General features: G+C 51.9%; 55 protein-coding genes, 2 tRNA genes and 3 pseudogenes (1 of these 60 running past the window's edge). 35 read left to right on the forward strand and 25 right to left on the reverse strand.

Features of this window, described 5'->3' with window-relative positions; all coding sequences use genetic code 11:
• Positions 1–214: 214 nt before the first annotated feature.
• A tRNA-Ser gene (locus NDI45_RS05100) sits at positions 215–301 on the reverse strand.
• Positions 302–587: 286 nt separating this feature from the next.
• Between NDI45_RS05100 and NDI45_RS05105 the strand changes: the two genes are divergently transcribed.
• The 6 genes from NDI45_RS05105 to NDI45_RS05130 all read left to right on the forward strand — a co-directional run bounded on the left by NDI45_RS05105 (position 588) and on the right by NDI45_RS05130 (position 5,397).
• Positions 588–956: a 2Fe-2S iron-sulfur cluster-binding protein gene (locus NDI45_RS05105; protein WP_190794035.1), complete on the forward strand. Its 369-nt coding sequence runs from the start codon at positions 588–590 to the stop codon at positions 954–956.
• A gap of 47 nt (positions 957–1,003) precedes the next feature.
• The gene (locus tag NDI45_RS05110; protein WP_348246724.1) at positions 1,004–1,846 is read left to right on the forward strand and encodes an inositol monophosphatase family protein; all 843 of its coding nucleotides are present in this window, start codon (positions 1,004–1,006) and stop codon (positions 1,844–1,846) included.
• Between the two features lie 118 nt (positions 1,847–1,964).
• Entirely contained in the window at positions 1,965–2,909 is a 945-nt protein-coding gene (locus tag NDI45_RS05115; protein ID WP_190794034.1) for a J domain-containing protein, read from the forward strand.
• 5 nt (positions 2,910–2,914) lie between these two features.
• On the forward strand, positions 2,915–4,138 hold the full coding sequence (locus NDI45_RS05120; protein WP_190794033.1) for an ATP phosphoribosyltransferase regulatory subunit: 1,224 nt from the start codon (positions 2,915–2,917) through the stop codon (positions 4,136–4,138).
• A gap of 205 nt (positions 4,139–4,343) precedes the next feature.
• Positions 4,344–4,790, forward strand: coding sequence for a hypothetical protein (locus NDI45_RS05125; protein WP_206755109.1), 447 nt, complete (start codon positions 4,344–4,346; stop codon positions 4,788–4,790).
• 73 nt (positions 4,791–4,863) lie between these two features.
• On the forward strand, positions 4,864–5,397 hold the full coding sequence (locus NDI45_RS05130) for a queuosine precursor transporter (protein WP_190794031.1): 534 nt from the start codon (positions 4,864–4,866) through the stop codon (positions 5,395–5,397).
• Here NDI45_RS05130 and NDI45_RS05135 read toward each other — a convergent pair.
• Positions 5,394–6,002, reverse strand: coding sequence for a CPP1-like family protein (locus NDI45_RS05135; protein ID WP_190794030.1), 609 nt, complete (start codon positions 6,000–6,002; stop codon positions 5,394–5,396). The genes NDI45_RS05130 and NDI45_RS05135 overlap by 4 nt on opposite strands.
• Positions 6,003–6,420: 418 nt before the next feature.
• On the opposite strand from NDI45_RS05135, the gene NDI45_RS05140 reads away from it, so the two are divergent.
• Entirely contained in the window at positions 6,421–7,137 is a 717-nt protein-coding gene (locus NDI45_RS05140; protein WP_190794029.1) for a response regulator transcription factor, read from the forward strand.
• 206 nt (positions 7,138–7,343) lie between these two features.
• Here the strand turns inward: NDI45_RS05140 and NDI45_RS05145 are convergent, their stop codons facing one another.
• Together NDI45_RS05145 and nadD are read right to left on the reverse strand one after the other, a co-directional pair.
• Complete coding sequence (locus tag NDI45_RS05145; protein WP_190794028.1) at positions 7,344–8,357, reverse strand: type I glyceraldehyde-3-phosphate dehydrogenase; 1,014 nt, start codon at positions 8,355–8,357, stop codon at positions 7,344–7,346.
• Between the two features lie 424 nt (positions 8,358–8,781).
• On the reverse strand, positions 8,782–9,456 hold the full coding sequence (gene nadD / locus NDI45_RS05150; RefSeq protein ID WP_348246684.1) for a nicotinate (nicotinamide) nucleotide adenylyltransferase: 675 nt from the start codon (positions 9,454–9,456) through the stop codon (positions 8,782–8,784).
• Between the two features lie 375 nt (positions 9,457–9,831).
• Between nadD and murC the strand changes: the two genes are divergently transcribed.
• The 5 genes from murC to NDI45_RS05175 all read left to right on the forward strand — a co-directional run bounded on the left by murC (position 9,832) and on the right by NDI45_RS05175 (position 15,280).
• Positions 9,832–11,325, forward strand: a complete 1,494-nt coding sequence (gene murC / locus NDI45_RS05155) for a UDP-N-acetylmuramate--L-alanine ligase (protein WP_190794026.1) — start codon at positions 9,832–9,834, stop codon at positions 11,323–11,325.
• 142 nt (positions 11,326–11,467) lie between these two features.
• The gene (gene murB, locus NDI45_RS05160) at positions 11,468–12,436 is read left to right on the forward strand and encodes a UDP-N-acetylmuramate dehydrogenase (RefSeq protein WP_190794046.1); all 969 of its coding nucleotides are present in this window, start codon (positions 11,468–11,470) and stop codon (positions 12,434–12,436) included.
• Positions 12,437–12,609: 173 nt separating this feature from the next.
• Positions 12,610–12,954: a YbaB/EbfC family nucleoid-associated protein gene (locus tag NDI45_RS05165; RefSeq protein WP_190794025.1), complete on the forward strand. Its 345-nt coding sequence runs from the start codon at positions 12,610–12,612 to the stop codon at positions 12,952–12,954.
• A 291-nt stretch (positions 12,955–13,245) separates the two neighbouring features.
• Complete coding sequence (locus NDI45_RS05170) at positions 13,246–13,659, forward strand: VOC family protein (protein ID WP_190794024.1); 414 nt, start codon at positions 13,246–13,248, stop codon at positions 13,657–13,659.
• A gap of 28 nt (positions 13,660–13,687) precedes the next feature.
• Positions 13,688–15,280 (forward strand): hypothetical protein, encoded by a 1,593-nt coding sequence (locus NDI45_RS05175; RefSeq protein WP_348246685.1) that lies wholly within the window; start codon positions 13,688–13,690, stop codon positions 15,278–15,280.
• Positions 15,281–15,367: 87 nt separating this feature from the next.
• On the opposite strand, the gene NDI45_RS05180 is transcribed toward NDI45_RS05175, so the two are convergent.
• The 3 genes from NDI45_RS05180 to NDI45_RS05190 form a co-directional block, all read right to left on the reverse strand.
• Positions 15,368–16,057, reverse strand: coding sequence for a glycosyltransferase family 2 protein (locus NDI45_RS05180; RefSeq protein ID WP_190791041.1), 690 nt, complete (start codon positions 16,055–16,057; stop codon positions 15,368–15,370).
• Between the two features lie 279 nt (positions 16,058–16,336).
• On the reverse strand, positions 16,337–17,086 hold the full coding sequence (locus NDI45_RS05185) for a class I SAM-dependent methyltransferase (RefSeq protein ID WP_190791042.1): 750 nt from the start codon (positions 17,084–17,086) through the stop codon (positions 16,337–16,339).
• Between the two features lie 350 nt (positions 17,087–17,436).
• On the reverse strand, positions 17,437–17,700 hold the full coding sequence (locus NDI45_RS05190; protein ID WP_190791043.1) for a hypothetical protein: 264 nt from the start codon (positions 17,698–17,700) through the stop codon (positions 17,437–17,439).
• Positions 17,701–17,952: 252 nt separating this feature from the next.
• Between NDI45_RS05190 and NDI45_RS05195 the strand changes: the two genes are divergently transcribed.
• Both NDI45_RS05195 and NDI45_RS05200 read left to right on the forward strand, forming a co-directional pair.
• Positions 17,953–18,996 (forward strand): dipeptide epimerase, encoded by a 1,044-nt coding sequence (locus NDI45_RS05195; protein WP_190791044.1) that lies wholly within the window; start codon positions 17,953–17,955, stop codon positions 18,994–18,996.
• Between the two features lie 41 nt (positions 18,997–19,037).
• Entirely contained in the window at positions 19,038–20,078 is a 1,041-nt protein-coding gene (locus tag NDI45_RS05200; protein ID WP_348246686.1) for a DUF1611 domain-containing protein, read from the forward strand.
• A 5-nt stretch (positions 20,079–20,083) separates the two neighbouring features.
• Here the strand turns inward: NDI45_RS05200 and NDI45_RS05205 are convergent, their stop codons facing one another.
• The 4 genes from NDI45_RS05205 to NDI45_RS05220 form a co-directional block, all read right to left on the reverse strand.
• Positions 20,084–20,971 (reverse strand): carbonic anhydrase, encoded by an 888-nt coding sequence (locus NDI45_RS05205; protein WP_190791068.1) that lies wholly within the window; start codon positions 20,969–20,971, stop codon positions 20,084–20,086.
• Positions 20,972–21,118: 147 nt separating this feature from the next.
• Complete coding sequence (locus NDI45_RS05210) at positions 21,119–21,979, reverse strand: inositol monophosphatase family protein (protein ID WP_190791069.1); 861 nt, start codon at positions 21,977–21,979, stop codon at positions 21,119–21,121.
• A gap of 3 nt (positions 21,980–21,982) precedes the next feature.
• Positions 21,983–23,740 carry an N-acetylmuramoyl-L-alanine amidase gene (locus NDI45_RS05215; protein ID WP_199296445.1) on the reverse strand — a complete coding sequence of 586 codons (1,758 nt, stop codon included), beginning with the start codon at positions 23,738–23,740 and terminating at the stop codon, positions 21,983–21,985.
• 304 nt (positions 23,741–24,044) lie between these two features.
• Positions 24,045–25,229 (reverse strand): WG repeat-containing protein, encoded by a 1,185-nt coding sequence (locus NDI45_RS05220; protein WP_190791070.1) that lies wholly within the window; start codon positions 25,227–25,229, stop codon positions 24,045–24,047.
• An 84-nt stretch (positions 25,230–25,313) separates the two neighbouring features.
• Between NDI45_RS05220 and tsaB the strand changes: the two genes are divergently transcribed.
• The 3 genes and pseudogenes from tsaB to NDI45_RS05235 all read left to right on the forward strand — a co-directional run.
• Positions 25,314–26,018: a tRNA (adenosine(37)-N6)-threonylcarbamoyltransferase complex dimerization subunit type 1 TsaB gene (gene tsaB, locus NDI45_RS05225; protein WP_190791071.1), complete on the forward strand. Its 705-nt coding sequence runs from the start codon at positions 25,314–25,316 to the stop codon at positions 26,016–26,018.
• A gap of 34 nt (positions 26,019–26,052) precedes the next feature.
• Positions 26,053–26,757, forward strand: a complete 705-nt coding sequence (locus NDI45_RS05230; RefSeq protein ID WP_190791072.1) for a Uma2 family endonuclease — start codon at positions 26,053–26,055, stop codon at positions 26,755–26,757.
• 182 nt (positions 26,758–26,939) lie between these two features.
• Positions 26,940–27,038: pseudogene (locus tag NDI45_RS05235) on the forward strand (transposase family protein); the annotation flags it as partial.
• A 293-nt stretch (positions 27,039–27,331) separates the two neighbouring features.
• Here the strand turns inward: NDI45_RS05235 and NDI45_RS05240 are convergent.
• The 4 genes from NDI45_RS05240 to NDI45_RS05255 all read right to left on the reverse strand — a co-directional run bounded on the left by NDI45_RS05240 (position 27,332) and on the right by NDI45_RS05255 (position 31,516).
• A complete protein-coding gene (locus tag NDI45_RS05240; RefSeq protein WP_348246687.1) occupies positions 27,332–29,188 on the reverse strand; it encodes a hypothetical protein in 1,857 nt (618 codons plus the stop codon).
• A gap of 98 nt (positions 29,189–29,286) precedes the next feature.
• Complete coding sequence (locus NDI45_RS05245) at positions 29,287–29,799, reverse strand: transposase (protein WP_348246688.1); 513 nt, start codon at positions 29,797–29,799, stop codon at positions 29,287–29,289.
• A 200-nt stretch (positions 29,800–29,999) separates the two neighbouring features.
• Positions 30,000–31,136 (reverse strand): ABC transporter permease, encoded by a 1,137-nt coding sequence (locus NDI45_RS05250; protein ID WP_348246689.1) that lies wholly within the window; start codon positions 31,134–31,136, stop codon positions 30,000–30,002.
• A complete protein-coding gene (locus NDI45_RS05255; protein WP_190794152.1) occupies positions 31,133–31,516 on the reverse strand; it encodes a DUF3110 domain-containing protein in 384 nt (127 codons plus the stop codon). The genes NDI45_RS05250 and NDI45_RS05255 overlap by 4 nt, the downstream gene beginning before the upstream one ends.
• A gap of 150 nt (positions 31,517–31,666) precedes the next feature.
• On the opposite strand from NDI45_RS05255, the gene pgsA reads away from it, so the two are divergent.
• Positions 31,667–32,173 (forward strand): CDP-diacylglycerol--glycerol-3-phosphate 3-phosphatidyltransferase, encoded by a 507-nt coding sequence (gene pgsA / locus NDI45_RS05260; RefSeq protein ID WP_348246690.1) that lies wholly within the window; start codon positions 31,667–31,669, stop codon positions 32,171–32,173.
• Positions 32,174–32,288: 115 nt separating this feature from the next.
• Positions 32,289–33,194, forward strand: coding sequence for a ribosome biogenesis GTPase YlqF (gene ylqF, locus NDI45_RS05265; protein WP_348246691.1), 906 nt, complete (start codon positions 32,289–32,291; stop codon positions 33,192–33,194).
• Here the strand turns inward: ylqF and NDI45_RS05270 are convergent.
• Entirely contained in the window at positions 33,178–33,402 is a 225-nt protein-coding gene (locus tag NDI45_RS05270) for a hypothetical protein (RefSeq protein ID WP_190794155.1), read from the reverse strand. The genes ylqF and NDI45_RS05270 overlap by 17 nt on opposite strands.
• Positions 33,403–33,458: 56 nt before the next feature.
• Complete coding sequence (gene sfsA, locus NDI45_RS05275; protein ID WP_190794156.1) at positions 33,459–34,196, reverse strand: DNA/RNA nuclease SfsA; 738 nt, start codon at positions 34,194–34,196, stop codon at positions 33,459–33,461.
• 297 nt (positions 34,197–34,493) lie between these two features.
• Here sfsA and NDI45_RS05280 point away from each other — a divergent pair.
• Positions 34,494–34,574: pseudogene (locus tag NDI45_RS05280) on the forward strand (Uma2 family endonuclease); the annotation flags it as partial.
• 8 nt (positions 34,575–34,582) lie between these two features.
• Positions 34,583–35,221: an Npun_F5749 family FMN-dependent PPOX-type flavoprotein gene (locus NDI45_RS05285; protein ID WP_348246692.1), complete on the forward strand. Its 639-nt coding sequence runs from the start codon at positions 34,583–34,585 to the stop codon at positions 35,219–35,221.
• Positions 35,222–35,293: 72 nt separating this feature from the next.
• Here NDI45_RS05285 and cysE read toward each other — a convergent pair whose 3' ends face one another.
• The 5 genes from cysE to NDI45_RS05310 all read right to left on the reverse strand — a co-directional run bounded on the left by cysE (position 35,294) and on the right by NDI45_RS05310 (position 38,745).
• Positions 35,294–36,055: a serine O-acetyltransferase gene (gene cysE, locus NDI45_RS05290; RefSeq protein ID WP_348246693.1), complete on the reverse strand. Its 762-nt coding sequence runs from the start codon at positions 36,053–36,055 to the stop codon at positions 35,294–35,296.
• 129 nt (positions 36,056–36,184) lie between these two features.
• Positions 36,185–36,550: a resolvase gene (locus tag NDI45_RS05295; protein ID WP_348246694.1), complete on the reverse strand. Its 366-nt coding sequence runs from the start codon at positions 36,548–36,550 to the stop codon at positions 36,185–36,187.
• Between the two features lie 324 nt (positions 36,551–36,874).
• Positions 36,875–37,060 (reverse strand): hypothetical protein, encoded by a 186-nt coding sequence (locus tag NDI45_RS05300; protein WP_348246695.1) that lies wholly within the window; start codon positions 37,058–37,060, stop codon positions 36,875–36,877.
• A 96-nt stretch (positions 37,061–37,156) separates the two neighbouring features.
• On the reverse strand, positions 37,157–38,344 hold the full coding sequence (mutY, locus tag NDI45_RS05305; protein WP_348246696.1) for an A/G-specific adenine glycosylase: 1,188 nt from the start codon (positions 38,342–38,344) through the stop codon (positions 37,157–37,159).
• Between the two features lie 59 nt (positions 38,345–38,403).
• Complete coding sequence (locus NDI45_RS05310) at positions 38,404–38,745, reverse strand: DUF760 domain-containing protein (protein ID WP_190794177.1); 342 nt, start codon at positions 38,743–38,745, stop codon at positions 38,404–38,406.
• A gap of 758 nt (positions 38,746–39,503) precedes the next feature.
• On the opposite strand from NDI45_RS05310, the gene NDI45_RS05315 reads away from it, so the two are divergent.
• The 7 genes and pseudogenes from NDI45_RS05315 (at position 39,504) to NDI45_RS05345 (ending at position 46,114) form a co-directional block, all read left to right on the forward strand.
• A complete protein-coding gene (locus NDI45_RS05315) occupies positions 39,504–40,865 on the forward strand; it encodes a nicotinate phosphoribosyltransferase (RefSeq protein ID WP_190794160.1) in 1,362 nt (453 codons plus the stop codon).
• A gap of 224 nt (positions 40,866–41,089) precedes the next feature.
• On the forward strand, positions 41,090–41,713 hold the full coding sequence (locus tag NDI45_RS05320) for a nicotinate-nucleotide adenylyltransferase (RefSeq protein ID WP_190794161.1): 624 nt from the start codon (positions 41,090–41,092) through the stop codon (positions 41,711–41,713).
• Positions 41,650–42,420 (forward strand): NUDIX domain-containing protein, encoded by a 771-nt coding sequence (locus NDI45_RS05325; RefSeq protein ID WP_190794162.1) that lies wholly within the window; start codon positions 41,650–41,652, stop codon positions 42,418–42,420. Before NDI45_RS05320 ends, NDI45_RS05325 begins: the two co-directional genes overlap by 64 nt.
• 41 nt (positions 42,421–42,461) lie before the next feature.
• Positions 42,462–42,593 (forward strand): annotated as a pseudogene (locus NDI45_RS05330) (nucleotidyltransferase domain-containing protein); the annotation flags it as partial.
• Between the two features lie 19 nt (positions 42,594–42,612).
• Positions 42,613–42,852 carry a HepT-like ribonuclease domain-containing protein gene (locus NDI45_RS05335; protein WP_190794164.1) on the forward strand — a complete coding sequence of 80 codons (240 nt, stop codon included), beginning with the start codon at positions 42,613–42,615 and terminating at the stop codon, positions 42,850–42,852.
• Between the two features lie 37 nt (positions 42,853–42,889).
• Positions 42,890–44,599 carry an NAD+ synthase gene (locus NDI45_RS05340; RefSeq protein ID WP_348246697.1) on the forward strand — a complete coding sequence of 570 codons (1,710 nt, stop codon included), beginning with the start codon at positions 42,890–42,892 and terminating at the stop codon, positions 44,597–44,599.
• Positions 44,600–45,040: 441 nt separating this feature from the next.
• Positions 45,041–46,114, forward strand: a complete 1,074-nt coding sequence (locus tag NDI45_RS05345) for a Fe(3+) ABC transporter substrate-binding protein (protein WP_190794166.1) — start codon at positions 45,041–45,043, stop codon at positions 46,112–46,114.
• A gap of 249 nt (positions 46,115–46,363) precedes the next feature.
• On the opposite strand, the gene NDI45_RS05350 is transcribed toward NDI45_RS05345, so the two are convergent.
• Positions 46,364–47,116: a hypothetical protein gene (locus tag NDI45_RS05350; protein WP_348246698.1), complete on the reverse strand. Its 753-nt coding sequence runs from the start codon at positions 47,114–47,116 to the stop codon at positions 46,364–46,366.
• Positions 47,117–47,126: 10 nt separating this feature from the next.
• On the opposite strand from NDI45_RS05350, the gene NDI45_RS05355 reads away from it, so the two are divergent.
• Complete coding sequence (locus tag NDI45_RS05355) at positions 47,127–48,128, forward strand: NAD-dependent epimerase (RefSeq protein ID WP_190794168.1); 1,002 nt, start codon at positions 47,127–47,129, stop codon at positions 48,126–48,128.
• A 133-nt stretch (positions 48,129–48,261) separates the two neighbouring features.
• Here NDI45_RS05355 and NDI45_RS05360 read toward each other — a convergent pair whose 3' ends face one another.
• On the reverse strand, positions 48,262–49,314 hold the full coding sequence (locus NDI45_RS05360) for an AI-2E family transporter (protein WP_348246699.1): 1,053 nt from the start codon (positions 49,312–49,314) through the stop codon (positions 48,262–48,264).
• Positions 49,315–49,726: 412 nt separating this feature from the next.
• Between NDI45_RS05360 and NDI45_RS05365 the strand changes: the two genes are divergently transcribed.
• The 5 genes from NDI45_RS05365 (at position 49,727) to NDI45_RS05385 (ending at position 55,911) form a co-directional block, all read left to right on the forward strand.
• Positions 49,727–51,535 carry a proline--tRNA ligase gene (locus tag NDI45_RS05365; RefSeq protein ID WP_348246700.1) on the forward strand — a complete coding sequence of 603 codons (1,809 nt, stop codon included), beginning with the start codon at positions 49,727–49,729 and terminating at the stop codon, positions 51,533–51,535.
• 255 nt (positions 51,536–51,790) lie between these two features.
• Positions 51,791–54,712: an EAL domain-containing protein gene (locus tag NDI45_RS05370; protein WP_348246701.1), complete on the forward strand. Its 2,922-nt coding sequence runs from the start codon at positions 51,791–51,793 to the stop codon at positions 54,710–54,712.
• Positions 54,713–54,880: 168 nt separating this feature from the next.
• Positions 54,881–55,069, forward strand: coding sequence for a photosystem II reaction center protein PsbZ (gene psbZ, locus NDI45_RS05375; protein ID WP_190794172.1), 189 nt, complete (start codon positions 54,881–54,883; stop codon positions 55,067–55,069).
• Between the two features lie 118 nt (positions 55,070–55,187).
• Positions 55,188–55,751 carry a 6,7-dimethyl-8-ribityllumazine synthase gene (gene ribH, locus NDI45_RS05380; protein ID WP_190794173.1) on the forward strand — a complete coding sequence of 188 codons (564 nt, stop codon included), beginning with the start codon at positions 55,188–55,190 and terminating at the stop codon, positions 55,749–55,751.
• 88 nt (positions 55,752–55,839) lie between these two features.
• Positions 55,840–55,911 (forward strand) — tRNA-Gly (locus tag NDI45_RS05385).
• A gap of 60 nt (positions 55,912–55,971) precedes the next feature.
• On the opposite strand, the gene NDI45_RS05390 is transcribed toward NDI45_RS05385, so the two are convergent.
• Positions 55,972–56,517, reverse strand: coding sequence for a polynucleotide kinase (locus NDI45_RS05390; protein WP_348246702.1), 546 nt, complete (start codon positions 56,515–56,517; stop codon positions 55,972–55,974).
• Between the two features lie 350 nt (positions 56,518–56,867).
• On the opposite strand from NDI45_RS05390, the gene NDI45_RS05395 reads away from it, so the two are divergent.
• Positions 56,868–56,944 carry the beginning of an MFS transporter gene (locus tag NDI45_RS05395; protein ID WP_348246703.1) on the forward strand. The gene runs 1,534 nt beyond the window's last position, so 77 of the gene's 1,611 nt are visible here — the first part of the coding sequence; the start codon lies at positions 56,868–56,870; its stop codon lies off the right edge, out of view.

Consider the following 56,944-nt stretch of genomic DNA (forward strand, 5'->3'; position numbering starts at 1 on the left):
ACGAAGTGGAAAGGTACGAATCGCTTATGACGGTGCCTTAGGAGCTATCACGGGGCAGCGATGATGAAGCAGCTTTCTACACCCCACCGTCAGCTCTTGACTAGGCTGCTCTTTATTGGACTGCTCTTTTAACTGAACTTAGGATCTCAAAGAGGAGCACCGCTTGATCAGGGTGCAGGATTAGGAGAAAACCTTAAATCTCTGGAATTCAGAACGGAGAGAGAGGGATTCGAACCCTCGTTAGAGTTACCCCTAAACAGCATTTCCAGTGCTGCGCCTTCAACCACTCGGCCATCTCTCCAGGGGATATGATTTGTGAGCCATTGCTGTTCACAAGAAAACTATGGTAGCAGAAATCAGCCGCAGAAATCCGATCGCCCCAAAAATATCCCCTCGACAATCCAGTCCCGATTGCCAGTCCCGATTGTAGGTAACGAGGCATCCTAACAAATGTCTCGCTAGCGACTCAGACAGAAGGACATGGCAGCCACTATGATGAGCTATTGGGCATTAAGGATCTGAGCATCGGCTGTTAGGGCAGATGTTCCGTTGTTTAAGCTTTGCCCGAAGCAATTTGAGGCTGATTCATGACGCGCGTTTACACCGTTCGGATTCAAAATCCGCAGAAGGGGACTTGCTATACGGTTCAGGTTCCCGAAGATCGATACATTCTAATGAAGGCAGAATCGCAGGGTGCAGATTTGCCATATTCTTGCCGTAATGGAGCCTGTACTGCCTGTGCCGTTCGAATTCACTCTGGCGAGGTGTATCAGCCGGAAGCGATGGGGCTGTCTCCGAAACTGCGGGAACAGGGTTATGCGCTGTTGTGCGTCAGCTATCCGCGCTCGGATTTGGAAGTCGAAACCCAGGATGAAGATGAAGTGTATGAGCTTCAGTTTGGGCAACATTTTGGCAGAGGAACTGTGCGGCGCGGACTGCCACTAGACGAGGAATAGCATCCATGACTGAACCGATCGGCGATCGCCCCACGGTTAATCCACAAATGGTTAATGCACAAACTGCCGAACTGCAAATTTTTCTCGATGTTGCGACCGAGGCTGCATTAACAGGCGGAGCAATTCTGCAAGCATTTACAGGCAAGCTGGAGCAGATTCAGGAAAAGGGACGACCAGGTGATCTGGTAACAGAAGCAGATAAAGCAGCAGAAGCGGCAATTCTAGAAATTATTCGGCGGCATTTTCCCAGTCATGCCATTCTGGCAGAAGAATCGGGACGCTCCGGCGATGAAGGCGATTGGTTATGGGCGATCGATCCCCTCGATGGTACGACGAACTATGCCCATCAGTATCCTGCCTATTGCTGTTCGATCGGGCTATTGGTTAAGGGCATTCCTCAAGTGGGCGTGATTTTCGATCCGTTTCGGCAAGAGCTATTTCGCGCTGCAACTGGATTGGGCGCAACCTGCAATCGGCGATCGATTCGGGTTTCTCAGACCGAGCATCTGAGACAGAGCTTACTGGTGACGGGCTTTGCGTACGATCGTCATCAAACCCCCGACAATAACTATGCCGAGTTTTGTCATTTCACTCATCTAACGCAGGGTGTGAGACGGAGTGGGTCAGCCGCCCTTGATCTGGCGTATGTTGCCTGTGGGCGACTTGATGGCTTTTGGGAGCGGGGTTTGTCGCCCTGGGATATGGTGGCAGGCGTAGTGCTGGTGCTCGAATCGGGGGGAGAAGTGACGGCATACGATCGCAGTTCGTTTGTACTGGAATCAGGGCGAATTCTGGCAACGAACGGACGCATTCATCAGGAAATAAGTCAAGAATTGCTGCAAGTGAAGCCGCTTGTCGATAGCAGCCATCTTCCATCACTCAAGACCTGAGAATCTACCGCGAGGTCGCCCAAGCGGATACGGATTCAGCAGTTCTCATTGGTTAGATAATCGCAGTACACTGAAGGGAACCCTAGACTAGACCTGTTGAGGGTGTGAAATCAGCAGCATGGCTTTCAAAATTGAGCAAGGGCTATTTAGTCTTAACTTCACCGATTACCACGCAATTTTAGGCGTTGCGATCGATGCAGATCTAAAAGAAATTCGGAAACGATATCTGCAAGTGGCGCGTCGCCTTCACCCAGACAGTAACTCTGCGGCGGATGAAACCGATCGACACCGAGCAGCCAATTTCCTGTCAAAGCTGGTCAATCCAGCTTATGAGAAGCTGTCTCAGGAAAAGAACTACAGCGAATACTGTATTCTAGTGCGGCTTAAGGGACAGCAGGCACTCCAGCAGCAGGAAACCGTGGCACTGATGACAGATGCCGCGCTAAAGCTGGCAGCGACTAGCGATGTAGACAACACTTACCGGGCAGCTATGCGCGAACTTGCATCCCGGCAATATGAGCAGCTTGACCAGGCGATCGACATGATTGGGCAGATTAGTGAACTGAATCTGGTCTACCTGATGCGAAAGGAAAAAAGAAAGGAGTCCCCGCTACCTTCGCCTCAGAGCAACTCCTCGAATCCAGCTGTCAAAGCCGCAAATGCTCAATCCCCAACTCCTGCTCAGCCTGCGCCTGCCGCCCCACCGACCCGCGACGCGCTAATTGAATCCTACCTGTGGCGAGCACAAGAGCTTGAAAATCGCAAAGACTATTCCAAAGCAATTTTGGAACTTCGCGAAGCATTAAAACTGGAGCCAACCAATAGCACCTGCCATAGCCGCTTGGGAGTTGTCTTTCTCAAGACCAACCAGCTTACAATGGCAAAAATTCACTTCAACAAGGCATTAGAATTGAATCCCCAAGATGCGGTAGCCTTGGAAGGTAAACGCAAACTAGAGGGTCCAGGCAGCAAGGCAGCCACCGCGAAACCAGATGCAAAAGGCAAAAAGCCGAATGCAGGAGGCGGAGGTTTGTTTGGGTTGTTTGGCGGCAAGAAGAAGTAATTGTAATGGTTTATCAACCGCCTGTCGGAGCGCGAGATCTGTTTCCCCTGGATGTCGCTCAAAAACGCTGGATCGAAGATCATATTCAAACCGTCTTTCATCGCTGGGGCTATCACCGGATTATTACCTCTACCCTGGAGCGGCTGGAGACCCTTATGGCAGGCGGGGCGATCGACCCAGCAACCGTAATCCAGCTTCAAGACTTAGAAGGGCAACCCTTGGGGTTACGTCCTGAATTGACTGCCTCGATCGCCAGAGCTGCTGTTACTCGCATGGCAGGTGTTCCCTATCCACAGCGGCTTTATTACAACGCCAATGTGTTTCGGCGGGCAGAGCAGGGCAACCACAATCGGCAGCAGGAGTTTTACCAGGCAGGCGTTGAGCTACTGGGCGCGGGCAGCGTCGCGGCGGATGCAGAAATTGTGCTGCTGCTGGCAAACTGTTTGCAGGCGTTGGGATTGCCCCACTGTCATCTGATTCTGGGCGATGCCGGGCTGACGCGATCGCTGCTGTCAATCTTTCCGGGAAATGTGCGCGATCAGGTGCGAGAAGCGATTGCCACTCTGGATCGAATGCGGCTAGAAACCATGAACCTGTCGCCAGAACTGCGAGAACGGGCACTGCTGCTGCTCGATTTGCGTGGAAATCCGGCGGATGTACTGCAAAAAATCTCCGGCTTTGACTTGGAGCCTGCTCAGCGAGAAACGGTCAACAACCTGAAACTGCTGCTGGAACTGCTCCAAGCCAGTCAGCTTCAGGAATCGCTTGCGATCGTGCTGGACTTAAGCCTGATTCAAACCTTTGACTACTACACGGGCATTGTGTTTGAGGTCGTCAGCGGTACGGCTTCCGGTCAGCGAGTTTTGGGTCAGGGGGGACGCTATGACCAGCTTCTAGAGCTATATCATCCTCAAGGAATTCCCTGTCCCGGAATCGGCTTTGTGCTGAATATTGAGGAACTGCATCAAGTTCTGCTTAGTCGAGAAAAACTGCCGCTCCACACCCCTGCCTGCGATTGGCTGGTCGTAGCCAAAACGCCTATATCAATGGCAAATGCCTTCGCTTATGCTGCAACGCTGCGAGAGTCTGTCCCGCTGGTGCGAGTTGAAGTGGAGCTGGGCGATCGATCGAACCCGGATGACATTCGCAGCTATGCTCGTCAAAGACGAATTCGCCAGATTGCCTGGGTTAGTGCAGAAGGGCGATCGGAGCTAGAAACGCTGAACTAATCCTTGCCTAAATCGTCTAGACTAATAGCCGAACCTGGGTTCAATCAAAGACTTGGAACCAAAATGAGATTTGCCTCGTCCAAGATGGGCAGTCTAAGATTCAGATAATTTGAATTAAACTTTGCCTTTCGCTGTCTTTTCGATCGCGCTAAGCGTTGATTCAAACCTTCTGACTAAACCAAACTGTGCTAATCAGTTGATTAAAGTGATTAAAGCTGCATTGGGGCTGATTGTTGTGGACACCTCGAAACCCTCTTATCCCGCTTTGGATTTTGAAACATCTGCCGATCGCCCCAATGAAGAACCTACTAGAGAGCCAATGACGATTTCTACTCGCAATCAGTTACCGCTTGCTTCGTGTGCTGTTCCAGTAGCGCACGCTTCGAGGCATTCTCCAAAGGCAATCACCGCTGCTTTGCCGTGGTTGCACTCAACCCGCAATCTTGATTTTTGTCTGCTTGCCCTTTGCTCGTGCTTGCTGGCAGTGCTCTGTCATCAAGTGGTCGTGATGCCAGGGAGCGGGACTGCCGCTAGCTCGATCGTTTCTTCTACCGCGACAACGCGATCTGCCCAGCTTGATTTTCTATTTAAAGCAGGGCTGTTTACAGGGAAAGAGCAGCCAGAAATCGGGGACGAGGAAGATCCGGTTTAATCACTTTTAATGACCAATGCAAAGGCACAAGCGATAGACTGCATGAAGTCAAAACGATTGCCTTCTTAGTCCCATGATTTTGCATAGCCTGATTTATATTCTGGCGGTTTTGGGTGCAAACTACACCACCACGCCAGAATGGTTTATTCCCTTGCCCCTGTTTGGGCAGGTTGCCTTTGGAACCTTTTTGTTTGGCGCAACATTTACACAGCGCGATCGACTCCATTACGCAGGGCGTCGCTGGGTTTATAGCACGATCGCCGTCGCTGCGTTCGCCAATGTGTTAATGAGTTCAGTGCTCGGTGTGCCGATGCGAATTATCATCGCGTCATTTGCTGCAATTCTGCTTTCCGAGACTGCTGATACAGAAATTTATCAAAAGCTGCTTCAGCGCTCGTGGTTTGTACGCGTTGCCGGAAGCAATGCCGTCTCGATTCCGTTAGACACCTTCCTGTTTACCCTGATCGCGTTCTGGGGTGTGCTGCCGCTCGATCAGATTCTTGCCCTGCTGGTGGGTGAAACCCTGGTCAAGTACCTGATTGGGGCATTGACTGCCCTTTATCGCGGTCGTCAGCCCGACCCCATCCAGAACGGACACCAGGGCTAGCGCAAAAAGCTGGATACCAGCCAGAGAATCACAAAGGTGACGATCGCCGCAAAACTGTCTGCCGTGAGCGAGAGTGCGCTGAGCTGTGGCTGGAGCAGAGCTGCAAGCTGCGTCCCTACTACAACCCCTACAATCAACCCCAGCAGAGTCAGCAGGGTTGCCCGCAGGAATTTATTTTCTTTGCGATTCAAGTAGTAAATGCTGAGACAGATTCCTAGCGCAAGCGGCAGGGCGGGCTGCATCACTAAACTGAGTAAACTAGCCGCAAGAAACAGACCCCCAGGCAGCACAATTTCACTACGCCTCGGCGTATCAAGGAACTGCTGAAGCCAGTTAGAAGTCTGCTGCGCGACAACAGGGGTGGATTGAGGCACTGGCTCTGCTAGCTTTTCCGGGAAGCGAATTCGATCGGGCACTTTGATCTTGCCTTCCTGACGCAGGCGGAGTCGATCCATCAATATGGCATCATAGGCGGCTTCGAGCGCCTCAACCTGCTTTCGCTCACTGCCGCAAGCCTCAACGAGCTGATTTTTAGCGGTTTGGATTTCGTCGAACGAGGCATCTTCATCTACCCCTAGCTGTTCGTAGGGATTTATATCGCTCATTGCTGACCTCCGGAGGACTCCCTTGACATAATTCGATTATGATTGGCATTAAGAAGTTTGAGGATGAGAGCAATCGCGACGCTCGCCGCCTCATTCCAAGTTTCCATTAATACTGCTAGCCTATAGTTTAGCGATCTACCCTGAGTTTGCGAATAGAGTTGATCAAAATCATTACAGCATCCGCTGCCTGACCGAGTGCTCTACTGCAAAACGGAAGCTTGTTATCTGTAAGATGTCTAATTCTTTAGGCAATAAGTTAATAATAGTTCTGATGGCAGCCTATCATGCAGAGTATAGATCTATTGTGAACCTCATCGAAGTGGAATCGCTCGGTCGCTTGAAAAATTTACCTCAGCTTTAGACTCACTGCTGAGGTGTTGCCCATCTACGCTCATTCACGATTGCTAAGGTTATGGCTATGGCACCAGCCAAGATTCTCGTAGTTGATGACGACCCCGCAATTCGGACGCTCATCCACCGATTTCTCTCTAAGCAGAATTATCAGCTCGAATCCGCAGAAGACGGCAAAACGGCTCTGGCAGTGTTTGAGCAATTTAATCCTGATCTTGTGATCCTTGACGTTAATCTGCCCGATGCGATCGGTTACAACCTCTGTCAAGAAATGCAAAGCCGAACAGGGGTGTTCGTGCTGATGCTGACCAGCCGCAGCGACGAGGCAGATAAAATTCGCGGATTCTCCCAGGGAGCGGATGACTATCTCACCAAGCCCTTTAGTCTGGGTGAACTGGAAGTGCGAGTTGGTGCAATTCTGAAGCGGCAGCGACCCGTGACCGCTGCTGAGCAGCAGTGCCTCACCTTCAGCAGTCTGGCGATCGATCCAGTACGGCGAGAAGTGACGCTAAACGGCGACATGGTTCCCCTGACTGCCCTGGAATTTGATCTGCTGCACTTCCTGGCTAGCCATCCAGGCCGAGTCTGGCGGCGAGCAGAGCTAATCCAGAAGGTTTGGGACTATGAATATGTGGGCGACCAGCGCGTGGTGGACGTTCACATCGGGCAGATTCGTAAAAAGATCGAGATTGATACCTCTCAGCCTGCGCTGATTCAAACCGTTCGCGGTGTGGGCTACAAATTTGAGGCTCCTCAATTTGAAAAAGGTGAATCTGCAACCTGAGGCTGCAACTTAACTTAATCAATAATTGATTTGCACAATTGATTTGCCCTTCACGGAAGTTGATATCCAGCAAGGTTGATTGTTTTCGGATGCTCGTATCCCTGAGCTACAGCAAAGGCTGGTAGCTTGGGATCTTGAGTCCGTCACTACCAGCCATTTAGCTATTTTGGGTTAATACAATTGGGTCAATCGCTTTCCGATCGCGATTAGGCAGCCCAACGCTGAGCCACAACTTCTGCCAGGTCAACCACACGCTGGCTATAGCCCCACTCGTTGTCATACCAAGCAACAACTTTGACCATATCGCCACCCATCACCATCGTCAAGCTCGCATCCACGATCGACGACGCATCGGTTCCCCGGTAGTCGCAGGAGACCAGCTCCAGATCGCTGTATGCTAAGACGCCTTTAAGCGAACCTTCAGCAGCGTTCTTCAGCACTTCGTTGACCTGTTCTACGATCGTCGGCTTCTCGACCTGCACGACCAGATCCACGATCGAAACGTTGGGAGTGGGAACGCGGAGCGCAATCCCGTTCAGCTTGCCCTTCAGGTCAGGAAGAACTAGTGCTACTGCTTTTGCCGCCCCGGTCGTTGTAGGAACGATATTGAGCGCAGCAGCTCTTGCCCGACGCAGATCGCGGTGGCTAGCATCCAGGAGTCGCTGATCGCCTGTGTAGCTGTGGGTAGTGGTCATGGTGCCTTTAATGATGCCGAAGCTCTCGTGCAAGACTTTGGCGATCGGCGCAAGGCAGTTAGTGGTGCAGCTTGCGTTGCTGATAACGTTGTGCTTGCTGTGGTCATAGTCATGATGGTTGACGCCCACCACAAAAGTTCCATCATCGCCCTTGCCCGGAGCCGTAATCAAAACCTTTTTAGCCCCTGCTTCTAAGTGCTTTGATGCGCCTTCCTTTGAGACGAACACGCCCGTAGACTCGATGATTAAATCAACATCCCAGGCTCCCCAGGGCAAGTTTAGGGGATTGCGATCGGATGTGCATTTGATCACCTTGCCGTTGACCGTGATGGTGTTATCGTCCGCACTTACATCAGCATTGAACTTCCCTAGCATGGAGTCGTAGGTAAGCAGGTGAGCGTTCGTTTTGGGGTCGGAGGTATCATTAATGGCGACCACCTCAAGATTACTGCTCTCGCGCAAGGCCCAGCATCGTAAGAAGTTTCGTCCAATTCGCCCGAACCCGTTGATTGCTACTCTAATCACTGCGTCTTGCCCTCTGTGAACGAATAAAGATCGATAGTAGTGAACCAGATCATACACTCTTAGGAGTTTGCCTCTCAAGAGTTGGGGATCAGAGATTGGGGGCAAAAAACGGGCGTTTCTCAGCCTGGAGACAGCCTAAAACCTTTGAAGGACAAGGATCCTAGCGTATCAAGAAGCAATAGGTTTTTATGCCTACTATCTTTTGATAAGACTAGTTAGTCCAATGTTGGAAGTGTTTTCTAGTAATTCATTTTCGGTTTGGGGCGATCGATCCGGTTTGGTGGCGGCAGGAGTAGGGGCAGGGTTTGCCAAAGGACATGGACGTGAATGGGTCTGAAGGAGTCAATTTCTAGCAAGCCTGTTCGATAAAATTTTTGTGGCTGCTAGAAATTTGGAATAACGCGGCTGATTAATCTCCTGGAATTTACACTTCATAGAGATGATGCGTTGCGATATAGTCCCGCACGGCTTCCGGCACCAGATAGCGAATCGATCGCTGCTGCTGGCAATGCTGGCGCACCAGGCTTGAGGAAACCTGCGCCATCGGCATTTGCAGAAGCTGCCATCTGACTTCGATTGCCTCAGTCCGCAGCTGGTCCGCCACCCTATCACAGCAGGATTCTAGCTGCTCAAGCGCATTTGCTGACACTGTACCCGTGGGGGCACAACTGTGCTGAACTGAGCGGGTATTCGCTCGAGGGGCAACCAGCCAGAGGCATTGTGGAATTAGCTCACGGCGACCGACCCAGCGCGGCAGGGAATGAAAAGCATCTAATCCTAAAATCCAGTGCCACTCGCAGGCTCCATAATGGTGCTGCAATGCCTTGAGCATATCGATTGCGTAGGCGGAGGCGGCAGGAGCGGCAATTTGCTCGAACGGGGGCAGGCAAAACCGGGGATGGGAATCGATCGCCCGTTGCACCATTTGATAACGGTGGTGAAAAGAAACGGGTTGAACGGTGGTTTTATAGGGGGCATGAGAGGTGGGAACCCACAAAATGCGATCGAGCCGTACCTGCTCCAGGGCAGTTTCAGCAGCGAGCAGATGTCCCCAGTGAATCGGGTTGAATGTGCCGCCAAAAATGCCTACCTTGCTCATAACCCAATTTCTTCTTTTTTTCTGGAATCACTCAAACGAATGGTGAAGTGATCCTAGATTTATTTGTTAGACTTACCCGTTACCAGCGATACCAGAGTGTAACAATTGTTGCTTTTTTCAAAACGACTGTTTCCTCTTTTCAATGGGAACGCTACGATAAATCCTCAAAATTGCTTCTGCCGTCAGAAAATTAGGAGTTCTGCTGAATCGATCGAACCGATCGCTTCGTTGAATCTTCGTGCTTCTGAGTGATTAATTGCGATATTTCGACGCAAATCAGGTTGAAAAAACTGGTGTTGGAGAGATGTCGCACAAAAAGCAATTCTTGCTATGATATCGCGTGTTATTTGGTGTGGTGTGGTGTAAGGAGCTATGATGCTGAACTCTGTGGACTTCAGCGGGAGACCATTTCATTTCATCGGCATTGGTGGAATTGGAATGTCTGCTCTCGCGTATGTACTCACCAAGCGCAAACTGCCTGTTTCTGGGTCAGACCTTTCTCTCAACCATATTACGCAACGGCTTCAGGAGCAGGGCGCGCACATTTTCTGGAGTCAGGTTGCCGATAATCTCAAAGCATTCTGTTCGGCAAGCGTTTCGTCGGGAACAGAGATGCCATCCGGTTCAATTCAGCCAGTGCCGACCGATTGTTTCCTGCCCCAGGTCATTTGCTCGACGGCAATTCACCCTGCTAATCCAGAATATCGCGCTGCGCTGGAGATGGGGTGTCCGATTTTTCATCGATCGGAGTTGCTTGCCGCATTGATGCAGCAGCAGCGTGGCATTGCCGTTGCTGGAACCCATGGGAAAACGACTACTAGCAGCATGATTGGCTATTTGCTGCTTAAAGCAGGGCTAGACCCCACGATTATTGTCGGCGGCGAAGTGAATGCCTGGGAAGGCAATGCAGTTGTCGGTCAGGGAGAATATCTGGTTGCAGAAGCGGATGAGTCGGATGGGTCGCTGGTGCGGCTTGCGGCTGAAATTGGTGTTGTTACAAATATCGAGCTGGATCATCCCGATCACTATGCCACCCTCGATGAGGTGATTGATACCTTTCAAACCTTTGCGCGGCAGTGCAAGACGCTGATTGGCTGTGTAGATTGCCCAACGGTGCAGGAAGCCCTTCAGCCTACGATTACCTACAGTCTAGAGCCCTCGGCTGATGCAGATTACACGGTCGATCGCGTGGTTTACAACGCAATGGGAATTTCGGCTCGCGTCTGGGAAAGGGGAGTGCTGCTGGGACAGCTCGAACTACGTCTGTTAGGACGGCATAATCTCAGCAACTCGCTGGCGGCGATCGCGGTAGGACGAAAGCTGGGCTTGGGGTTTGAGCAGATTGCTGAAATTCTGGCAACGTTTGAAGGCGCACGTCGGCGATTTGAGCATCGCGGAGAGCATAACCAGATTCTTTTTATTGATGACTATGCTCATCACCCCAGCGAAATTCAGGTGACGCTGGCAGCCGCTCGTTTACGTGCCCAGATGACGACACCGCCCAGACGAGTGGTAGCCGTGTTCCAGCCCCATCGCTACAGCCGAACTCAGACTTTTCTTGCAGAGTTTGGCCAGGCATTTAGCGACGCTGATTTAGTGGTAATTACCGATATCTACAGTGCAGGCGAGCCCAATGTGGATAATATGACGGGACAGCAGGTGGCAGACACGATCGCCACTCATCATGCCCAAGTCATTTATCAGCCCACGCTTCAGAGCACGGCTGCCTTTTTGATAGAAACCTTACTGGCAGGAGACTTGGCGATCTTTTTAGGTGCAGGAAACCTCAATCGAATTATTCCTGAGCTGACTGCTTATTACCAAAAAGTTGATGAAAGCCGAGTAGAGGCTTGCGTTAGCCCTGCTTAGGGGTATATATCCCGCTCCGGGTGCGCTCTACCGCTTTGATCCTTTATTGTTTCTGCAAGCATTCTCATCCTGCATCTTTATGACCCTTTCCCATGATCCCACGACTGCTGCTCCCGTTCAACCCAAACTGGGCTATCGAGCAATGCCTGAATCATCCTTCCTCCCGCTGGGGCAGCCACCGCAGCCGATTCGTCTGCCAGGAACAGACTGTCTCATCAAGCCCAAAGTCCCCCTATCGACGCTGACCTCGTATCGGGTCGGGGGTCCAGCGGAGCTTTATGCCGCCCCTCGCACACTCGAAGATTTGCAGCTCAGCCTTGCCTGGGCAAACGATCGCGGTTTACCAGTTACGTTTCTGGGGGCAGGCAGCAATCTGCTCGTCAGCGATCGAGGTTTGCCAGGGCTAGTGATTTGCACCCGACGGCTTCGCTACACCCACTTCGATGAAGAAACGGGGCAGGTGACGGCAGGGGCAGGCGTTTCGCTAGTTCGGCTTGCATGGCAAGCGGCAGAGCGAGGATGGCAGGGGTTGGAATGGGCAGTGGGAATTCCCGGAACGGTAGGCGGCGCGGTGGTGATGAATGCGGGGGCACACCACTCCTGTACTGCAGAGATTTTGGTCAATACAAACGTGTTAAATCGATCGGGTGAGCCGTCGCTGCTGCTGCCTGCGGATTTGCGCTATAGCTATCGATCGTCCAGTTTGCAAACCGCTGCGGCAAATAAAGATCAGCCCCTCCGGCTCGTGACCGAAGCAACCCTGCAACTGCAACCCGGCGCACGCCCAGACACGGTACTGGCGGCTACAACCGAACATCTCGATCAGCGGCGAAATACCCAGCCTTATCACCTGCCAAGCTGCGGCAGTGTGTTTCGCAATCCTGCATCGCACAAAGCGGGGTGGCTGATTGAGCAGACGGGCTTAAAAGGGTATCAAATTGGCGGAGCACAAATTGCCCAGCGTCATGCAAACTTTATTTTGAATTGTGGTGGAGCGACCGCAAGTGACATTCTGAATTTGATTCGCCATGCTCAGGAGCAGGTCGATCGGCGCTGGTCACTGTGGTTAGAACCGGAAGTGAAGATGCTGGGCGAGTTTCAGGCAGCTTAATTTCTTTCGGTTGCTTTCGATCGATAGCTTTCGGCGATGCAAAGGCATTGTCACCTATACTGGAGAGGTTAAAAACATTGCGCCCACTCTTGGGAGCCATTGCATCCTCGCAATCCAGTTGTGCCAGGTGGGAATAATGGTTAAGTAAACGTTCAACCCTGTAGCGAGAGAGTATGTCAAAAGGACAAGGTTTCGGCTTCGGTCTGGGCAAGATGAAAGAGCTGACCGAGGCATTTAAAAAAGCTCAGCAGGTTCAAGAAGGCGCGAAAAAGCTGCAAGAAGAACTGGAGCAGATGGAAATTTCGGGCGAAGCTGGCGGCGGACTGGTCAAGGTCGTGATGAGTGGCAACCAGGAGCCTCGTCGAGTCGAAATCGCGCCCGATGTGCTGGGCGAAGGCGCAGAAGTGCTGTCTGACCTGGTGACTGCGGCAATGAAGGATGCCTACAACAAGTCCACGGCAACAATGCGGGAACGGATGGAAGAATTAACTTCTGGTTTAAATATTCCTGGAATGTAGTCTGGAATCTGATCTGGAATGTAGTTCTGATACTGCTCAACAAAAATACCTTTGGCAGTTCCCCGGCTTTGCAAGCAAGTTAAGCTGGGAATTGTTTTGTTAATTTGATCAGACTGTACAAATAAACCGTACAAAGCGGCAGAAATGTGATTCTGCGATAGCAACTTTAATTGAGAAACACGAGGGGCAGCAGCCCCTTTATTTTTTATTTTAATTTTTACCTTTTAATGCTTTTATTTTTCTAGTGCTTTTATTCTGATTGCCTGTGAATGCGTCCAGTAATGATGCAGAATGATTCAGATCGATCGTCTTGACCACCTGGTTTTAACGGTACGGGATATTGAGAGAACTTGCGCTTTTTATACTGCCGTTTTGGGTATGGAACTAATCACCTTTGGTGAGGGACGAAAAGCTTTGCGGTTTGGTCAACAAAAAATTAATTTGCACGAGGCAGGCAAAGAATTTGGACCGAGAGCAAGTCATCCAGTTTGTGGCTCTGCGGACTTATGTTTGATTACCTCAACGCCTTTGGCCAATGTTTTGCAGCATTTTCAGCAGCATCAAATCGAAATTGAAGCGGGCATCGTCGATCGGACAGGGGCGATCGGTTTAATTCGATCGATTTACATTCGTGATCCAGATGGCAATCTATTGGAGATTTCGAGCGACATCGATGCTGAGACGCTGACGAGCCAACCTGATTAAACGTCCTCTCCAAGGAGCATCCTTTCCAATGTACATTCTGCTGATAACGCTCATCTTTATTTTGTCGGTTCGATCGTTTGCTGCCTTTTTGAACCCCGCTCTGAACTCTGACAATGCCATTCACATCCTCATGGCGTATGATTTGCGTCTACCACAGGACTTTTATTATTGGGGACAAGATCGTCTAGGAAGTTTAGTGCCTATCATCGGGCATTTCTTGCTGAAAATTACTTCCGTATCGCCTGTTATTGCAGTTTCATTCGCCCAATATCTACTACTTCTGATTGGATTTCTTGCGTTTGCTAGCTTGCTTAAAAGCAACCTTCTCAAAGTTATTCTTGCGCTCGCCTGGTTTTTGCCGCTGGTTCCCTTTACTGAGTTAGTGATGAACTCTCAGCCCTATGGTCCTCAGATGGCTTTTATTGGCATTGCGATTGTGCTCGCAAGCCGCTTTGAGAATTCTCCGTCGATACAAGGTTTCAAACGACAGCTTTTTATTGCACTGATAACGATCAGCCTTTTTATTAGTATCTGGCTATCAGACTTTTCTCTTGTAACGGCTTTGTTATTTGGTGGCATTGTCGTTGGTTCTATCTATCAGCGGGGTAAGAAAAATGTAGCGTTGCAGGGATTAAAGCGATTTGGTCTAACTGCTGGGGATGCCATTAATGTTGCTCTGACCTCGGCAATTGGCATCGCCTTTATTGCTTATGCTAAGGAAAATGCAGCTAATACGCCGTCCAGGTACAGTACCTTTAACAGCTTCAGCGAAGTTCAAGAAATTGTGGCTAAGTTGCTGTCCTCTGTGCTACGAACAATCACCTTCAAAAATACTTTTTTTCTAACTGCCCCAAGACGGGTTCTTTTTTTGGGCATTCACGCCATCCTTGTCGTTGTTTTGATAGCCACGATTGCTTATGTAATTCACCGTCTGCGAAAGCACAAATCGCTTACCGTTTCTAAATGGTGCTATCTGTTTCTGCTGAATGCGATCGCGAGTTTAATTTTGCTGCCGCTTTCCAAGTGGGTTTACATTAATGGAGCAAATCTGAGGTATTTTACAGTCAGCTACATTTCCCTTTGGCTAGCCGTTCTTTTCTTTGCAGATGGACTCAAAGGAGCTAACTCTAAACTGATGAGTTTGCTGCTCGTCCTAGTTGCTCTTGCCTCTAGTCTGAGTCTCCCACCTCGAACGTATGCACTTAATGCACCTCAACCTAAAATTCAAGAATTACAGGAATTTCAGGCTCTAGGCAAAGCTGGATTTATCGGTGGATATTGGAGTTCTTATATCCTTTGTACTGTGAATCCGGCTCAGCTCAACTGTACTCCTTTTGATGAAGCAACAAATCAAAGTCCCTGCTTGCCTAACCCTGAGCAGCAGAAAAAAGTGGGTAGAGTACGCTGTCGTCGCTGTACAAAGCGGGTATTCGAGTCTGAAACGATTTACCTGGTTAAAGAGAAATGGCTAGATGAGTTTCCTGAAGAAATTCAGCAGTTTAGGCACTGTTTAGTTAAGGCTGGAGACGCTAAAAAAGTGGGCGATTATACGATCGCTCCTTACCGAGATCGAACCAAAGGCTTAGCAACAGAGCCAGCAATATCCGGCACGCGTAATTAATGTGATGAAGTTTGACGCGCACTGGGGTTTGGTAGATTTCCACAGAGATTTCCACAGGGATTTCCACAGGAATCTTTGCAGGCGCAATTAACGCAGCAAATTATATTTCAAAATGCAATAAATTGCGCGGAAGCCATCTTTCCAGCCAATTTTTTTGCCTTCTTTGTAGGTGCGACCGTAATAGGAAATCCCTACTTCATAGATGCGGCAACCCATTTTGGCGACCTTGGCAGTTACTTCTGGTTCAAAGCCAAAGCGGTTTTCCTCAAGCCGAACTGACTGAATCACCTCGCGCCGAAACGCTTTATAGCAGGTTTCCATATCCGTCAGGTTGATATTGGTCAACATATTGGACAGCAGCGTTAGAAACTTGTTGCCAACCATGTGCCAGAAATAAACCACCCGATGGGGACGACTACCTGCAAAGCGCGAACCAAAAACCACATCGGCTTTATCTGCCAGAATCGGTGCCATCAAATCGGGAAATTCCTGCGGGTCGTATTCTAGATCGGCATCTTGAACCACGACAATATCGCCTGTTGCTGCGGCAAATCCGGTGCGTAGCGCTGCTCCTTTGCCGCGATTACGCGGGTGATAAATCACCTGAGCGACCTGAGGCTCGATCGTAGATTGCAGCAGTTCTCTGGTTCCGTCGGTTGAGTAATCATCAACAATAATAATTTCTAGCGATTCGATCGGGGCTGCTTTGACGGCTTGCACCACTTTACCGATCGTTCCCAACTCGTTGTAGCACGGAATTACAACTGAAAGCTTCATCACACCCGGCTTTATTGCAATAGGTTTTCAACAGGAATCTCGTGAACTTGAACCAAGTCCTAATCGCTACCCTGCTCTACCAGCAGAATACTCCTGAATGGGCAACTTGACGACTTGATTCTTAAATTATTCCTTGAATTGAACGCGATGAGAGGCTGTTTGAGAAGTTGTGAATCCCCTAAATTGCCCCTGAAATTCCGAATGCTGAGAAACTTTGAAAGTCAGAATGATTGGCTTATTTCCCTCTAGAATGCGTTGGCTTGGAGGGCGGTTCGGCAGTCATCGCTGATCAAGCCCCCTTTGATAACCTTCAGGGTCGATGTAAATTAACAGATTTGAGACAAATCCGAGCAGCTTAAACGGGATGAGCCGAACATGAGCTTCGGTAGGCACAAGCGTCAGCAAATCACGCTGGGTCAGCAAATTCAGATTTTCCTCCTTTGCCCAGAATGTCATGCCGATCGATCGCAAAATCTGGCGAAACACCTGCGGTGGCAGCCAGTGAACCAGCGGCAAAATTGTGTGAAATTCGATCGGATGCCAGCGATTTGGCGTGGTAATACAGCAGACCCGACCCACTCGCAGCAGTTCCTGAATAAAGGCAGCCTGACGCGATCGATCGCCGATATGCTCGATCACCGCAAAGCTCACCACCAGATCAAAACTCTGATCCAGGAAGGGCAGGTCTAGCCCATCTGCCTGAACAAATTTCAACCCCGGATAGTCTTCCTCCAAAAAAGCAGCGTCTTCCACTCCCACGGCAGTAATTTGACCCGAAAACGGATACCACTGCTCAAAAAAATTGCAGTCCTCTCGCCGATCGCAGGTTACTCCCACATCTAGAACCTTCAGACCGGGCGACGGAGGATAAAGCTGGATTAATGCCTCAAACATTTTGCGCCGCATTCGTTGCGAAGTCCGACTCACCAATCCACCCGGATTTGGCTGCACGTAGGGACTGCCCGGAACAGACCTACCTCTAAACCAGCGCGATCGCCACTTGACGTACCTTGCTGTATCTTTTGTCATCGGGCGAATGTTATCGGGCGAAACTGGCGAGATGGGCAAAATTCAGACAGCATCATAACACGAGCGATTCTGGCGATCGTTTGATTGCCCCGCCGGGTCTATTTTGCATTCAACACCTTGCGGAGCACGACCTTATCATTCCCCGTTGTGTCAAAGTCTCGAACGCGTACCTCTTCCTGATAGCCGCACTTTACTTAGAATGCCCAAGTACGCTAAAAGTTCGGCAACCCTGACGATCGGTACTATCAGTACTAAGGTATAACCCAAAACCCCGCTCCAAACACCCACTACGACTAATCCCCCAATCACTCAGATTCCGCTAACCGCAGCGATCGCATCCTCAGCCCTCCTCAGGAATCGAATGTGTTGTGCTGGTGCATTTGCTGATTTAGCTCGTCCAACTTGATTTGGAAATCGATAGAGTATTGTTCAATGCGAATCTCATCACCTTGCGTTAAACTTTCCTGCAACTGCCTCATCAAGGTTTCAATTTCCTGACGAAGGCTCGAGGCAAACTGCATCCCAAAGTCTAGAGCTGCCTGCTTAAGCTGTTGTTTCCCTTGTAATACTACAGCTTCGGCACGATCGCGCTTCTCGGTAGAGTCGTGAGTCATGATTTTACTCCAGAGATTTGAAGAATCATCAGGTTATTTTTTCACAGTAATACTCAGATCAGTGGCCGCGTAATGGGTGCCTTAACTTGCTTCTACACTAACTCGAAGAATTCTATAAAAAGAGCTAGAACTTCTACCATGCAAACATTTTGAACATTCGTGATGCGAATGCTTAATTTGTTGATTCGGCTAACCAGCGTGGTAATCGACAATTAAACTAAATTAAAGTTTGTCGCTTTTCCTCCAGCATTCATGCAGATCCACATTGAAACCTTCACCGTTCACAAGCGCGTCCCACTTACCATCAGCCGGGGCACAACCAGCGAAAGTACCAATCTTTGGGTGCGTGTGGAACAGGACGGCATCGAAGGATGGGGTGAAGCATCGCCTTTCTTGGTGGGAGACGTGCCGCAAACAACTGAATTGCTGCTGCAAAATCTGCAAGCCCTTAAGCCGCGCCTGGAAAAATTCACCCCCTTCGATCGCCAGCCCATTGAACGCTTACTCCGCACCGTCACCTTATTCTCAGCTGTCAGAACAGCCGTGGATCTGGCACTACACGACTGGATAGGCAAAAAAGTGGGACTTCCCCTCTGGCAGCTTTGGGGACTCGATCGCCGCAAAATTGTCCCGACTTCAGTGACGATCGGCATTAGCTCACCGGAAGCGGCAAAACAGCGGATGCTGCAATGGATGGACATCACCACGGTAAAAGCGGTGAAGGTTAAACTCGGAAGTCCAGCAGGGGTGGAAGCCGATCGGGCGATGCTGCAAGCCGTGAAAAAAGTTGCCCCCTCGGATGCAAAATGGAGCGTTGATGCCAATGGCGGCTGGACCGTTGATGAGGCGATCGAGATGAGTCACTGGCTCAACGACCAGGGCATTACCTATATTGAACAGCCCCTCGCTGCCGGGCAGGAAGCCGACTTGCCCCAGGTTTATCGCCGATCGCCCCTGCCGATTTTTGTAGACGAAAGCTGCTTTACCAGCCGCGATATTCCTGCCCTTGCCGATCGAGTCAACGGCATCAACATTAAACTCATGAAGTCGGGCGGACTGACAGAGGCATTGCGGATGATTCACACAGCGCAAGCCTGCGGCTTACAGGTGATGTTTGGCTGCTATTCCGACAGTGCCCTCTCGAACACGGCGGCGGCTCAGCTTGCACCTCTGGCAGATCATTTGGATCTGGATAGCCATTTGAACTTGAAGGATGACCCATTTGTGGGGGCAACGATGCAGGAAGGCTGTTTGATTCCTTCTGATGCGCCCGGCTTGGGTGTGATTCGCGCCTGATCTGATTTTTTCACTCGATCGCCTTTTCTCCTCATTCTTCTATGCTGAAACCGACCGATCGCATTGCCATTTTGCTCCACGAAGGAACCCAAAGCTCGAAGGGAAAAACCGGAATTTCTCTGCTGCGCTACAGCGAAAACCCGATCGTTGCCGTAATTGATCACGCCTGTGCCGGGCAGTCTTTGCCGCAGTTGACCGGAATCGATCGCGATGCACCGATCGTGGCTTCGACCCAGGAGGCGATCGAATATCAGCCAAATGTGCTGGCGATCGGAATTGCGCCGTCGGGCGGAGCATTGCCGGAACCGTGGCGGCAGGAGGTGAAGCAGGCGGTTGCTGCGGGAATGTCGGTAATGAACGGGCTGCATACCTCAATGGCGGATGATCCAGAGTTTCAGGCGTTGCTAAAGTCCGATCAGTGGATCTGGGATGTGCGACGAGAACCTGCGAATCTAGCGATCGGAAGTGGTAAGGCGCGATCGTTGTTCTGTCGGCGGGTGCTGGCCGTGGGAACCGATATGAGCGTCGGCAAAATGTCCACAGGTTTAGAACTGAATCGGCTCTCTCGACAGCGCGGCATTCGTTCCTGTTTTCTGGCAACGGGGCAAACGGGGTTAATGCTGGGCTATGACGGCATTCCGCTGGATGCGATTCGGATTGATTTTGCAGCAGGAGCCGTGGAACAAATTGTGATGCGCCATGGCAATGATCACGAGATTGTCTACGTCGAAGGACAGGGATCACTCCTAAATCCTGGTTCGACCGCAACCTTACCGCTTGTGAGAGGGACACAGCCTACTCACCTGATCCTGGTACACCGGGCAGGACAGCAGCATATCCATAATGTGCCGGATGTGCCAATTCCGCCGCTTGAAAACGTGGTGCGACTTTACGAAACCGTTGCCCATGCCGGAGGTTCCTTTGCTCCAGTTAAGGTAGTCGGCATTGCGCTGAATACGTTTCAACTCAGCGAAAGTGAGGCGAAGCAGGCGATCGATCGAGCCACTTCTACTACCGGGCTTCCCTGCACCGATCCAATTCGCTTTGGCGCAGATCTACTGCTGGATGCGATTTTGGCATGAGAGCTCTACCGTTTTGCACTTCCCCGGTAGATGCGATCGGCTTGCTCTGGAGTAAGCCAGGGGGTGTGACTGCTGCCGTTCGTGGCAGATTGAGCATTCGCGGCGGCTGTCGCTGGGGTAACAGAGGGAGTGCCAGAAACCGCGACGGGTCTCGGGACGGGCTGCGACACAGCAATATTGCTGCCATTCGGCAACTCACAAGCAACAGGTGGAGCACTGGTGGATCTGAAGGTGGCAGGTTGGGGCACATCGTCCGGTAGGTACTGGGCCAGTTGGCTTTGGGGAGCGACGTAGGAATGCGTTTCCGGGTCGTAAGCCAGCACTTCGCCCGTTTCGATCAGGTAGACCCAGCCAAAAATCATCAGCTTGCCCTGGAATAGCCGCGATCGCACGACGGGATAGGTTTTCAGGTTTTCGATCTGGGTGATCACGTTTTCGGCGATCGCAATTTCCAGCATCTCGTCTTTGGTGCGGTTGCTATAGTTTTCCTTCACCAAGCGACGGGTGGCTTCGGCGTGGCGCAGCCAGTCATAGACCAGCGGCATTTCTTCTTCCAGGCTGCCTAATTGCAGTAAGCCTTTCATTGCGCCGCAGTGCGAGTGTCCGCAGATGACGATTTGGTCAATGTCCAATGCGTGAATCGCGTATTCGACCGCTGCCCCTTCGCCGCCGTTGGCTGCACCATAGGGAGGAATAATGTTTCCCGCGTTGCGAATCACAAACAAATCGCCCAGATCGGTCTGAGTCAGCATCACCGGATCGATGCGCGAGTCTGAGCAGGTGATAAACAGCACTCTGGGATCTTGCCCCTGAGAAAGCTGTTCAAACAACTCCCGGTGAGTCGAAACGTAGCTGTCTTTGAATTCGCGCAGCCCTTGAATCAGCTTTTTCATCGCAATCCTTCCCTTCCCGTCCGATTGATCAGGCGATCTGTAGTGACCTTTATTGATTGTCTCCCAAAAGCTTGTCGATACTTCATGAAGAAGCGATCGATCGCCCTCAAGACTGTTGACGTTCTCTAATCACAGCAATAACCGGACTTAATCCACCAGTCCTACCTGAGCGATCGCCTTTTGAAGCGGTTCTAGCAGCGGCTCGACATAGCTTTGCCAGCCCACCACGATCGTCTGACGGTGTGCCAGGGTGTCTAGCTTCACGGCATCGGGGGTAAACCGGAGCGGGTTGCCTGCCAGATCGCAGCACACCAGTCCTGCCGCCTTTGCCATTGCCAGCGGTCCTGTAGTATCCCAGAGCTTGACGCGGCGATTGAGATAGAGATAGATTCCTGCCTCGCCGCCAATTACCCGCAGCACCTTCAAACCAAAACTGCCGATATTGTCGAACTTTGCCGCCGGAATCTGCTGCTGAATCGCTTCCCCAAAGCGGCGCTGATCTTTGTAGCCCAGCAAAATCAGACAGTCATCAATCGTCGGGGGAGCGGGTTCCTTCGGCACAAGCGGCACTGCTGCCCGATCGCCTACCACTTCAAATAAGCCCCAATCTTTGCCGCCGTAGTAAAGCCGATCGAAGGCGGGCGCACCGACCCATCCGGCGATTGGCTGATGCTGCTCTAGCAGGCCCACCATCACGGCATAGTGCTGCTTGCGCTGAATAAAATCGTCGGTTCCATCCAGCGGATCGATCAGCCAGAACGGACCCGACTGCTGCGAAAACACCTGCCAGGACTGAGCATTTTCCTCGGTAATAATCCGATCGCCCGGAAACAGCGACATTAATCCGGATGCAAGCTTGGCATCGAGGGCGCGATCGACTGTGGTAACGTAATCTGCCACCCCTTTTTCATAAACTTGAAACGGTTCGGCTGCCATTTTCAGAGCCATCTGTCCACAGTCGCGAATTAAACTGTGAATGCACTGGATTTGGTGCGGGGTAAGCTGCATGGGTTAGAAGCTCTGTTGTACATATTGCAGAATACCGCGAACGATCGCCTGTGCCATGGTGCTGCGGAAATTGCGATCGGCGAGAAGGCGGGCATCTTCTGCACCTGTGACAAACCCTACCTCGACCAAGGCAGCGGGCATTTGCGTGTTTCGCAGCACATAGAAGCGGGCAGATTTGACCCCCCGACTCCGCATTCCCGTTGCCTCAATGATGCTGTTCTGAATCGCCTGCGCCAGCACCCGCCCGCTGTCGGAATAGTAGTAGGTTTCTGCACCGTTGACATCGGGACGGCTCAAGCTGATAGAGTTAGCGTGAATGCTGACAAACAAATCGGCTCTGGCACGGTTTGCTAGACTAACGCGTGGCTGCAAATCGATTTCGCGCTCATCTGTGCGGGTCATTAGCACCTCAACGCCCTGCCGTTGCAGCAGCTCTGCCACCTGTAGCGAAATATCCAGCACGATATCGGTTTCACGAATACCTCCGATGCCGACTGCCCCCGGATCGCGTCCGCCGTGCCCTGGATCGATCGTGATCGTAATTCGACTATCGCTAACGTTGGGCAAAGGGGCAGGGGTTCTAGGGCTAGATGGGGTGGAACCTGCTGGAATTCGTCTGCCCTGCAAACTGAGGGCGACCGTTTGCTGCACCGATCGCAATTCGCCAATCACAATCCCCGCTGCTGGAAGAAACTGGATCACCACGGTCGTTGGGTCACGTTGCTCGGCGCGAAACCGTAGAACCGGGCTATTTTGCTCCAGCCGGGGTTGGGCGGTGTTATCGGCTAATCTGGCGTTGGGAATGACGATTTGATACTCTGCCGTGGTACGATTCCAGCCGCTCTCCAGATTGGTCAGCGATCGATCGGCGCGAATTACAAGCTGTCTGCCGCTATCTGCGAAGTCAATCCCCTGAATGGTGGCGGGTTGATCGGGGGCAGAACGGGTAAGCGATCGAGAGCTGTCGGGACGCTGGGCAGCCGTGATCGAATGGGTGGGAATCAGCGCAACGCCGCCTGAACCGGGAGAAATGCGCCAGTCGGTATCGTCCTGACTGAGAAGAAGCGTCACCGTGACATTGGGCGAATCTCCTGCCGCCTGATCCACCTGGATCTGCTCGACCCCGTAGCGATCGATTTCGATCTGACGCTGACTGAAGCTCTGAGAAAGGGCAGTATTCGGCAGTTGCAGGATGAGCCTGCGGCGATCGTCTTCCCATCGCTGCCGGATCTGAGGCGTTTCGCCCCCGGTTCGCAAAAAGAATCCATCCGGCGTGACCCGCAATTCTTCAAGCTGGGACGCAGCGCGAAAATTTCCTTGATTTTCTTGCTCCCCTTGCTCCCCGGATGCGTTTGCGATCTGGACAGGCTGCGGCATCTCAACAGTCCACTGGGTTGGCGAGGCTCCCCGGACGCGCACCTGCTGCGGATCGATCGTGTAGCCGGGGGCAAACTGAATGACGATGCGAGTCGTCTGTCCATCAAATTGGGCAATCCGAAGCGATTGAATCGCGCCTATTTCAGATTGAGTGACGGCAGGGCGATCGAGCCGGGTTTCGGGCAAATCGATCACCAGGCGACTGGGGTTTGCCAAAAGCTGTACTCTGGGCTGCACATCATCATCGGTAGTAAAGCGCAGCGTGGGACTGTCTGTACTGCGGTTCAACTGCCAGGATTGCAGCCTGCCTGCTTCGGCGGGAGAAGACAACAGCAGGACACCGACCATGCCTGCCAAACCAGAAAGAAGCCAGGAAGATTTCACGAATTCAGATCCTCGATCGTCTCAAACGGAAAAAGCTTACTAAAGCGACAGTACCCTATTGCCCGTACAAATCGCGTAACTAAACGGGGAGCATCAGCCGGACTGGCTGCACTTGAGACGGTCACTTGGGCAAGTTCGTTCCGCTAGTTTGTTTACGTATGGTTGCGAAAGCTGCCCTGCCCAGAGATCCTACCAAAAAAATAAAACCCCCCAGTACGAAACCGGGAGGCGATAATCAGGGTGCATCTACCAAATAACTCTTCGGTCGAAAATTGCCCTGATCAGGATGATTTCCAAACTTGATTTAAAGATTGCCAGGCTGCTGCCGCTTCAGAAACGCTCCGTTGCGATCGACATATCGCCACTTGTTGCCCATTTGCACCCAGGCAAGCCCTTCCCGAAAAGAACCGACATTCTCAAACTGCGCCGCGATTATGATTTGGCCTGTGCGATCGATAAAGCCCATTTTGCCGTTTTGCCGCACGGCTGCCAGCCCTTCGGAAAAATCTGAGGCAAGCTCAAACTGGGGCGCGATCGCCATTTGTCCGGCATGGTCTACATAGCCCCACTGGCTGCCCACTAGCACGGCTGCCAGCCCTTCGGAAAAATCTGAGGCAAAGTCATACTGAATGGGGACGATCGGCTTGCCCTGCTGATCGATAAACCCCCACTGACTGCCCTGCCGCACCCGTCCGCGCCCTTCTGAGAAGCTAAATGCTCCGTCAAACTGGGGTGCGATCGCGATGTTGCCCTGTGGATTGATGTAGCCCCATTTCTCGCCCGCCTTCACCACCGCGAGAGCTTCAGAAAAGCTCCAGGCATCGGCAAACTGCGGGGGAATAATCCAGGCTCCGTCTGGCGCGAGGTAGCCATACAAATTGGTCAGCTTTGCCGCCGCTCTCCCTTCGGAAAAGTCTGTCGCCAGCGTATATTGTGGATCGATCGCCAGCGTCCCGTCTGGATTCAAATAGCCGTAAGCTCTGCCCGTTCGCACCACTGCCCGCCCTTCTGAAAAGGGATTTGCGCTGGCATACTGCGGATCGATCACGATGTTGCCCTCCCGATCGATAAAGCCATACAAATCTGCCGTCCGCACCACCGCTCGTGATTCGACAAACGGCGCGACGCCATCCAGGGTTTCATCGGTCTGAATGACGACCTGCCCGGTGCGATCGATAAAAGCATAGCGATCTTTGATCCGCACCACTGCCAGCCCTTCTGAAAAATTAGAGGCAGCATCAAACTCTAGAATGTCTGAATTCATCGCGATCGTCTCAGCGTTTCCTTCGCTATTGTCTCCTTCGCTGGTGCGAATTCGAGGCAAATAATCAGACGATAAATGATCACGCCGCGCAGCATCATGCTCAACAATATAGAGCAACGGGTCTGAAAAGTCTGAGTGGCTGAGCGTTACGATCTTTTGATAGCCGATCGCCAGCAAACCTGCACCAGCGACAAGCCAAACCCAGGCAGGAAAAGACAGACGCATTTTAGTGGGGGAGGAGCAGGGAATGTATTCCCATGCTAAAGCTATTCTGAAGAATGAAACTGTCTGTATTCACACGAGTTAATCTTGCCAGCCACCTTCACGACCCGTTCAAACCCGACCTATGCCCTTGCCCTGCATACTGCCAGCTCCGATTTTGGTTTAGCGATCGATAATTTTCAGGGCGACTATCCCAAAGGGGAAACAGCTTCGCATCGGCGCAGCCAAACCTGGGACTTAGGGCGCGATCTCTCCACGCATTTGCACGTTTACTTGCAGGAATTCCTCTCGCCGCAAACCTGGCGCGATCTGATGTTTCTGGCAGTGGCAAAAGGTCCAGGCGGCTTCACTGGCACTCGCATCGGGGTTGTTACTGCCCGAACCCTGGCACAACAGCTTGATTTGCCTCTGTTTGCCATTTCAACCCTTGCCGCCGCAGCCTGGGCAAATCGACCTGCCTTAACCGATGAATCTTTACAGCTGATCGATCTGGCGATCGAGATGCCCGCTCAACGGGGGGAAGTGCATACAGCAATCTATACCGTTTCTTCAGCAGCTTCAGGACTTCAACCAACCTTGCAGGATTGTGTGCAGGCGATCGACTCCTGGCAGAATTTTCTCGATCGCTGGGAACGTCCCTACAAGCTAATCAAACTTGAAGGCGGACTCGGTGCAACGGCTCCCGCACTGTTAGAACTCGCTTATCAGGAATGGCAGAAAGAAGAACGTCCTCATTGGGTAGAGGCAGTTCCGTTTTATGGTCAAAGTCCGGTGAGAGAATCAGAGCGATAAAATACAAACGATCGCCCTATCGCTCCTGATAACGATGGTTGATACCCCTTCTCAGCAGAAAGTCACCCCTCCGATGCAGATTCCACCCCTGGAAAGCGGCGATCGTCTGACTCGTCATGAGTTTGAGCGTCGCTATGAGGCAATGCCCCACCTGAAGAAAGCTGAACTGATCGAAGGAGTTGTGTACGTGCCCGCTGCTCTAAGATTTCGGAGTCATGGTCAACCGCATGGGAATTTGATGACCTGGCTGGGCGTTTACCAAGCATTCACACCCAAGGTTCTAATCGGCGATAATCCAACGGTTCGCCTCGATCGGGATAATGAACCTCAGCCGGATGCAGTTTTATTAATTGAGGAAAGCGCAGGCGGGCAAGCTCGGCTCAGTCCTGATGACTATATTGAGGGCGCACCCGAACTGGTCGTTGAGGTGGCAGCAAGCAGCGCATCGATCGACCTGGGAGACAAAAAGCGAGCATATCGCCGGAACGGCGTTCAAGAATATCTAGTCTGGCAGGTGTTCGATCGCAAGATTGATTGGTTCCAGTTAGAGGACGATGATTATTTATCGCTGGCGATCGATGAGCAGGGCATCATTCAGAGCAGCGTATTTCCTGGCTTGTGGTTAGCGACCTCTGCCTTACTCAACGGAGAAATGCAGCAGGTTTTAGCCGTCTTGCAGCAGGGCATTAATTCAGAAGAACACCAGCAATTTGTGCAGCAACTTGCCCAGGCGCGTTAAGGCGGGATAGAAGAATTTAGCACTGCTTCATCTGTAGAAACACTTTCATACCAGACGGAAGCATCCGAACGGATCAGGTTTGAAGTCAATCTCCTGCTTGGTCACAGCATCCATGCCGTTGATGAAGCGAAATGATGCATTAGTGAAGCGTAACGCATCCTACTAGCTGACTCACCAATCAAGAAGAACTGTTCTTCATCTTGTTCTACTTCAAGTGTTACCCAACGTTTGACTTAGCAGGCATGATCTTTGATATACACCGCTACCTTAAGCTTAAGTAACAAGAAATGTTGCGTTTCTCTACAAAGAAGCTAGGTTGCGGATTTCTTGGATTTGCTGTATTGCTCTTGATGGGAAACACTTATGGTAAATGGGAGCTTCTAACTTTATTGCATGGCAAAGAGGTTGATGCCCTGCTTCGAGCAAATTCAGATGAATGGATGCTGCCTCCAGAGTTCTCTAGAGTAGTCGAGTATGACGACCACCGAATCGTTGCGTTTATGGTCGAAACTGGTGCACAAGATATGCTGGTTGAGTTTAAGAAGGACTCACAGGGGAATTGGGAACGTTCCCGTTATCGTCGATGTATTGTTTCTAATGGAACACCGGGTTGCTTTTTTCCGTGGTATTCGCTCAGGGGGCTAGAGCAGGTAATCTTCAGGTGAAGAGATCTCGTAGGATGCGTTGGCGACAGCGTAACGCATGATTTAATCTTCGCAAAACTTACAGAACACGCTCGTTCGTCAGCCGAAGCAGGACGGGTTTTGGTTTGTCGTGGTGGTGTTGTCAGCGGCAACGGGGTCAAGTTCGCTGCTAGTGAGGATGCCGGGTCGATCGTGACGGAGCCTTCCCTGGTCCCAAAGCCCAGCAGATCGAAGTAAAGGGTGGCGAGGGTATTGGGTTCAACCCCGGTCAGGTCTACGGTAACGGTGCGGGTGTTGTTGGGGTTTTGCCGCACAGTGACACCAGTGCCAGCGAAGGTATCACCGCTCTGTTGCAGGTTGAAGAAGGCATCGGTGTTGCTGAGTCCGCTGATTGAACGGACGATCGGGGTGAGGGTGCGGGCATCAAGCAGGGCGGCTTCAAAGGCATCGCCGGGAGCGTTGTTGCTGCTGTCAAGGTCGGTGCTGACCAGGGTGAATTGCAGTGCTTTTGCGCCTTCGGGAATGAGGAAGGCCTGGGAGAAGTTGGTCAGGAGCGGGGAGTCTTCGCGCAGGACGGCTTGACCTGCAAGGATTTGTGCTGCACCACGGGTATCCCAGCCAGTGGGGGAGTCGAAGCTGCCGTTCTGAATGCCGATCAGTGCCGGAGCCGTCAGCGGTGAGGTCAGACTCAATTCCCCTGCTCCCTTGCTCCCCTGCTCCTCTGCCCAGGCACGAATCGTTTCCAGAATTTTCAAATTGAGGGCAGAAGGAAGTTTACGAACACCGGGGGCGAGGGTGGTGTTCATCAGGTCGTGGGGGAAGAAGCGGGAGTCGAGGTGGGAGCGATCCGGAGTGAGGGGAGCAGTGAAGCCGTTGCCGACAAAGGTGGGTGTGCCGTTGATCGTTTTGACATGGGCATCGAATCCGGCATAGCCGTTGATGAAGCCTGCGAGGTGGGCGGTTTCGTGGAGAATGGTGGTGAGCAAGTCGTAGCGACCGAAGGCAGCGGAGCCGGGGGTGGCGCGGAAGGCAGTATCGATGAGGGTGGTGGAGAATTCGCTGTTGTCCCAGGGAGTGGAGTCGATAAACCAGCCTAAGCCATTGCCGTCAATGTCAAGGGTGAGGGTGCCGGAGGTGGGGCGACCTGTAGAGTCGTAGCTGGTGAGAGAGGCTTCTGCGAGTTGACCAGATGGGAGATCGGTAATTTTGAAATTAAGGTTAAATGGAGTCGTCTCTCGAAGGAATTCTGTCCAGGTAGGGACAGTAGTGTTTTGGAGACTGAAGTTGTGACTGCTGAGGAATTGTTGCAACGCTACGCTGCTGGAGAAAGAGACTTTAGCGGAGTCAACTTGCGAGGAGCCAAGTTGCAGGATGCCGAGTTGAGAGGTATTAACCTGAACGGGGCTGATTTGAGTGGGGCTGATTTGAGTGGGGCTGATTTGAGTGGATATGGATATGCCCAAAGGATCGAGCCTGCTTACAGTGATCTGTCCGATGCCAACCTGAGAAATGCTAACTTGAGTTGGGCTAACCTTGAATTCGTCGATTTCAATAGATCTGACTTGAGCGGGGCTGACTTGAGCTTCGCTAACTGTGAAGGCACTTACTTTAATGACTCCATTCTGATAGGTGCTGACTTCACCAACGTCAAAGGAGGATATAGTCTGGACGGTGCTGATACTGGGTTCGATATGGAGTCCTAAATGATTAGCAACTTCAGGTTCAGCCATTAAGTTAGCAGTGCGATCGTAGATCTTGTAGGATGCGTTAGCGATAGCGTAACGCATGACCCAAACCCCGAAACACCCACCCCAAAACGATAACAACCCTTAGCGCAACATTCCCCTCATCCATCGCCCCCTTCCAAAAACGGCACCCATTCCCCCTACATCCCCCAATCCTTCGAGTACACCCCCTGCGCCACAAAGCGGTGAAAACTCGAATACTGCCAATCCACTGCCCGCTCGCATAACCCATGCCGCACCGGGTTGTAATGAATATAATCACAGTGCCGCGCAAAATCCGCCTCATCCCGAATCGTATGCTCCCAAAAGCGTCGCTGCCAAAGATTGCCCTCCTGCCGCTTCTGCCGCGATTCACTCCGGCTTGCTTGCACCCCCAGCAAGTCTGACCCCTGCCGCGTCACCTCGCTTTTAATCAATCGCCATCGCGTTGCATAATCGCTATCATTCGGCGGCAATGTCCAAATACAATGCAAATGGTCAGGCAACAGAACGATCGCCTCGATCGTAAATGGATATTTGGCACCAACCTTGAGCAAAGCCGAGCGTAGGAGCGATCGGGCAATCTCGCTACAGAGCCAGGGCTGTCTTTGATGCGTGACCTGGGTAAAGAAATACGTGCCGCCTGCAATTTTGCTTCTGCGGTAGTAGGGCATAGCGTAGGGCGGTTGCTTCGCAGTTCCCCCTTCGGGGTAATCGGGTTTCGTGGAGGAGGATTCCCTGATTCAGCAAATCACGCTTAATTTAATGGGTGCGGACGGTTGAAGAGGCTTTGCAGTTGAGGGCACTCCACAATGGGAAATCATGCGTTACGCTGACGCTAACGCACCCTACGGTACTCAGACCCTAATCCCTTCTAACGCTGCGTATTACGCGGATCAAGCGCATCCCGCAAGCCATCCCCCAGCAAATTAAATGCCAGCACTGTCAGCACAATCAAAATGGCAGGTGACCACACCAGCCACGGCTGCAGCACCAGAATCGAAGCATTAATTGCCAGCGACAGCATATTGCCCCAGGACGGATCGGGCTGCTGAATCCCTAACCCGATCAGGCTCAAAATTGCCTCCGCCACAATAAAGCTCGGAATCGCCAGCGTTGCCGAAATAATCACATAGGTCGCGGTTTGCGGCAGCACATGGCGCAGGATGATATAGAGCGGTCTGCCACCCATCACCTTTGCCGCCTGCACATATTCGCGCTGCTTCAGCGAAAGCACCTGCCCGCGAATTACCCGCGCCAGACCTGACCAGCTCACAAAAGACGTAATCAGCGTAATCAGCAAAAATCGCTGCGAGCTGGTCAATCCCGGAGGCAAAACCGCCGCCAGTGCCACCAGCAGATAAATCGCCGGAATCGTCATCAGCACTTCCACGATGCGCATCAGCACAGCATCGGTAACGCCGCCAAAATAGCCCGAAATGCCGCCCACCAGCAGTCCTAGCGGAAACGAAATCAAAATCCCTACTAGTCCAATACTGAGACTCACCCGCCCACCGTAAATCAAACGGCTAAATTGATCGCGAGCGGCTTCGTCGGTTCCCAATAGATTTAGCCTGCCCAGACCTGCTGTGCCAAACAGGTGCAAATTCCCTGGAATGCCGGGAAACAGCTCGACTTCCTCAATTTGAGGATTCGTGAGGGAGAATCGTGTCGGTAAGGGCAGCTTGACTTGCAAAAAGCGGTACTCATCGCCCTGCACAAACGGCCGCACCGGAGAGGGCTGACTTCGATCGACCTTCAGCAAGCGATCGCCCGTTTTAAGCTCGACCGGACCCTGCGTAGTGGGGTAAACGTGCGGACCAATAAACTGTCCCTGCTCATTGCGCCAGTAGATTTGCGTTGGCGGCAGCAGCGATCCGTCAGCTTGCGAAGCATAAGGATCGTAGGGCGCAACAAACTCAGCAAAAATCACTACCAGATAAAACAGCAGCAGCACCAGTGCGCCAAACCGCGCCAAACCGTTATTTTTTAGCTTGTGCCACCAGCTCATAGCAGTCCCTCCAGTCGCCGCCGAATTTGCTCTAGCTCAGACATAGGCATTTCTGATTCTGCTTCAGCCGGCTCACCCGGAGTTCCATCTTCCTGCCATTCGGGTTGTTCGATACTCGATTCGGGCGGCATCAGCAGCGTTCCTTCAGGAACCAGCCTACAGTCATAGTCTGCGTCTTGACAGATTTCCTCAATCTCTTCCGAATCAAGCGCCTCAACATTGGGATTGGGGTAATCTTGTGCTTCTAGCAATAGCCCAAATCGCGTTGCGTCGTCTTCAGACTCAAACATGAGAACGGTGTTTCGATCGCCTATCCTCAGCGTATGAATTCCCTCTTCGTTGGTTTGAGCATTCAGAAACAGTAAAACAAAAACACGCATAGCGATAAAAGCGATCGAGTTTGGATAATAGACGTTGGGCTAAGGATAATTCTAAGTTTTTGCCCTTTGTTTTGGCTGAATTCTGACCGAAAAGTTTTTATCGCTGGCTTGTCTCCGTATGCTTCGCAGTTTCCCCAAAGCGTATCGCCCATGAATCTCCCCACCTGGATTACGGTTTCTCGTTTGCTGGGTGTGCCGCTGCTGCTGGTGCTGCTGGCTCATCCGATCGATCGCACTCGCTGGATCGCCCTGGCAATTTTTCTGCTGGCGGCCGGAACCGACTGGCTCGACGGTTATCTGGCGCGGCGGCTCAATCAAGTCACCGACCTGGGAAAATTTCTCGATCCGCTGGTCGATAAACTGCTGGTGCTGGCTCCCCTGCTGTCACTGGTCGAACTGGGACAGGTTCCCGCCTGGGGGGTGTTTCTCATCCTGGCACGCGAACTGACGATCGCAGGCTGGCGCGTTAACCAAACCCAAATCTCTGGGGCAAACCTCTGGGGCAAACTCAAAACCGTCACCCAAATTGCGGCGATCGCCCTCCTAATTGCTCCGCTTCCGGCTGCCTGGACTGCCGCTGCGCTGGCTGCTTTCTGGCTGGCGGTGATTCTAACGCTGATTTCAGGCGCGATCTATCTGCTGCCGCAGCCCAAGTAGAGCTTCGCTGATACGGCAGGGCGATCGGGCGATCGTCGTGCGCCTGTCACAATTCGCGCCTGTCACAATTAAAGAAACCGAATTAAATACTTTATCCAACTTACTCTATCCGCTAATGACTTCACCGCCGATTCAGTGGTATCCGGGGCACATCGCTAAAGCCGAGAGAGCCCTGCAAGAACAGCTCAAAAAAGTGGACGTGGTGCTGGAGGTGCGCGATGCCCGGATTCCGCTGGCAACTTGTCATCCGCAGGTCTCACAGTGGATCGGCAGCAAAGAGCGCGTGCTGATTCTCAATCGCGTTGATATGATTCCGCAAACCGTGCAGCAGGACTGGACGAAATGGTTTCGCGCCGCAGGCGAACAGCCCTATTTCACCGACGCCCATGGGGGACAGGGCATCTCCGGCGTGGCGCAGGCAGCCCGACAGGTGGGCGCAAAAATCAACCAGCGCAGACACGATCGTGGAATGCTGCCCCGTCCAGTTCGTGCAGTAGTGATCGGCTTTCCCAATGTGGGTAAGTCTGCCCTGATTAACCGATTGCTCAAGCGGCGTGTCGTCGAGAGTGCCCGTCGAGCCGGAGTAACTCGCCAGCTTAAGTGGGTGAGAATTTCCGACGAACTGGAATTGCTGGATGCACCGGGCGTATTGCCTTCCCGCTTAAACGATCAGGACGCTGCCCTGAAGCTTGCCTTTTGCGACGATATCGGCCAGGCTGCCTACGATAATCAGCGGGTTGCGGCGGCTTTGGTCGATCGGATTAAGCAAATTCTTCACCAGTCGCCTAACCTATTTGCAGAAGAACCGTTGCGCGATCGCTACACCCTCGCCCTCCAACCGCGCACCGGAGAGAGCTTTGTTGCTGATCTGGCAGAAGCGCGGTACCAGGGAGACAAAGAGCGGGCAGCCAATCAGATTCTCAACGATTTTCGTAAAGGCATTTTGGGAGCAATTCCACTGGAACTGCCGCCTGCGATCGACTCAACAGCCTTGAATTCTCTGACTACTGGTTTGGATTGACCCCATCTTCGGGGAAGACCCATTTAGGCTGGGATGCGGTCGTGCGGCGACGGAGCGATTCTTCCGCGATCGCCAGCATTTGATCGAGAGACGTTTCTTGAATAAACCTGGAAGCCTTTTCGCGGTGCTCTTTGTTGGGACATTGAGCATCGCCCAGAACGCAGCCATTCACACAGGCTTCAGCGCAGTTGATTTGAGTCGGATTCATTCAGTGTTCTCCTCTTAAATTCACCAAACTCCCTTTGGCAGCAGTTCTGGCTCATTTCAATTAATTTGACAGATCCTGAACTCCGCCAACCCCAAATAGCGAACCCCCTGCGGGGTAATCTCAAACCGACAGGGCAACACCTCTACCCCACGATCGATCGCCTGACGCAAAAGCTGCCCATAAACCGGATCAGCCTGATCGCCCGGTGCAAACTGCGTGCAGTCGCCGCGATTAATGAAGTACAGCATCACCGCCCGTGCCTGCGGAGTCAGAGCCATCAGCTCTTGAAGGTGTTTCTGTCCTCTCGTGGTTACGGTATCAGGAAACAAAGCGAGCGTCCCTCGTGCCCAGGTCGTATTTTTCACCTCGATAAAAATCGGTCGAGCGGTATTTTCGCCAGTTAAAAGGAAGTCGATCCGGCTCTTTTTATCCTGTCCATAGGGAACTTCTCTTTGAATCTGGTCATATTCTCCCACCTCCGGCAAAAGCCGGGCGGTTAGCAGCGACTCAATCACGCGATTTGGCATAGCTGTATTCGTACCCGCCCAAACCCTATCCTCAACCTCGATTAGCTCCCAGGTGTAGGGCAGCTTGCGCGTCGGGCTATTGCTTATCGAAACCATCACCCGATTTCCTGGTAAACAGACCCCGGTCATTGGACCTGTGTTCGGGCAGTGGGCGACGATCGTTTCTCCGGTATCCAGCTCGATATCGGCAAAAAAGCGTTTGTAGCGTTTGATCAGTGTGCCGGGAAGCAGGGGCGGAAAGGGATAAATCCAGTCAGCAAGAGGCATAGGAACAGGAATAAACAGAGAAACGGGCTTGAGCGGCGATCGAAGTCGTGGCAGAAGTGCTTTAGCCCCCTAAATTCTCCATTAATGGGGACTTTAAAGACAGCAAGTTTACTTCAAACTCACGAGCAAGAAGCGATTTGGGAATTTACTGCACGTCTAAATCCTTCTGGGTCGAATCGGATTGTCGAATCTGATTATCCACGCTTTAAGCCTCCTTTCCCCGCCAGAAAACCTCAAACCATTAAGATAAAGGAGAGCCAGGGAGTCTGATTGGCGTTTGTGGAGCGATCGATCACGATGCAAGCACCGTCCCAGAGGTTCAGGCTAGAGGAGTTTTTGCAGCTTCCAGAAACTAAACCTGCCAGCGAATATATTGACGAGTAAACGTGACTGAAACCCATTCCCTCATTTTGGCTCCCTGGCGGGCTGCTCTCACAGGCGCACTGCACCGCAATCGATCGCTAATTTACTCTCGCTATGCCCAGCTTGCCACTGTCCGATCTTCACCAACGCAATCGTCCCCTTCCGAAAATGGTTCAGGCGCGAGTTATCGTCCTGCTAATCGCACCGTCGTGTTTCGCGGCTTTCTGGGCGACATGAATCAGCTTAAGTTTATTACCGACGATCGCAGCGATAAGGCTGCCCAAATCGAGCAGAATCCGTGGGGCGAGCTGTGTTGGTATTTTCCCAAAACGCGAGAGCAGTTTCGTCTGCTGGGAATGTTGACGATCGTTCGGGCAGATTTTGGCGATCGTACTTTGGTGCAGGCACGGCAGACCCAGTGGCAGGATTTGTCGGATGCAGCTCGATTACAGTTTGCCTGGGCAGCTTCGGGACAGTTGCGAACTGCCGAAAGTGATTTTACTCCGCCTCCGCCTGATGCGATCGAGCCTCCGCCTAACTTCTGTTTGCTGCTGCTCGATCCGGTTCAGGTCGATCATTTGCTGCTGCGCGGCGATCCTCAAAATCGGTATGTCTATCAGAAAACGAACGACGAATGGACCAAGGAAGAAGTGAATCCCTGATGTAGGCTTCAGGAACCTACCGGGAAAGTGTTCAATCGCCTGTCGTGGGATTGCCTAGAGCTTGAAATTCTCCTAAATCCCCGAACCGTCGAGAAATTGCTCGATGATCTTGTCGTTGAGGCGACAGCTTGTTGTTACGGGAACGCGAGTGGAATCTTCAACCTTCACTTCAACTTTAGGCTGTGGGGCAGGAGGCTGTAATGCCTGTACCTGCTGTTCGAGTGCCTCAATCCGATCGAGCAACGCCCGGATCACCTGCGCCTCGGAGTCGGGTAGCTGACCGTGATCCAACGGATCAACTCGTTCGCCTGCGCGATACACAATGCGTCCTGGAATGCCGACAACAGTGCAATCAGAAGGCACATTTCGCAGCACGACTGAGCCTGCGCCGATGCGGACATTGTTGCCAATTTCGATATTGCCCAGCACCTTTGCCCCGGCTCCAACGACCACATTTTCGCCCAGAGTGGGGTGGCGTTTGCCGCTCTCTTTGCCCGTGCCGCCCAAGGTGACGCCCTGATAAATCAGCGCATAGTTGCCGACGATCGCCGTTTCGCCAATCACCACGCCCATCCCGTGATCGATGAAGACGCCCTGACCGATTTGTGCGCCAGGGTGAATCTCAATCCCAGTCAGGAAGCGGGCAATGTGGGAAATCAGACGAGGGATAAACGGGATGTTCAGCTTATACAGCCGATGGGCAAACCGATGCAGCAGCAACGCCTGAAGACCGGGATAACAAAACATCACCTCCAGCCAGTTTCGCGCCGCAGGGTCACGATCGAAAATGATGCGGAAATCAGCCGTGAGCGAAGCAATCGCAGGATTTAGCACAAGCAGCTACCCCGGTTCCAAAAAATCTTCCAAGTTTAAAGGCTAATACATTTTGAGAACGGTTGGATGAGATGCAGGTTATGGAGAGATGAAATTTGCTGGTAAAGGATATCCGATCGCGAATGAATTCTACGATTGATCCTTCAATGCCGATCGCAGACTTTGAAGCTCGGTTAAAATTGCCCGCAGCAGATCGTGGGTTACGTTTTCACTGGGCTGCTGCACCTCGATCGTCACTTGCTTGATGCCCAGCACATCTTGAGCAAAACGAGCGACTTCGTTGGGGTGAAACAAAAGCGGATCGTCTTTATTCACCCGCAGTTCCGGGTTAAGCTTCCGCGCATCGTAAGACGGATTGAGGTCAGAAGGATTAGTGTTGGCGTAGCGATAGACCGATGCTCGCGATCGGTTCAATGCCTTTTGGACTGCTTCCACCGTCATTAGCCCCTGAGCCGTCGCCTGAGCGTTTAATTGAGCATTCAACAAGTCGTCCATAAATTCACCCTTACCGAGGCAGTTCTTATGCTGCGATTAGCCTGTCCTAGTCTAAGACAAAAATCGCGGCTATGTCAGGCGGTTGGATTAAGTTGCTGATTTCTAAACTGTTCTGTTATTAGGTGAGCAGAAATAAGGCGAACAGAGCCAGCCTATTCCTGGTTTAGCTCCAAAAAATCGAGCGCCGCTTCCAATCGAGAAGAATATTTTTCAGCTAGCTTTTCAAAAAACAGAGCATTGCCGTTGTGAGGGTGAAGGCAGTTAAGCCACGCTTGCGCTTGTTGTGCGATTGCTTCTTGCCGCTGTTTTTCGGGCTGACGAGTTTCAGAATTTGCCGTGTGGGACGGTTTGAACTGGGGTGCTGGTAGTTGCTTCGAATTCAGCCAGGAGATAATCGATTGACTTAACCGCAGAAGATTCAATCGGCGACAGCGAGTTCGCAGGTGAGGACGATCGTGCAGTTTCGCCTTGCTGAACCTGTTTCAGGAGGTTATCGATCGGGTCTGCCATATTCCAGATCACATTCTTCAGGTGAATGAATCTATCATTGCTCAGGTTTGAGCGATCGACAATTTCTGTGGATGGTTCTAATTGCCTTCTAGTATCTCATTGCCGCTGTTGCTGTTTAATCGCCTCGATAATCTGCACGTTTGCCTGCGGAAAGGGAAATTGCTCTAGGTCAGCCACTTCTACCCAGCGCACCTCATCGCACTCGATCGCTTGCGGTTCTCCGCTCACATACTGGCAGTGATGCACGTTTAGCGTGACGCGGAAGTGAGTATAAGTGTGATCGATCGTGATGAGTCGATCGCCTACTGTAATTTCAATCCCGATCTCTTCCTGAATCTCGCGCACAATACAGGCTTCGACGGTTTCACCTGGCTCGATCTTGCCGCCCGGAAATTCCCAGAGTCCGCCCAAGAGACCTTCCTGTTTGCGGCGATCGATCAAGATTTGTCCGCGATCGTTCCAGATGACGGCAACGCCAATTTGCTTATGAGGAGTCGGGGCACGCTTTTCAGAGACGGGCAGTTCGTTTTGCATATTGGTTTGATACGCCAGACAGTGAGGGTTCCAGGGGCAGAGCAAACAGGCAGGATTTTTGGGGGTGCAGATGGTCGCGCCCAGATCCATAAATGCCTGATTAAAGTCGCGGGGCTGCTGGGGGTCGAGCAGGGAGGCTGAAATCTGCCAGAGGGCTTTGATTGCCTGACTCGGCGGAACGTCAATTCCCCTCAGCCGTGCCAGCACTCGTTTTACATTACCATCTAATATCGGTACAGCCTGGTTAAATGCGGCACTGAGAATTCCGCCTGCGGTGGTTTGCCCGATTCCGGGCAGGGACATCACAGATGGAAGATCCTGGGGAAATTTGCCGCCATGCTGAGCCAGGATGATTTGGGCGGCTCGGTGCAGATTGCGGGCGCGGGCATAATAGCCTAACCCCTGCCATGCCTTCAAAACCTGCTGCTGGTCTGCCTGGGCAAGGTGGGCGATCGTTGGAAACTGCTGCATCCAGTGTTCATAATACGGCATCACCGTTTTTACCTGGGTTTGCTGAAGCATAATCTCCGAAACCCAGATGGCGTAAGGATCACGGGTGCGTCGCCAGGGCAGATCTCGCCCCGATTCGCCATACCATCGCAGCAAGTTCTGCCGCAGGTCATGAATTTCGTGATTCGATAAATCCTTCCCAGGCTGATCAGCAGACAAACGAAAACCCGGCAGATCGATCGTTTGACCTACCGGATTGGGATTGTCGTTATAAGTCGGATGAAAAGAAGAGATGGGCATAGCTCCATTTTACGGATGAGCAATTATATTGCTCGGTTGCCTTGCCCGTTCCAGAAAACTTACGCTGCCTCGTCCTCGGTCAGGATCGCGCCTTGCAAGGATCTCTCAAAGTTCATGCGCTGCTCAGCACTGTGAATAAAATAGCCGCTCATCATTGCGGAAGCCAGCAGCCGACCCAGATCCTCACGGCTGGTCGTAATTGTCACGTCGAACTGCTCAGGGGGCAAACCGCCCAGAAGACCAATAATGTTGCGCTCCATCACTTGCAGCACTTCCCGCGATTGAGGTCGAGAAAGTTGAGCAACGGTTTCGGGGCTGAGGGACTGGACATATTGCCACAGTTCATTCGTTGTATTGCTGCCCTCAAAAAATTCTGATAGCCGTTTTGTTGCGTCGTTCACGTTGGGAACCTCATCCATGGTGGACAGTGGCTTGATGTATCAGGGATGCTCTCTGCTTGTTTCACCGATGACATCGCTCTGATGTCAATTAATGTAACAAGTTTTGAGGATCGATCGCAGTGGGCAGAACCGAACCGGAGCAGGGGAAGTTACACGACTTGAGGAAGTGAGAGGAAGTGAGGTCAACGCCATGATGAGTTGAGGGATTCTTCAACCGCATCAGGCAAAACTTGCGGAAGGATTTCATCGACCCTACAGGGACACTGATTCGGGAAAGCAGTGAGAGAAAGCCCGGTTTTTGCGACCACTAGTTCGATCGCTGTTTAGAATCACTCAGAAAAGTCGAGCAAGCCATATCCAGTTCAGCCATCGCCCTTCAGAGTATACAGGCTGCTCATACCCGAATTGCACAAGTTATCTCTGTTTAGAAATGCTGGATTGTGAGCACTAATGGGGAACATTAGCGATCGAAAATTTTAGTTCAACTCAATATAATCGGTTGGAGGTAGGATCATTTACAAAAGTTGAGTATTCAGCAGAATGATCTGGAGCACAGAACGCAATGCTTGTGTAATATCAGCTTTCTGTGACACGATCGAACCGAATCCTGCGAACGATTACCAAAACTTTTAGTAAATTTAACTATAATTAATAGGCTGATACTTACTAGGCTGATAGATTTTCCTGATCGGGACGATCGCTACACCCGTGCATCGAGTGTGAGCCATTCATTCTGAGCCATTTACCTTCCATTCCCTATGCCAGATACGGCACTGCTCCTGAACTCCCAGGATTACAGCCTACTCACCGATCTGTATCAGCTCACAATGGCTGCCTGCTATGTGGGAGAAGGCATCGCTGGGAAATGGGCAAGCTTTGAGCTGTTCACCCGTCGTTTGCCCGAAGACTTTGGCTACATCGTGGCAATGGGGCTGGCGCAGGCGATCGACTATCTGGAGCAGCTCAGTTTTAGCGCAGAACAAATTGCTGCCCTGCAAGCCACCGGAATCTTTGCCCATGTGCCCGATCGTTTTTGGGAGGTGCTGGCAAGCGGACGCTTCACAGGCGATGTCTGGGCAGTTCCTGAAGGCACGGTGCTGTTTGCCAATGAGCCGATGTTGCGGATTGAAGCTCCCCTGTGGCAGGCGCAAATCGTTGAAACTTGCTTGCTAAATCTCCTCAACTACCAAAGCTTGATTGCCACCAAAGCAGCGCGAATGCGAGACGTTGCCGGGTCTGCAAGCTTGCTCGAATTTGGCACAAGGCGGGCATTTGGTCCTCAAGCATCTCTCTTTGCAGCACGAGCGGCACTGGCAGCCGGATTTGATGCCACCTCAAACGTTCTTGCCGCCTTTCAGGTCGGGCAAAAGCCAAGTGGCACAATGGCACACGCTCTAGTCATGGCACTGGCTGCGCTTGAAGGAACCGAAGACGAGGCGTTTCAGGCATTTCACCGCTACTTCCCCGGCGCAACGCTGCTGATCGACACCTACGATTCGATCGCCGCAGCCCAGCGACTCGCTGTGGGCATCCAGCAAGAAAACCTCACCCTCAAAGCAGTCCGGCTCGACTCTGGCGATCTGGTTTCCCAGTCCCAGCAGATTCGTCAGCTTTTGCCCGACACGCGCATTGTGGCAAGCGGTGACCTCGATGAATTTGAAATCGATCGCCTTCAGATCGCAGGCGCACAAATCGACAGCTACGGCATTGGCACCAAGCTTGTCTCCGGCAACCCGATCAACGGCGTGTATAAACTGGTCGAGATCGACGGCATCCCGGTTATGAAAGCTTCCGAAGGCAAGGCCACCTACCCCGGACGCAAGCAGATTTTTCGCCGCATTGAGAAAGGACAGACTGAGCAGGGACAATTTAAGGGCGATCGACTGGGACTGATCAGCGAACCCCCCGAACCAAACGAACAGCCCGTCCTTCAGCCCGTTCTTAAGCAGGGTCAGCGCATCATCCCTCCTGAATCCCTGCAAACGATCGCCGATCGCACCCTCACCAATATCAACAGCCTACCTGAACCAATTCGCCGCATTCACCACCCGGAAACGATCGCCCCCCCAATCTCTGCTGCCCTGCAAGCCCTGATTGAGGAAACCAGGCGGAGAGTTTGAGGCAGAAATGGAATGAGGAGATAAGGAGGCGGAGAGTGAATTGGGTCTTGGGGTTTTCACAGTGGCGAAACAATGGCGAAATATTAGCGAAATAGTGGTGAATGTTGATATTGCAGGATTGAACCTATGAACACCTCCGATCGCTTTTAACGAATCGTTTGATCCATCGACAAATTCCTCCACCCCCATCCCGTCTAGCCCCTTACTCATCCACTCACTTACTCATGACCTCGATCGCCCTTTTCGGAACCAGCGCAGACCCACCAACCGCCGGACATCAGGCAGTTTTGGCTTGGCTGGCAGGTCAGTTTGATCAGGTAGCAGTCTGGGCATCCGACAATCCCTTTAAGTCTCACCAGACGCCGCTTGTTCATCGGGCAGCGATGCTGCAACTTTTGATCGAAGATATTGATCCGCCGCGCCACAATTTGTGCCTGGAGGCGGAATTGAGCCATCCCAGAGCATTGATTACGGTGCAGCGCGCCAGAGAACGCTGGCAGGACGCAGACTTTACGCTGGTCATTGGCTCTGATCTGGTGGCGCAGCTTCCCCGATGGTATTGCATTGAGGAACTGTTGCAGCAAGTTCGATTACTCGTGATTCCACGACCGGGCTATCCTTTAAGCGAGGTAGACTTAGAACCCTTGAGACAAATGGGAGCCAGCGTAACGATCGCCTCTATCCCCGTACCAGACGTTTCATCTACCGATTATCGGAAAACTAGAGACGCTGAAGCCGTCATTCCGCCGATCGAGGCATACATTCATCGAGAACAGCTCTACACATGGCAGGACGCAGCACCAAAAAATCTACCGACCCGTTGCGAAGCAGTTCCCCCAAAGAGGTAATCGCGGGAATTCTAGCCGACTTTAAAGTGGGTGTGGACAACGTGATTTTTTCAGTCGATACCGCGCAAAATCGGCTGCTGGTGCTGTTGGTGATGCGTCGGGAAGAGCCGTTTTTGGGACAGTGGAGCCTGCCTGGAACCCTTGTTCGAAAGGGTGAATCGCTCGAAGATGCGGCATATCGGGTGCTATCTGAAAAGATTCGGGTTGAAAATTTGTATCTGGAGCAGCTTTATACTTTTGGCGGACCCGATCGCGATCCGCGTGAAAGCCAGCATCAGTATGGCGTGCGCTATCTCTCGGTCAGTTATTTCGCGCTGGTACGCTTTGCCGAAGCCAAACTGATTGCAGACGGGGTGAGTGGCATTGCCTGGTATCCGCTTCAGCAGGTTCCGCCTTTAGCATTCGATCACAACCAGGTTTTACAGTATGGTTATCGTCGGCTTCGCAATAAGTTAGAGTACAGTCCTGTTGCCTTTGAAGTGCTGCCCGAACTGTTTACTCTCAGCGACTTATATCAGCTTTACACGACTGTTTTAGGCGAAAATTTCTCAGATTATTCTAATTTTCGATCGCGCCTGTTAAAACTCGGCTTTCTACAGGATACCGGAGTCAAAATCTCACGCGGAGCCGGACGGCCTGCCAGCCTTTATCGGTTTGATGCCGATGCGTTTGCTCCTTTTAAGGACAAGCCGTTAGTCTTTATTTAGCAAAGGTCTTTTTTAGCAAAGATAGAGTAGGAAAAGTTAGGATGAAAATTGAGGAATTCATCAGAGAAAAACGCGAAGAGATTTTAGCAATTGCTGCTCAGCATAAAGCTTTAAATGTTCGTATCTTTGGCTCTGTTGCAAGAGACGAGGCAACAAATCATAGCGACATTGACTGCACTAGCAAGCGACAAAATGTGGCAGGACGCGATCGAGCGAAATTTAGAAGTCATTAGCAAAGCGACTAAAAGAACCTCTCAGACATTAAAAACAGCTCACCCTCAAATTCCCCAGAAACAAATTGCTGGAATGCGAAATCTTTTAATTCATGACTCTGGAAGGGTTGATTTTCAAAAAGTTTGGCAAGTGATTGAACAAGATTTAGCTGAATTTAAAGTGAATCCTCTAGCTATTCTTTATCAGCTAAGCGAGTAATTCTTTTTCCTACATTCTTGTAACTCTTGTAATTCCTATGAAAATTGCCATTGCTCAGCTCAATCCTACGATCGGCGATCTTTCCGGCAACGCCCGCCAAATTCTCGAAGCAGCTCAACAGGCAGCGAGTCAAGGTGTTTCTCTCCTACTGACGCCAGAGCTTTCCCTTTGCGGCTATCCGCCTCGCGATTTGCTGCTTCAGCCTGCGTTTGTACGATCGATGGCAGACACGCTAAACCAATTAGCAAAAGATTTGCCCCCTCAAATCGCCGTTCTGGTTGGAACCGTGGTTCCCAACGATCGCGCTGTTCAAACCGGAGGCAAACCGCTGTTTAACAGCATTGCGCTGCTGCAAGATGGCGATGTTCAGCAGTATTTCCACAAGCGGCTGTTGCCCACCTACGATGTGTTCGACGAAGATCGCTACTTTGAGCCGGGGCAGGCAAGCATGGCATTTGCGATCGACTCGCTCAAAATTGGCGTCACCATCTGCGAAGACCTGTGGAACGACGAAGAATTTTGGGGCAAGCGCAGCTATGAAGCCAGCCCGATCGAGGATCTGGTGGCTCAGCAGGTGAATCTAATCGTCAATTTATCTGCCTCTCCCTTTCATATGGGCAAGCAAAGAATTCGCCAAGCCATGCTGCACCATGCGGCGATTCGCTACCAGACTCCGATTATTTATGCTAATCAGGTAGGCGGCAACGATGATCTGATTTTTGACGGCAACAGCAGCGGCTTCGATCGCCGGGGTGAAATGACCTGCCGAGCAAATGCCTTCGAGCCGGATCTGGTCCTGGTTGAATATGATCACACGCAGCAGGATTTGTGCCTCAATCCCAACCAGATCGCGCCGCAGCCTGAAAATGACGACGCCGAAATGTGGTCTGCGCTGGTGCTGGGCTTGCGGGACTACGTGCGAAAGTGCGGCTTCTCGAAGGTTGTGCTGGGCTTAAGCGGCGGGATTGACTCTTCGCTGGTGGCAGCCGTGGCAATGATGGCGATCGGTGCAGAAAATGTGCTGGGAGTTTTGATGCCGTCGCCCTACAGTTCCAAGCACTCGATCACCGATGCCGTGCAGCTCGCGCAGAATCTGGCGATTAAAACCGAGATATTGCCGATCGGCGACCTGATGCAAAGCTACGATCGCACGCTGGCAGAGCTGTTTGCAGATACAGAGTTTGGGCTGGCGGAAGAAAATTTGCAGTCGCGGATTCGTGGCAATCTGCTGATGGCACTCTCGAATAAATTTGGGCATCTGCTGCTGTCTACGGGCAATAAATCCGAAATGGCGGTTGGCTACTGCACCCTCTACGGCGACATGAACGGCGGACTGGCGGTAATTGCAGATGTGCCTAAAACGAAGGTTTATTCCATTTGCCAATGGCTTAACTCCACTGGGCAAAAGCTGATTCCGGCTCATGTTATCGTCAAGCCGCCCAGCGCAGAACTTAAGCCCGGGCAGGTCGATCAAGACTCGCTGCCGCCCTACGACATCCTCGATGACATTCTGCATCAGTTTATCCACGACAATCGATCGCCCGACGAGATTGTTGCAAGTGGGCACGATGCTGCCACGGTCGAGCGTGTGATCAAACTCGTGATTCGTGCCGAATTTAAGCGCAAACAGGCTCCTCCCGGCTTAAAAGTCACCGATCGCGCCTTTGGCACAGGCTGGAGAATGCCAATCGCCAATCGATGGCTGCCCGCGGCTGCTCATCCGGCTACGATCACCATCAAACCTTAGCCAAAGAGAGCCTGCGAGGAATTTAGGGAAATCGAAAAAGCGGTGCTCCCGGCAATCAAATGGGTCAAATCTCCTTTCCCACCGTGGAGGCTGGGGATAGTTCGAGCTGCGATCGCCGTTTTTCACTGTCTTTCCAGAATTTAATCCGAACTTAAACAAGATATCTTGTCAACAAACTTTCGATGCCATATGGCACTCTTTCTAAAGAGTTGCGAATTTTGCTGCGCGGTTTTGGCTCAAGCAATTGCTGTATTAGGATTCTGCTCTAGAAGCAGCGCTCGCCGTTTCAGTAATTTTTCTAAAAAGCAGAGCCAGTTTAGTGAGAATGAGTTGCAATAAGTGTACAATGAGTCTCCAGCAGCGAAACCGACCACCCGTCAGGCAATCTGCTGCAAATATCACAACTGTGCATACTCTTTTACCTCGACTCTTCAACGGGATATGAACAAAATTACGCGACGCGCTTTTTTGTGTGGGGGTGCTGCAACGGCAGCCGTGGCGATTGGTCAAGCAGGGAAAGCAAAGGCTCAATCTCCGGTGGTTCGCACTGCTCAGGCTCAGAATGTGCTGAATCTTTATTCTGGGCGGCACTATGACACCGACACCGCCCTCTACGAAAGTTTCACTGCTAAAACAGGCATTCGCGTCAACCTGATCGAAGCTGAAGCCGACGCGCTGATCGAGCGGATCAAAAGCGAAGGAGCAAACAGTCCAGCCGATGTGCTGATTACCGTCGATGCCGGACGGCTCTGGCGCGCAGCAGAGCAAGAAAGACTGTTACAGCCGATCGACTCTGCAGTGATTCGGCAGGCAGTCCCCGAAAATCTGCGCCATCCTGATGGACTGTGGGTGGGTTTGTCGAAGCGGGCGCGAGTGATCATGTACGACAAAACCAAGGTCAACCCGGCAGAGCTTTCGACTTACGAAGCGTTGGCAGACGAGCGATGGAAAGGACAAATTCTGGTGCGCTCCTCCAGCCATGTTTATAACCAGTCGCTGGTTGGTTCGATGCTGCAAGCCAATGATGCCGCCAGAACAGAAGCCTGGGCAAGAAGCGTGGTGGCAAACTTTGCTCGTGAACCCGAAGGCAACGATACTGCCCAAATCCAAGCTTGTGCTGCGGGAGTAGGGTCGATCGCCATTGTCAACACTTACTATTTGCCTCGCCTTGCCAAGTCTGAAGATCCGGCAGAAAAGGCGATCGCAGAAAAAATTGGCGTATTCTTCCCCAACCAGCGCGATCGGGGAGCGCACGTTAACATCAGCGGCGGCGGCGTGTTAAAGACGGCTCCCAACCCGGAAGCAGCCGTGCAATTCCTGGAGCATCTGGTCAGCCGCGAGTCGCAGGAAATTTTTGCCAAGAGCAACAACGAATATCCGGTCGTGGAAGGCGTATCCCTTGACCCAGTTCTGGCAAGCTACGGCAGATTCCGCGATGATGCGATCAATGCAAGCGTCTTTGGACGAAACAACCCAGCAGCTCTCCAGATTATGGATCGGGCAGGCTGGAAGTAGTTCTGTGGGTCTTGAAGCCATATCCCCTCGTTCCTACTTCAGACCCATCCCCTCCTGCAAGGGCAAGGGTGGGTCGATGATGCTCAATCACTCTTCAGGAGTGGTAACGGCAAAGCGATCGGTTGCTTTGCAGTAACGCGCAGGAATTATGGCGGAACCTAGAGCGCTCGGTTCTCAGGCACATTCCCCCTTCACACCAGCGGAGGGGCTTTTTTGTGCCTTTGCTGCCCGCAGACCTGCCTGAATTTTCTATGGCATCCATTCCAGCCCGATTCCGACCCGGCTATCTTTACGCTGTGGGGCGTTTTGCTGCTGCACATCGGCAGAGACACGCAGGTTCGGTGTGACCGCGTAGCCTACAGAAAGCGTTGTGAGTCCAACTTCTGATTCTGAACCGGGCGCGACCCAGCTTTGGCTCAGCACAACATCAGCGGCTCCGGTTCTGGATAGGGCAAGGATGAGTCGGACTCCCACATTCACGCCGTCGGTTGTGCCGTCAACAGTTTCGATATGGCGATAACCTACGATCGGCGCAAGATTAACATTGCTGCCCAGGGGCAAAACGTAATAGTGCAAATCGGCTCCATAGGATTCGATTGGGCGATCGAAGGCAGTTTGATACTGTGCGCTAAGGGTCAGGGGCGATCGACCGAGAAACACATCTTCCACGCCCACCAGAACCCCGGCTGCCTGTTCGCTGGCAGGATACTGGGAATACAAGAGTCTCAGGCGCGTCCGAAAACTAGGATCGCTGCGAATTTGCGATCGCACATCCGGCACTTCATTTAGCCATCGCTGCAAAACTGGACTATTTTCGATGATGCTGGGATCCAGATCGATGGACTGCTCAGTCCTAGAAGCAGGACTTTCTTCAGGAGACGCAGTAGGCTGAGCCTCGGCTGAAACGACTCCTGCTAGGATGAACCCTATGCTCAACAGCGCAGATTTTAGAAGGGCAGATTTTAGAAGGGCAGACTGAATGCCCACCGTCAGATTCGTCATCGAAACCATCATGCAAGTATTAGTCACTGGAGTTGCCGGATTCATAGGCTATCATCTCGCCGAGCGGCTATTAGCAAACGGCTTTGCGGTTTATGGCATCGATAACCTGAACGAATACTACGATGTCAACCTGAAGAAAGCGAGACTGGCAAGACTGACGGATAAACCAGGATTTACGTTTCAGTATCTTGACCTGAGCAATCGATCGGAAATAGCCAACCTGTTTCAGCAGCAGCAGTTTGATTATGTGATAAATCTGGCAGCGCAGGCGGGCGTCCGCTATTCGCTCAGCAACCCCTGGGCGTATGTAGACAGCAACGTCACAGGGTTCGTAAATTTGCTGGAGGGCTGTCGTCAGAGCCAGATCCAGCATCTTGTTTTTGCCTCTTCTAGTTCGGTCTATGGCATTAATCCCAAAGTGCCTTTCTCCACCAGCGATAACGTCGATCACCCCATTTCCCTCTACGCTGCCACCAAAAAAGCCAACGAACTGATGGCTCACACCTACAGCCATTTGTATGGGCTGCCTACGACCGGACTCCGCTTTTTCACCGTTTATGGAGCCTGGGGACGACCGGATATGGCATATTTCAAATTTGTGCAGGCGGTAGAGTCGGGTCAGGCGATCGATGTTTACAATCACGGCGAAATGCAGCGCGACTTTACTTATATTGATGACGTAATTGAAGGGGTGGTGCGCGTTATGCAAAACCCGCCTCATTCCGGTAACTCTAATGTAGCCAGCCAGGCTCCCTACAAGCTCTACAACATCGGCAATCATCAGCCCGTGTCACTGCTGCGCTTTATCGAAGTGATCGAGCAAACCCTCGGCAAAACCGCCCAAAAGAACTTCCTGCCGATGCAGCCCGGAGACGTGCCCACGACTTACGCTGATGTCGCTGACCTGATGCGCGATGTTGGCTTCCAGCCCAGCACCCCGATCGAAACCGGAATTGCTCGCTTTGTGGAATGGTATCGATCGTATTACGGCAGTTCAGAACGACAGCGTTAAACCAGAAGTAAAACCAGAGACAAAACCAGAAGTAAAACCAGGGATAAGGGAAGGGTCAATTCAAGGGGCTGCCTAACGGGGTCAAACTCAACCCTTTATCCTTGGATTCAGCGGATTCAGCAACGTCGCAAATTTATCCTTGTGTCTTTTCGTCGAGCGTGTCTTCGCTATCTCCTGCACCAATCAGAGTGGCGAGAATTTGGCTGTCCGGGAACGTTTCGAGCGCGAGTTTTTTGATCAGCACGGTCAGCGGCAACGCCAGAAATGCACCGATCGGACCCAGAATCCACGTCCATAAAATGACTGCCAGAAAAGTGGTCAGCGTTGATAAATCCAAGCCGCGACCCAGATAGCGTGGACCCACCACCACATCAAAAAAGTTATTAATCAGGGCATAGCCAATAAACACGATCGCCGCCTTCACAAACCCAAACTCCAGCAACGCCAGCACCAGCGGCGGAACCAGCGCAATCACATAGCCAATGTTAGGAATAAAGTTAAACAAAAACGACAGCACGCCCCACAGCACGGCAAAATCCACGCCCAGAAACAGCAGCAGAATCGTTTGTCCGATCGCCGACATTCCCCCCAGCCAGCTTTTGATCAGCAGATAAACGCTAATGCTGCGGCTAAAGGCAGTCAAGCGAGCCAGCATCGGATTTCTAGCTCCTAAACCACGCTTCAGCTTGTTGGAAAAGCTCGATGCCCCGATCAGCATATAAATAAAGATGAACAGGGTTAAGCCTGCGTTGCTGAGCGTGCCGATCAGTCCGCGAATAAAGGCGATCGTAAGCTGAATAATGCGTCCCGGATTGATCAAATCAAGCTGAAAAATGTCTTCCTGCTGGATACCAAAGCGAGCAAGCTGCTGCTGCATGAGCGCAAACTGAGTTTCCAGCAACGGGCGATACTGCGGCAGTGCCTCTGAGAGCTGAGCGACCGAAATCCCGAGAAACACAACCAGCACCAGCCCGATCGCAATGACGCCCAGAATCACAATCATGTAAGCTAGCCAACCCGGAACTCGCTTATGCCGCAGCCAAGCCAAAAGCGGCGAACACACCAGCACAATAAACAGCGACAGCAAAATCGGGCTGAGCAAACCAGATGCTGCCTTTAAGCCCGCGATCACAATGACCAGACTGGCTAGGCTGACAAGTAGGCGAGTGAGAGAGCGATCGGACATAGGGAGTGGATGGGGGGATGGGAAGCGGAGTGGATGACGGGATGGAGAGTAGAGCCTAGGATGGGTTAGCGCAGCGTAATGCAGCAGCTTCGGGCGTTGGGCAGCGGTGAAGACCGTGAGGTGAGGACGATAGGGTAAGGATTGTAGGGTGAGGACTCTATTACGAGCATACGGGCGGAGTGGAGGAAAGCAGAAAGAGAATTGCTATTAGGAATCTTGCCCCGATCGCGTAATGACCAAAACACTCCTGAAAAAGCCTGTTTCGCAGCATTATACGGGAAGGAATGGAAGATACAGGAAGGAATAGAGGCGATCGCAGAATTGTCGCCAGAATTCAAGCACTTCGTGCAAAGCAGAATTAGACGTGAGATAAACTGAAGAATCGAACTTCTGCACGAAAAGGGAACCGATTATGCGACTGTCTCAAATGCTGTTTGTCACCCTGCGGGAAGATCCGGCAGAGGCAGAAATCCCCAGCCACAAGCTTTTGGTGCGGGCGGGCTATATTCGGCGGATTGGCAGCGGCATTTATGCGTATTTGCCGATGATGTGGCGCGTGCTGCAAAAGGTTTCCCAGATTGTGCGCGAAGAGATGAACGCTGCCGGGGCACAGGAAACATTGCTGCCGCAGCTTCAGCCGTCGGAACTGTGGAAAGAGTCGGGACGGTGGGACACTTATACCCAGGCAGAAGGCATTATGTTTGCCTTTCCCGATCGCCAGAAGCGAGAAGTGGCTTTGGGACCGACGCATGAAGAAGTGATTACGGCGGTCGCCCGCGATATGATTCGCTCGTATCGTCAGTTGCCGGTTAATCTGTATCAGATTCAGACCAAGTTCCGGGATGAGATTCGTCCCCGCTTTGGCTTGATGCGCGGCAGAGAATTCATCATGAAAGATGCCTACTCCTTTGATCTGGATGAAGTGGGCATGAAGGAGTCTTATCGCAAGATGCACGATGCCTATCATCGAATTTTGACGCGCTGCGGACTGGAGTTTCGCGCCGTCGATGCGGATTCGGGGGCGATCGGCGGTTCCGGCTCTCAAGAATTCATGGTGCTGGCAGCAGCAGGCGAAGACGAAGTGCTGTACACCGAAGACGGTCAGTACGCCGCAAACGTAGAAAAAGCGGTTTCCCTGCCGCCCGACGCGGAGCCTTCGCCCTTTGAGAAATTTGAAAAGCGCGATACGCCTAACACGCCCACGATCGAAAGTCTGGCAAAATTCCTGAATTGCTCTCCAACGGCGATCGTCAAGAACGTACTGTATCAGGTGGTTTACGATAACGGCAAAACGGTGCTGGTAATCGTCAGCATTCGAGGCGATCAGGATGTGAACGAGGTGAAGCTGCAAAACGAACTGACCAAACTGGCAGGACAGTACGGCGGCAAAACGATCATTGCCCTATCCGTTCCCTCGGCCGAAGAGCAGCAAAAATGGGCAGCGAAAGCACTGCCGCTGGGATACATGGCTCCCGACCTCAACGATGACTACATTAAGCCTCTTAAAGACCTGGAGCCGAAGTTCTTGCGATTGGTTGATAAGACAGCTGTAGATTTGCAGCTTTTTGTTACGGGATCTAATGAAACCGATCGCCACGTCGTTGGCGCAAACTGGGGCACTCAATTCAAACTGCCGCCGCTGCAAGTCGATGTGCGAAAGGCAAGCGCAGGCGATCGAGCCATGCACGATCCCAGCCAGACGCTTCAGACAGCGCGAGGCATTGAAATCGGGCATATTTTCCAGCTTGGAACCAAATACTCGAAGGCAATGGGCGCGACCTTTACCAGCGAACAGGGTGAAGAACTGCCCTTTGTAATGGGCTGCTACGGCATCGGCGTATCTCGATTGGCGCAGTCTGCGGTAGAGCAGTCCTATGACAAAGACGGCATCGTGTGGCCCGTTGCCATTGCACCCTATCAGGCGATCGTCGTCATTCCCAATGTCAACGATACAGATCAAGTGTCGGCGGCAAACGTGATTTATACCGAGCTAAGCCGGGCTGGCGTTGAGGTAATGCTCGACGATCGCGATGAGCGGGCTGGCGTGAAGTTTAAAGATGCGGATCTGATTGGCATTCCTTACCGGATTGTGACAGGTCGATCCCTCCAGCAGGGCAAAGTCGAAGTCGTTCGTCGGGCAACTCGGGAATCTCAGGAAATCTCCATTCATGAAGTTGTTCCAACGATCAAACGCTGGCTGGAAGAAGCGGTCAAGGGTTAAGGTCTGGGGTTAATCCACCTTCTGAGCTGAAATCGTTCCGAATCGTTGTTTCCTTTTTTATATCTTTGGGAATGCGCTAAGTTTCTATACCAAGTTGAGCCAGCAAAACATCAGGAGAGTAAAATTCACGCTTTTTTCATCTGCCTAAAGTGTGTAATGTGAACTTTTTTGAGATTCTGTTAGCAATTCTTCTCTAAGCCTCATCTTAGAAATAGAACTTTATTGCTGAACTCAGCAGGTAGGGAAACACCGATCATGTCAGAAACCGCTTTCGACCAAGAGCATTTGCTTCATTGCATTACAAGTCGGATTCGCCAATCGCTTGAGCTGCAGGAGATTTTAACCACAGCAGCCCAAGAGATTCGAGGTTTTCTTGACATCGATCGTGTTAAAGTGTACCGCTTTGAGCCAGATGGAAGTGGGATCGTTATTGCAGAGTCGATTCAGGATGCACGCTTGCCTTCTTTGCTGGGCTTGCGCTTTCCTGCTGGAGATATTCCGTCTCAGGCACGAGAACTTTTTCTCCGAACTCGGCAGCGCGTGATTGTTGATGTTTCCGCACAGCGCAAAACGCTCAATGCCCTCGACTGCCAGGAAACCGGGCAACCCCTCTTGATCGAGGATCTGCGGTACGCGCCTGTTGATCCGTGCCATGTCCAGTATTTGCTGGCAATGGGGGTGATGGCATCGTTAGTTTTGCCGATCGTGCATAAGCAGCAGCTCTGGGGTCTGGTGGCAATTCATCATGCTTCGCCTCGCCACTTTTCTAAGCAGGAGTTGCAGATGGTGCAGCTTTTGATTGATCAGGTATCGATCGCCATTGCTCAATCCACGCTGCTTAAGCAGGTTCAACAGCAGGCGTATCACGAAGCGACGATTAATCGCATCAGCAGTTTGCTGCATTGCCCCTTGAGCCAGGCTGAAATTCGTCAGGTGGTTTTAGAGGAAACGGTCAAAGCTCTGGACGGCTCAGGAGGACGGCTTTATCTGGTGGCAGAACCGGGGGGAGAACCAGCACAGCTTTACACCTTTGGCGAACAGCCGAGCGAAGCCTTTATTGAAGAGGGCTGCGGATGGCAGCAGGTAATGGGTGGGCAGTACCCTTTACCCGATCAACCTGTCACAGATTATGCAGTGGCGACGATCTGGAAACCCTCTGGACATGCCCTCATGCCGCTCAGCTTTCTCGGGCAAACGATCGCAGCTCGGGGGATTACAGAACGAAACATGACAAGGCAAACCCTGAGCCAGCAAAATGATCGTGGGCAAGGTTCCAGGGAAAGTGTTTATTCAGAAAATGGAGGACTGTTGCCTCCCGCAATGTTCACCAATCTGTTTCAAGATCCTCAGTTTCGGCCCCTTGCCGCTGCTTTTCAATCGACTCCGATTCGCTCGGTGCTGGTGATTCCGCTTCAGTATCATCATCAGCGTGTGGGTTGGCTGAGCGTGTTCCGCAACGGCTATGATACCGAAATCCTGTGGGCGGGTCGTCAAAATCCTGATGAGCGCAATCAGCTTCCTCGTCGGTCTTTTGAGGCATGGCGCGAGCTGAAAACCGATCAAAGTCCCGAATGGAGCCAGGAAGTCGTCAAGCTGGCACAAACGATCGGGATTCACCTGTACATGGCAACCATGCAAAAACGGGTGGAGGAACTGCTGCGGCACGAAGCCTCCCACGATCGCCTGACCAAGCTGCCCAATCGGCTATTGTTCGACGAACAGCTTTCTCTGGCACTGGTGTCGGCGCAACAGCGAGGAGAAACGCTTGCCGTGGCTTTTCTGGATCTCGATCGCTTTAAGACTGTAAACGACACGCTGGGACACGCTGTAGGAGATCAGTTGCTTCAGCAGGTGACCAAGCGGCTTCAGGGCTGTTTACGCCAGTGCGATACCATCTCACGCTGGGGAGGAGATGAATTTACGCTGCTGTTTCCCCACATCGGCTATGTGGATGATGTGAATAAGCTGACCCAGCGCGTCCTGGATGTGTTGAGTGCACCCTTTTATCTGGAAAGCCAGGAACTCTATGTATCCGCTAGTTTGGGCATTGCCCTCTTTCCCTACGACGGTGAAGATGTCGAAACCCTGCTAAAACACGCTGATACTGCGATGTACCGCGCTAAGCAGCAAGGTCGCAACAATTATCAGATTTACTCTCCAGAAATGAATCTGCAGGCACGAGAACGCCTGGAACTTGAAACCGACCTGCGAAAGGCAATGATCAAAAACGAGTTTCTGCTGCACTATCAGCCCCAGGTGGATATTTACACAAGCGAGATTTCCAGCATGGAAGCCCTGATTCGCTGGCAGCATCCTCAGCTTGGACTGGTTCCCCCCAATCAATTTATTCCCCTCGCTGAAGAAACGGGATTAATTGGGGCGATCGGAGCCTGGGTGATTGAGACGGCGTGTGCACAACATCAGGCGTGGCGGGCTGCGGGTCTGCCGCCGATCCGGGTTGCGGTGAACCTTTCTGCCGATCAGTTTCAGCAGCGCAATTTGGTGAAAACGATCGTGCAAATCCTCCAGAAAACAAAGGTTGAGCCGCAGTATTTAGAGCTAGAAATCACCGAAAGCATGGCAATGCAGGACGTTAACTTCACCATTTCCGTCTTGCAGGAACTTCAGCGCATGGGCATCCAGATTGCAATGGATGACTTCGGCACGGGCTACTCGTCGCTCAACTCGATCAAGCATCTTCCCCTGAACACGCTCAAAATTGACAAGTCTTTTGTGCGCGATTTGATTACCGATCCAAGCGATACAGCGATCGCCAAAGCAGTTGTGGCATTGGGGCAGGGGCTAAATCTGAAGACGCTTGCAGAGGGTGTGGAAACGGTGGAGCAGCTTGAATTTTTGCGCCTCCTGGGGTGTGATGTAGCACAGGGCTATTTGTTCAGTAAACCCCTCCCTGCCGAAGCAGTCGTTGACTTTGTGCTAAATCATACCAACGCGGTCACCTCACGGATTCAGCTAGAAGCGGCTGAGCTGCCAAAACGGAACAATTCAACCCCACCCAAAGCCAATCCTGCATCCCCCGCCGGATATCCAGAATGCAAACACTGTCCCCATGTAAAATCGCTTCAGGCTTCCGTGAAGGACTTAAAACAGCAGCTCAAGCAGCACAAGAAAATTGAGGGGACGCTTCGTCAGCAGTGGAGGCACCGATCGCGATGAGACTGGGTGCTGTCTTGCTGATCATCGTCCTTGGCGGTGTAACCCCATCCCTGCCCACTGACTCACTTCTCCACCTTTCTAGCAGGGGTCAATTTCTGGTAGCTTAAAGCATGAGTTATTCAGGTGCAGTTCTCGCTGTTGACCTGTCGCTGTACTGGGAGGAAAATCATGTCTATTCTGTTTCAACTTGCCCTCGCTGCCCTCGTGGTGATGTCGTTTGTGATGGTAATTGGCGTTCCGGTCGCCTATGCCTCGCCCCGCAACTGGGAGCAATCTAAGCGGCTGATTCTGCTGGGTTCTGGAGTGTGGCTGCTGCTAGTGCTTTTAGTGGGCGGCTTAAACTACTTTGTGGTTTAGTGGTTTAGCCTAGAAGAAGGCGTTTTGTGCAGGGCGATCGGATTGGAACCGCTCTGATGCAAAGAACCTGTTCACCCCAATTGTTTATACCAGTTGGGTAAAGCTCACGGAAGTTGTTATGGCTGTTTTTGAGGGCACGTTTACCGATACTGCCGCTCTGCGTTTCGCGATCGTCATTGGTCGATTTAATGACCTAGTGACCGGGAAATTGCTGGAGGGCTGCCAGGATTGTCTTAAGCGTCATGGGATCGATGCCGATCCTCATGGGACTCAGGTTGACTACTTTTGGGTTCCGGGCTGCTTTGAGATTCCGCTTATGGCACGTCAACTTGCAATTTCCCATCAATACGATGCCATTATCTGCATTGGCGCAGTGATTCGCGGCTCTACGCCCCACTTTGACTATGTGGCTGCCGAAGTGTCCAAAGGAATTGCTGCTGCCGGATTCCAGACTGGCGTTCCGGTAATTTTCGGCGTATTGACGACCGACACCATGCAGCAGGCACTCGAACGGGCAGGCATCAAGAGCAACAAAGGCTGGGATTATGCAATGGGGGCGATCGAGATGGCAACCCTGATGCGTCAGGTTCGCAGCCTCAACGCTGACCCCAGCGGCAGTCTTCCAGGCAGCAGCGCAGCCCTTCCCGCGACGCTCAAGAACATTACCGCTTCGGCTGAATAGCAGATTGATGTCGCTCCGGTCTCAAAAAACTGTTCAGAAAACCTTGACAAAACCTCAGTTTTTTGAGACATTAGTAAATGTGCTTGATGCGGGTATAGCTCAGTGGTAGAGCGCAACCTTGCCAAGGTTGATGTCGCGCGTTCGAATCGCGTTACCCGCTTACTCAATCCTCAATCAATATTGCTTAATCAATCGCTCTTGATTGATGTTAATGAATATCTTAATTAATAAGAGTTTTTGGGATGAAAGCATTTTTGTGGCTTGCTCCCTGCTGCTCTCTCCACTCCCCTGCCCATTGGAACTGCACTCTGGCGCGACGAGCGGCAATTTCATCTTCTGGACGATCGCCCACATAATAGGTTTTTTCAGGCGTTTGCTTGTGCCGCGCCATTGCCAAATTCAGCATTCCTGCGCCCAGTTTGCGGTACTGCCCTGACCACTGACTTCTGCTGTGGTTATAAACATTGTGGCGAGTCACTCGAAAACACTTTTTGCCGCCGAAGTCTGGACAGAAGTAAATCTCTTTTAGCCGTGGAAAGAGTTCTAGCGTGTATTGCTGTTCTGCGATGCATTGCTGTATTGATTTGTGTCCTGCCGCAACCCCGCCTTGATTGGTAATCCCAACCATAATCCATTCATCGGAATAAGAACGAAGCGCATCTTCAACCCCTGCGATCGCCTGCTGATCTTGGGAATGCTGGAAGTACTGCTCTCCACTGAGCGATTGCCGGATTGTGCCGTCAAGGTCTAGCAGGAGTAGGGACATCGTTCTGCATCAGGGAAGGATAGTATCTGCATCTTAGGCTGGGGCTAGCTCCCTTCCCTCCTGCTAATGGCATGACGGCTGAAACGATCGCTGCCCCTTTAGAAGGAATGATTGATCTAATCGTGACAGCACTTAAAGAACAATAGGCAAAAAACAATATGAATTAGGAAGAGTGTCCATGAGTGATTGAATAGAGAAGTTGTCAACAGAAGTACACTCCGGTGACGGATTATCTACAGGATGTGGCTTCTGCTTCGCCACAGGAGAGGTTAGAGCCGGAGCTGGCGTTGGACACGCGCTACACCGTGTCGAGAAACACTGTGTCAACAAACCAAGTGCCAACAAACTAAGTGCTAACCAAAATTTCAAAAGATGAAATTCGCTCTAGTCTCCGCGCTTCAACGCTGGACGGCATTTTTGCAACGCT

Source organism: Leptolyngbya sp. GB1-A1, assembly GCF_039962475.1.
In the GTDB taxonomy this organism is placed as follows: Bacteria; Cyanobacteriota; Cyanobacteriia; order Elainellales; family Elainellaceae; genus Leptolyngbya_A.

Bases quoted from the DNA above. Each gene is read 5' to 3' on its own strand.
- NDI45_RS05175 (WP_348246685.1), top strand. From the start codon at position 13,688: ATGTACATTCTGCTGATAACGCTCATCTTTATTTTGTCGGTTCGATCG.
- NDI45_RS05105 (WP_190794035.1), top strand. From the start codon at position 588: ATGACGCGCGTTTACACCGTTCGGATTCAAAATCCGCAGAAGGGGACT.
- NDI45_RS05335 (WP_190794164.1), top strand. From the start codon at position 42,613: ATGTGGCAGGACGCGATCGAGCGAAATTTAGAAGTCATTAGCAAAGCG.
- NDI45_RS05110 (WP_348246724.1), top strand. From the start codon at position 1,004: ATGGTTAATGCACAAACTGCCGAACTGCAAATTTTTCTCGATGTTGCG.
- NDI45_RS05185 (WP_190791042.1), bottom strand. From the start codon at position 17,086: ATGACAAAAGATACAGCAAGGTACGTCAAGTGGCGATCGCGCTGGTTT.
- NDI45_RS05205 (WP_190791068.1), bottom strand. From the start codon at position 20,971: ATGAAAAAGCTGATTCAAGGGCTGCGCGAATTCAAAGACAGCTACGTT.
- NDI45_RS05250 (WP_348246689.1), bottom strand. From the start codon at position 31,136: ATGAGCTGGTGGCACAAGCTAAAAAATAACGGTTTGGCGCGGTTTGGC.
- NDI45_RS05295 (WP_348246694.1), bottom strand. From the start codon at position 36,550: ATGGACGACTTGTTGAATGCTCAATTAAACGCTCAGGCGACGGCTCAG.
- NDI45_RS05140 (WP_190794029.1), top strand. From the start codon at position 6,421: ATGGCACCAGCCAAGATTCTCGTAGTTGATGACGACCCCGCAATTCGG.
- NDI45_RS05365 (WP_348246700.1), top strand. From the start codon at position 49,727: ATGCGACTGTCTCAAATGCTGTTTGTCACCCTGCGGGAAGATCCGGCA.
- NDI45_RS05315 (WP_190794160.1), top strand. From the start codon at position 39,504: ATGCCAGATACGGCACTGCTCCTGAACTCCCAGGATTACAGCCTACTC.
- NDI45_RS05115 (WP_190794034.1), top strand. From the start codon at position 1,965: ATGGCTTTCAAAATTGAGCAAGGGCTATTTAGTCTTAACTTCACCGAT.
- NDI45_RS05340 (WP_348246697.1), top strand. From the start codon at position 42,890: ATGAAAATTGCCATTGCTCAGCTCAATCCTACGATCGGCGATCTTTCC.
- NDI45_RS05255 (WP_190794152.1), bottom strand. From the start codon at position 31,516: ATGCGTGTTTTTGTTTTACTGTTTCTGAATGCTCAAACCAACGAAGAG.
- nadD (WP_348246684.1), bottom strand. From the start codon at position 9,456: ATGAGCAAGGTAGGCATTTTTGGCGGCACATTCAACCCGATTCACTGG.
- ribH (WP_190794173.1), top strand. From the start codon at position 55,188: ATGGCTGTTTTTGAGGGCACGTTTACCGATACTGCCGCTCTGCGTTTC.
- NDI45_RS05165 (WP_190794025.1), top strand. From the start codon at position 12,610: ATGTCAAAAGGACAAGGTTTCGGCTTCGGTCTGGGCAAGATGAAAGAG.
- NDI45_RS05180 (WP_190791041.1), bottom strand. From the start codon at position 16,057: ATGAAGCTTTCAGTTGTAATTCCGTGCTACAACGAGTTGGGAACGATC.
- sfsA (WP_190794156.1), bottom strand. From the start codon at position 34,196: ATGCCTCTTGCTGACTGGATTTATCCCTTTCCGCCCCTGCTTCCCGGC.
- NDI45_RS05300 (WP_348246695.1), bottom strand. From the start codon at position 37,060: ATGGCAGACCCGATCGATAACCTCCTGAAACAGGTTCAGCAAGGCGAA.
- NDI45_RS05130 (WP_190794031.1), top strand. From the start codon at position 4,864: ATGATTTTGCATAGCCTGATTTATATTCTGGCGGTTTTGGGTGCAAAC.
- NDI45_RS05390 (WP_348246702.1), bottom strand. From the start codon at position 56,517: ATGTCCCTACTCCTGCTAGACCTTGACGGCACAATCCGGCAATCGCTC.
- NDI45_RS05220 (WP_190791070.1), bottom strand. From the start codon at position 25,229: ATGCGTCTGTCTTTTCCTGCCTGGGTTTGGCTTGTCGCTGGTGCAGGT.
- psbZ (WP_190794172.1), top strand. From the start codon at position 54,881: ATGTCTATTCTGTTTCAACTTGCCCTCGCTGCCCTCGTGGTGATGTCG.
- mutY (WP_348246696.1), bottom strand. From the start codon at position 38,344: ATGCCCATCTCTTCTTTTCATCCGACTTATAACGACAATCCCAATCCG.
- NDI45_RS05350 (WP_348246698.1), bottom strand. From the start codon at position 47,116: ATGACGAATCTGACGGTGGGCATTCAGTCTGCCCTTCTAAAATCTGCC.
- NDI45_RS05320 (WP_190794161.1), top strand. From the start codon at position 41,090: ATGACCTCGATCGCCCTTTTCGGAACCAGCGCAGACCCACCAACCGCC.
- NDI45_RS05210 (WP_190791069.1), bottom strand. From the start codon at position 21,979: ATGCAGCTTACCCCGCACCAAATCCAGTGCATTCACAGTTTAATTCGC.
- NDI45_RS05135 (WP_190794030.1), bottom strand. From the start codon at position 6,002: ATGAGCGATATAAATCCCTACGAACAGCTAGGGGTAGATGAAGATGCC.
- NDI45_RS05170 (WP_190794024.1), top strand. From the start codon at position 13,246: ATGATTCAGATCGATCGTCTTGACCACCTGGTTTTAACGGTACGGGAT.
- NDI45_RS05195 (WP_190791044.1), top strand. From the start codon at position 17,953: ATGCAGATCCACATTGAAACCTTCACCGTTCACAAGCGCGTCCCACTT.
- NDI45_RS05270 (WP_190794155.1), bottom strand. From the start codon at position 33,402: ATGAATCCGACTCAAATCAACTGCGCTGAAGCCTGTGTGAATGGCTGC.
- NDI45_RS05120 (WP_190794033.1), top strand. From the start codon at position 2,915: ATGGTTTATCAACCGCCTGTCGGAGCGCGAGATCTGTTTCCCCTGGAT.
- NDI45_RS05230 (WP_190791072.1), top strand. From the start codon at position 26,053: ATGGTTGATACCCCTTCTCAGCAGAAAGTCACCCCTCCGATGCAGATT.
- ylqF (WP_348246691.1), top strand. From the start codon at position 32,289: ATGACTTCACCGCCGATTCAGTGGTATCCGGGGCACATCGCTAAAGCC.
- NDI45_RS05355 (WP_190794168.1), top strand. From the start codon at position 47,127: ATGCAAGTATTAGTCACTGGAGTTGCCGGATTCATAGGCTATCATCTC.
- NDI45_RS05370 (WP_348246701.1), top strand. From the start codon at position 51,791: ATGTCAGAAACCGCTTTCGACCAAGAGCATTTGCTTCATTGCATTACA.
- NDI45_RS05200 (WP_348246686.1), top strand. From the start codon at position 19,038: ATGCTGAAACCGACCGATCGCATTGCCATTTTGCTCCACGAAGGAACC.
- NDI45_RS05190 (WP_190791043.1), bottom strand. From the start codon at position 17,700: ATGACTCACGACTCTACCGAGAAGCGCGATCGTGCCGAAGCTGTAGTA.
- NDI45_RS05360 (WP_348246699.1), bottom strand. From the start codon at position 49,314: ATGTCCGATCGCTCTCTCACTCGCCTACTTGTCAGCCTAGCCAGTCTG.
- NDI45_RS05245 (WP_348246688.1), bottom strand. From the start codon at position 29,799: ATGCCCTACTACCGCAGAAGCAAAATTGCAGGCGGCACGTATTTCTTT.
- NDI45_RS05345 (WP_190794166.1), top strand. From the start codon at position 45,041: ATGAACAAAATTACGCGACGCGCTTTTTTGTGTGGGGGTGCTGCAACG.
- NDI45_RS05240 (WP_348246687.1), bottom strand. From the start codon at position 29,188: ATGCGTTACGCTATCGCTAACGCATCCTACAAGATCTACGATCGCACT.
- pgsA (WP_348246690.1), top strand. From the start codon at position 31,667: ATGAATCTCCCCACCTGGATTACGGTTTCTCGTTTGCTGGGTGTGCCG.
- murB (WP_190794046.1), top strand. From the start codon at position 11,468: ATGCCTGAATCATCCTTCCTCCCGCTGGGGCAGCCACCGCAGCCGATT.
- NDI45_RS05325 (WP_190794162.1), top strand. From the start codon at position 41,650: ATGGCAGGACGCAGCACCAAAAAATCTACCGACCCGTTGCGAAGCAGT.
- murC (WP_190794026.1), top strand. From the start codon at position 9,832: ATGCTGAACTCTGTGGACTTCAGCGGGAGACCATTTCATTTCATCGGC.